Consider the following 40,823-nt stretch of genomic DNA (forward strand, 5'->3'; position numbering starts at 1 on the left):
CGGGCGTCGCGGCCCTCGCCGCCGGCGGAGGCGCCCTCTACCTGAGCCGCAAGCGCAAGGCCACCGAGGTCTAGGACCGGCTCCGGAAGAAGTACGGGGCCCGCCCCACCGTGGTGTTCCACGGCGGGGCGGGCCCCTTCTCGTTCCCGGGTGCGTCGCCGTTCGCCCGATCGATCGTCAAAGCCCCACGAGGGCCACGAGCACCACCAGCCCGTTGTTGCAACAGTGCAGGACGATCGACGGAACGATGGACTCGTACCGTCGGTGCAGCCATCCCAGCCAGAGCCCCAGGACCAGCGTGTAGGGCATCAGCATGGGCGACACGTGGACGAGGGAGAAGAGCACCGCCGAGAGCACGACCGCGACCCACGGAGCCGCCACGCGGGACAGGGCCCCGTGCGCCGCGCCTCGGAAGAGGATCTCCTCCAGGAAGGGGAAGAGCAGGACGGATCCCAGGGCGAGGGCCACCGCCAAGGGCACCGGAAGGTCCGCCACGAGGCCGGAGGTCGCCGACCCCGATCCCTCCGAACCACCGCCCCCGAGGAGTGAAGCCACCCCGAGGGCGACCCCCGTGGCGAGCGCCGATGACACGATGGCCGCGGGGATCCAGAGCAGGAGGCCGACCGGAACCCGGTTCGGCCGCACCAGACCGACGTCCCTCAGGGTCAGCCGAGGCCCGCGGCCCATGAGCAGAGCACGACCGAGAACACAGACGAGCACCGGTGTGAGCAGGACCATGGGCGTGATCGCCAAGGCCACACGGGTCATGGGCGATACACGTGCGCCGAGCGACAGCGCGCAGGCCGTCCCCAGACCGAGGGTCAAGGCTCCGACCCCGATCACGAGGGCGGCGAGGAGAAACGCGTCCCGCGCCCTCACCCGGGTTCCCGCCAGAGGGACCGCCCTCCCCCGCCCACCGGACGGACCGGAAGGCCGGTCTCTTCGCCGACCGGTGATCCCCGGAGCGTGAGCACCCGATCCCATGATCACTCCAAACCAGACAAAAGGAATTTACAGGCACATACTTTCACGCCTGATGCGCCGTTCCTTCGGATCGACAGCCGTGGAAAAGAGGGTGCGCGACCTCCCGGGCTCTGGGAACCTGAGGCCGGTCCGCTCGGCGCGGACCCCTCGTCCACGAATCGTGCCCCCGGAGCCGCCTCCATGCCCCGACCCGCCATCGCCCTGGACCGGCGTATCGCCCGCCTCCGTGAGATCGCCGAGGCCGAACCCCGACTGGAGGGCGTCCTCCTCTACGGTTCATGGACCCAGGGGGAGGCGGACGCGCACTCCGACATCGAGGCCTACCTGTACGTCGCCGACGAACACGCCGCATCCTTCGACGGCACGGAGTTCGTCTCCCGACTGGCCCCGCTCGAACTGGCCTACACCAACCTGTTCGGTATCCTGGCCGTGATCTTCGACGACCTCATGCGCGGCGAGTTCCACATCGAGGCGGCCGGTTCCGCCATCCCCGAGATCGCCTCGTGGAAGGGCATGATCCACCTCCCCTCCCCCGAGACCGCCGTGCTCTTGGACCGCACCGGTCGGCTCACCGAGGCCGTGCGTCCACTGGTCGAACCGGTCGTTCCGGACCCCGCGCCCACCGCGGAACGGCTCATCGGGGAGCTCGCGAACTGGACGCTCATGACCGGCCAGGTCCTGGCCCGGGGCGAGTACGCCCGGGCCCACGCCGGCCTGGCCGTCATGGTCGCCCCGCACCAGCTCAAACTGGCCCGCCTCCTGCACGGCTCCACCGACCACTGGCTCACCCCCAGCCGTGCGTTGGAGGCCGACCTGCCCGGCGACGTCGTCGAACGGTACGGCCGGACCACCGGTACCACCGATCCCGAAGAGGTGCGGCGAACGGTGCGCGAGAGTTGGACGTGGAGTCGCGAACTCGCACGGGAGGCCGCGGACCGTTGGGGGATCTCGATCCCCGAGGGGCCGCACGAGCGGATCACGGGGTTCCTCGACCGCCTCTGAGCGCCGGAACGACGAACGCCCCGCCCCGGAGGTTCCGGGGCGGGGCGTCGTTCGTACGCGGTCTCTAGGAGACGGCGTAGGGGCTGCGGGCGATGAGCGAACCGTCCCGTTCGGTCAGGGCGCGCTCGACGGCGGCCGCCACCCGGTAGGTGCGGTCGTCGGCCAGCGGCGGCGCCATGATCTGGAAGCCGACCGGCAGGTCGTCCTCCGGGGCCAGGCCGCACGGCACCGACAGCGAGGCGTTCCCGGCCAGGTTGGACGGGATCGTGCACAGGTCGGCCAGGTACATGGCCATCGGGTCCTCGGAGCGCTCACCGATCGGGAAGGCGGTGGTCGGCGTGGTCGGCGAGACCAGCACGTCCACGTTCTCGAAGGCGGCGTCGAAGTCGCGCTTGATCAGCGTACGAACCTGCTGGGCGCTGCCGTAGTAGGCGTCGTAGTAGCCGCTGGACAGCGCGTAGGTGCCGAGCATGATCCGACGCTTGACCTCGGGGCCGAAGCCCTGGGCGCGGGTCAGGGACATGACCTCTTCGGCGCTGCGCGTGCCGTCGTCGCCCACCCTCAGGCCGTACCGCATGGCGTCGAAGCGGGCCAGGTTGGAGGAGCACTCGCTGGGCGCGATGAGGTAGTAGGCCGACAGAGCGGCGTCGAAGCTGGGGCAGGACACCTCGACGACCTTGGCGCCCAGGGACTCCAACAGCTCCACCGTCTCGCGGAAGCGCTGCCGGACACCGGGCTGGAAGCCGTCGCTGTCCAACTCCTTGACGACGCCGACGCGCAGCCCCTCGACGTCGCCCATCCGCGCGGCGTCGACCACCGGCGGCACGGGGGCGTCGATGGAGGTGGAGTCACGCGGGTCGTGGCCGGAGAAGGCCTCGTGGAGCAGGGCGGCGTCGAGCACGTTGCGCGCGAACGGGCCGGGGGTGTCCAGGGAGGAGGCGAAGGCGATCATCCCGTAGCGGGAGGAGCCGCCGTAGGTGGGCTTTCCGCCGACCAGGCCGCACACGGCGGCGGGCTGACGGATGGAGCCGCCCGTGTCGGTACCGGTGGCCAGCGGCGCCTCGAAGGCGGCCACGGCCGCGGAGGAACCGCCGGAGGAGCCGCCGGGGATGCGGGCGGTGTCCCACGGGTTGCGGGTGATCTGGTAGGCGGAGTTCTCCGTGGAGGAGCCCATCGCGAACTCGTCCATGTTGGTCTTGCCGAGGATGACCAGACCGGCCTCGCGCAGCCGTTCGGTGACGGTGGCGTCGTAGGGCGGTCGCCAGCCCTCCAGGATCTTGGAGGCGGCGGTGGTCGGCATGTCCTTGGTGGTGAACACGTCCTTGTGCGCGACCGGCACACCGGCGAGGGGGCCGAGCTCGGCGCCGGAGGAACGTCGGGCGTCGACCTCGCGGGCCTGGGCCAGGGCGGTCTCCCTGCGCACGTGCAGGAACGCGTTGATGTCTCCGTCGACCGACTCGATACGGTCGAGGTAGGCGGTGGTCGCCTCTTCCGAGGAGACCTCGCCCGCCTTGATGGCCGCGCCGAGTTCGGCGGCGCTGAGACCGATGACGTCGCTCATCTACTCTTCCTCCCCCAGGATCCGCGGCACCCGGAAGCGCTGGTCCTCCACCGCGGGGGCGCCGGCCAGGGCTTGTTCGGGGGTGAGGCCGGGCTTGGCCTCGTCGGGGCGGTAGACGTTGGTCAGCGGCAGGGCGTGCGAGCTCGGCGGGATGTCGCCCTGGGCGACCTCCTGCACCTTGGCCACGGCGGTGAGGATGTCACCGAGCTGGGCGGCGAGCGTGTCGAGCTCGCTCTCGTCGAGTGCCAGCCGCGACAACCGGGCGAGGTGCGCGACCTCATCACGGGTGATGGCGGTCATCAGATGAGAACCGTTTCTTCGGCGGACGGGTGATCAGCACAATCCTATGGCGCCCCGGCCACGACGCGGTCCCGTTCCCCGTCCCCGACGGTTCAGGACAGGATGTCGGCCCCCGCCCCTCTCCCGGGGAAGGGGGACGCACGGCTCCGTTCCGGTAGGCCCAGACCACCAGTTGGACCCGGTTGCGCAGGTGGAGTTTGGTGAGGACGCTGGACACGTGCGACTTGACGGTCGTCTCCGAAAGCCCGAGCGTGCCGGCGATCTCGGCGTTGCCGGCGCCGGTCGTGACGTGTTCGACGACGTCGCGCTCGCGGGCGGTGAAGCCCTCGTCCCATCCCGTTCCGGAACCGCCCGCTCCCGCGCGGGGGACCACTCCGTAACGGACGAACTCGCCCACGAGGGTCCCGATCACCGCGGGGTCGAGCACCGTGTCAGGGCGACCACGACGACGTCGGGGGCGAGCCGTTCGGCGTGCGGTCGGACACCTCGCAGTCCAGGGCGGGCTCCCCGGGATCATGCCACAGGCGGGAATTCATTCCCGTCGACCATGGACCACCTTGATTCTATCGAAATCATCCATGCCCACCAGAGGAACGAAAAAGGAGAGCCCGCCCCATCATTCGCCCAGAGAGCCGATCAGATCACCAATAAAATGAGCGAATGATATGAAACAGACTTGGGTTGGCGAGAACCACGTAACCCACCCTTCTCAACCTCACCGAAAACCCCCGATCTCACCTTTCTCGCCCTCCCCGGGTGACGGGGAGAGCGTGGACCCCGTAGACCGCCGACGTCGTACGCATACGCACCCGCTCCGGTGGAACGACCGGCCTCAGGCCCGGGAACTTCTCGAACAGCGTTTTGAGGCCGATCCTCAACTCGGACCGGGCCCGCCGATGCCCCAGGCAGTGATACGGGCCCGCGCCGAAGGCGAGATGCGTCGACGTGATCCGCGAGCCAGGTGAGCGCTCCGGCGAGCACGCGCTCCGAGTCGGACGAGATCGTGGCGTCGGGCCCGGTGCCGCCCACCGCCGCCCCCGTTCTCGAGAGAATGGCTCGTTCTCACGCCCTTGCCCCAGATCGAACATAAATCAACTCTCGATCGAGCACCTCATCCCTGAGAACCGAATATAACGACCTTCTTCGGTGCGCTTCTCCACATCCGAAAGAAGTATTCATCCGCCTTGAGGAGGGGCTCTCCCCCTTCCCCGCCACGAGATCCGGAAGAGCCCGCCGACGCGATTTCCGAGAATCGCCCTCGGAGCGACGATCGACCGCCCTCTTCGGGGCTAGGGTGAGAACACGCCGACACGTTACGCGTTCGGTAAACGGACGCTGCCCTTCACCGAGGGGGCCGCCGTGCTGTCCTGGCCGCGTGGGAACGGAACCGTTCACCGTCTCGCGGGCCAAGGCCCCCGCGCCCCATAGGGCGCTCTTGGAACTTCGCCGGGACCCGGGGCTCGACGAGCCCGTGCACACCGGCACCGACAACCCCATGATCTACTTCCGCATGCCCGAGAATCGCCCCGTCTCCACCTGAGCCGCAGCGGTCGCCCCTCGCAGTCCGTCGTAATGGCCGTCCAGAGCCGTCGACCCTCGATGCGTCCCGGCCTCCACCACCGGAAACCCACAGGACACAAGGGACCCTCGCCTTCTCCACCTCTCCGGACCGCCATGATCGCCCCTCGGCCGGTGGCCGGAAACGGTCAGGCGCGGGGGTGAGCGGGGGCGCCGGTGCCGTGGGCGGCCAGCCACGGCGGCACGTCCCGAGGAGCGAGGGGTTCGGAGAAGTGATGCCCCTGGGCGGCGTGACAGCCGCTCTCGGCGGCGGCACGGGCCATCTCCGCGTTCCGCACCCCCTCGGCGGTGGCGCGCATGCCCAGCTCGCGGACGAGCGCGATCGCCGCCCGTACGACGGTGCGTCCACCGGAGGCCTCGTCGGACAGGCGCGCGGTCAGGGAGTCGTGGATCTTCACCTCGTCCAAGGGCAGCCCCGCCAGTTGGGCCAGGGTGAAATGGCCGGTGCCGAAGTCGTCCAGGGTCAGTCCCACCCCCAGGGCCCGCAGCCGCGCGGCCGCCTCCGCCGCTGCGTCGGTCTCGGCGTCGGCGATGAGGGTCCGTTCGCTGATCTCCAGGACGAGCCGGTCGGCGGGCACCCCGTGCTCGCGCAGGGCGGCGGCGACCGTGTCGGGCAGGTCCGGGTCGAGGAGTTCGCGCACCCCCAGGTTGACCGAGACCGGCAGGGTGAGCCCCTCCTCCCGCCAGAGGGAGAGACGGGCCAGGGTGATGTCCAGGACCTGGACGGTGAAGGCCCGGAAGAGGTTGGAGTGCTCGATCACCGGCATGAACTCGTCGGGGGTGAGCAGGCCGCGGACGGGATGCCGCCACCTGGCCAGGGCCTCCAGCCCGATGGGGCGTCCGTCCGCGAGGGCGACCTTGGGCTGGTAGCGCATCTCCAGGGCCCCGTCGGCCAGCCCGCGGCGCAGTTCGCTGTACATGCTCAGCCGGGCCGTGGAGTTCCGGTCCTTGCCGGGATCGTAGCTCTCCACCCCGGTGCGACCGGACTTGGCGACGTACATGGCGACGTCGGCGCGCTGCATCAGGAGCGGGAAGTCGGGGGCGTCGTCGGGATAGAGGGCGATTCCGGTGCTGACCTGGAGGTCGAAGTCCATGCCGTCGAGGCGGACGGGTTCGGCCAGGGCGCCGCGCAGACGCAGGGCCACCTCGCGGGCGGAGTCGTTGTCGCGCACCTGGGGCAGCAGGATCGCGAACTCGTCGCCGCCGAGGCGGGCCACGAGGTCGTTGGGGCGCACGCTGTGGGTGAGCCGGCGGGCGAGGGTCACCAGGAGCCGGTCTCCGGTGGGGTGGCCGAGGGTGTCGTTGACCTCCTTGAACCGGTCCAGGTCGAGGAGGAGGAGACCGACCCGGGAGCCCTGTTGGCGGGCCCGGAGGATCTCCCGGTGGGCGCGGACGGTGAGGAGTTTGCGGTTGGCCAGGCCGGTGAGTTCGTCGTGGTTGGCCTGGTGGTCGCGTTTGACCAGGAGCAGGACACAGGCGTAGAGCGCTCCGAGGGGGAAGGCGAACAGCGGAACGTACAGCACCGAGTGGGTCATCGCGATGACGATGAGCGGCGACAGGCTGATCAGGACGGCGTTCACGTAGATCTGCTGACGCAGTCCCTTGAACATGACCTGGCGGAGCGGGACCCGCTCGTGCATGGCCACGGCGCACAGCACGAGGGTGCGGTTGACCACGAAGGATGCGGCGCCGGCCAGGGCGATGGCGATGAGCTCGGCTCCGGCGGGGGCCGCGGGGACGATGACGATCTCGGGCAGGACCAGGCGCAGGACGGCGTCGGCCACGCCGAGGGTCAGGACGTACTGCGCGGCGTTGAAGGCGGTGCGATGGGGCGCGTGCCGTCGGACCACCCCCGAGACGGTGGTGGCGACGCATTGGAGGAGGGCGGCGACGGGCAGCCCGTAGAAGATGACGAGCGCGAAGGTGAAGGGCAGGGAGGTGGGAACCCCGTTGCCGGGGGCCTGACCGGGCATGGCGATGGGGGTGAGCTCCCCGAGGACGATCATGCACAGCAGGACCCAGATCAGCGGCTCCTGCCCCAGGAGGAAGAGCTGATCGAGCCCGAGTTCGAAGGTGGAGGCACCGAAGAGGAGCGCCCCGGCGAAGGTGGTGCCCGCCATGTAGAGCCAGAGCGGGGTTCCGACACGGGGACCGATGTCCCGGGTACCGATGGGATCCTTCATCCGCGTCCTCGTGACTGATGACCGTAATCCGGGATACATCCATGTCCGTAACCCGGGTGTTGACGCCCAGCTTACGGGGTTTCGTCACCAACCGTCGCACTACATGAACTATCAGTTAATCATTTTGTTAGCCGGGACGCTCAGACGGAAGCGGGCGGGGCCTTTCCCCGCCCGCTCCGGCGTGTCGTCGCTCGGCCTACTCCGCCTCGGTCTCCTCGGGCGGGTTGATCCGCAGTTTCTCCGCGGCCTCGGGCCCCTGTTCCAGCAGGACCCGGAATCCGGCCTCGTCCAGGACCGGAACACCCAGCTTCACGGCCTTGTCGTACTTGGATCCCGGGGCGTCGCCCACGACCACGAACGCGGTCTTCTTGGAGACCGACGCGGTCGCCCGGCCGCCCTCCTCGGCGACGGCCTCCTTGGCCCCGTCACGGGTGAACCCCTCGAGGGAGCCGGTGACCACCACCGTCACCCCTTCCAGCAGGCGCGATCCCGGCTCATGACCCTCGTCCTCCATGCGCACCCCGGCCGCCGCCCACTTGCGGACGATCTCGGCGTGCCAGTCCACCTCGAACCACTCACGGACCGAACGGGCGATGGTGGGGCCGATCCCGTCGACCGCCGCCAGCTCCTCCTCGGTGGCCTCTCGGATGGCGTCCATGGAACGGAAGTGCCGCGCCAGGTCCTCGGCGGCACGCGGGCCCACGTGCCGAATGGACAAGGAGACCAGCACCCGCCACAGCGGTTTGCTCTTGGCCTCCTCCAACTGCTCGAACAGCTTCTCGACCGTCTTCTTCGGCTCGCCCTTCATGTTGGCGAAGAAGGAGACGACCTTGGGCTCACCGGTCTTGGGGTCGGTCTTGGGCTCGGTGGTGTCCGGGTCCAGGACGTGGGTGCGGATCGGCAGGAGCTGTTCGACGGTGAGGTCGAACAGGTCGCCCTCGTCCCTCAGCGCGGGCTCGGACGGTTCGAGGGGCTGGGTGAGCGCGGTGGCGGCCACGTAGCCGAGCGCCTCGATGTCGAGGGCCTTGCGTCCGGCGATGAAGGCGACGCGTTCGCGCAGCTGACCGGGGCAGGAACGGGCGTTGGGACAGCGCAGGTCGACGTCGCCCTCCTTCTGCTGCCCGAGCGGGGTGCCGCACTCGGGGCAGGTCTCGGGCATGACGAACTCGCGTTCGTTCCCGTCGCGCCGCTCGACCACCGGACCGACGATCTCGGGGATGACGTCGCCGGCCTTGCGCAGTACGACGACGTCGCCGATCAGCACACCCTTGCGGGCCACCTCCTGGGCGTTGTGCAGGGTGGCGAACTCGACCTCGGAGCCGGCGACCACGACCGGTTCCATCACCCCGTAGGGGGTGACACGGCCGGTCCGCCCCACACCCACCTTGATGTCGATCAGCCGGGTGGTGACCTCCTCCGGCGGGTACTTGTAGGCGATCGCCCAGCGGGGCGCCCGGCTGGTGGAGCCCAGGCGCCGTTGAAGGGCGATGTCGTCCACCTTGATCACGATGCCGTCGATCTCGTAGGCGGGATCGTGCCGGTGCTCCTGGTAGTGGGAGACGTAGTCGCGGACCTCGTCCATGGTGGCGACCACCTTGTAGCGGTCGCTCAGCGGCAGCCCCCACTCCCCCAGCAGCCGGTAGGCCTGCGACTGGCTGGTGAAGACCGTGGCGCCGGCGTCCTCGGCGGCCGGCGTGTAGGCGCCGACCCCGTGCACGATCATCGACAGCGGACGGGTCGCGGTGACCCTCGGGTCCTTCTGCCGCAGTGAGCCGGCGGCGGCGTTGCGCGGGTTGGCGAACGGCGCGTGGCTGCCGTCGGCGGCGATCCTCCGGTTGAGCTCCTCGAAGTCCTCGACCGGCAGGAAGACCTCGCCGCGCACCTCCAGCAGTTCGGGGGCCGGGCGCACGCTCTCGTCGAGCCGCTCGGGGATGACCCCGATCGTGCGGACGTTGAGGGTGATGTCCTCGCCGACCCGGCCATCGCCACGCGTGGCGGCACGGATCAGACGCCCCCGCTCGTAGACCAGGTCCACGGCGAGCCCGTCGATCTTGAGCTCGCACAGGTAACCGTCGACCGGGACCTCCGCCGAGGCGCGGTCGGCCCACGCGTTCAGTTCGTCGAAGTCGAAGGCGTTGCCCAGGCTCTCCATCCGCACGAGGTGCTCGACCTCGGCGAAGTCGACGCTGATGGGCGCCCCGACCTTCTGGGTGGGCGAATCCTGGGTGACGAGGATCGGATGACGTTCCTCGATCTCCCGCAGTTCGAGCATGAGTCGGTCGTACTCGGCGTCGGAGATGATCGGGGCGCCCAGGTAGTACCGGTAGCTGTGATCGTCCAGGTCACGACACAGCTCGGCGTGGCGGGCACGGACCTCGTCGGGGACCTCGATGTTGTCGGGCGCGCTCACAGAAGCCTTTCTTGATCGTCCTCGTGGGGGCCGGGTCGGGGGGAGTGAGGGGGAGACGAAGGGGGACTATTTCCGAGGCTCGTCCCGGAGGACCCGGGCCCCGTCCCGGACGGCCTTGAGCGCCGTTCGGGCGTAGCGCGGCGAGGCACCCGCCAGGCCACAGGTCGGCGTGGTGACCACCGCACGGGACAGCAGGTCGGGGGCGACCCCGAGCCGATTCCAGAGTTCGCGTACGGGGTCGACGTTAGTCGCCGGGTCCGACATTCCGGCGCCGTCGACGGACGGGACGACGCCGAGCATGAGACCGGTCCCGGCCTCCACCGCGGTGCCGATCGCCTCGTCGTGGGACCGGTCCAGCAGATGGGCGTCGAGCCCCAGAGCATGGGCCCCACTGCGACGGATCAGGTCGATCGGGACCGAGGGGGCGCAGCAGTGCGCGACCGGGACCGCCCCGGCCTCGACGATCGCGGAGAACAGGGTCCGCAACACCGTCTCGACCCGGACCCGGTCCACCGCGGGCAGGACCCCGTAGCCGCTGGCGGTGGGGAGGGAACCGATGAGGACGGCCGGGAGGGAGGGTTCGTCGACCTGCACGATCGGTCTGGCCCCCGGGACGCGCCCGCGCACGTCGGCGATGTGGGAGAGGACCCCCTCCAGGTGCGATTCGGCCAGGTCGCGCTCGGCGCCGGGGTCGGAGACCAGACGTTGGCCGTTGCGCAGTTCCACCGAGGCGGCCATGGTCCACGGCCCGGCCACCTGGAGCTTGAGCGGCCCCTCGTAGGCGTGCGCGTGTTCGGTGAGGGCGTCCAGGTCGTAGGAGAGGAAGCTCCCGGCCCGGGCGAGGTCGCGTCCGGGAGAGTCGACCACACGCCAGCCGGTGGGCTGGACCTCGATCGGAAGGTCGACCAGAAGCCCCCCGGTACGTCCGATCATGTCCGCGCCGGCGCCTCGTCCGGGCAGCTCGGGCAGGTGCGGCAGGTCGGGGAGTTCACCGAGGACGGTGCGCACGGCCTCGTCGGGGTCCTCGCCGGGCCAGGACCCGACACCGGTGGAGGACGCCGCGGGCCAGGGATAGGGGTGCTGTTGACTCACGTTGCCCAAGGTTAGAGCAACCGGGCCGCTCAGCGGAGGCCGAACACCGGCCCGTCGAAGGTGCTCTCCAGGACGCAGGAGGTGAGGTCGTCGATGACGGCGACGGCGCCCAAGCCCTCGAGTTCGGCCCGGTCGTGGGAGGTGGCCACGGCCAGCACGGTGGCCCCGGAGGCCACTCCGGCCCGGATACCGGCGGGCGCGTCCTCGACCACCAGGCAGCGTTCGGGGGCGTGGCCCAACCGTTCCGCCGCCTTCAGGTAGCCCTGGGGGTCCGGTTTGCCGACGCTCACGTCCTCGGCGGCCACCAGGACCTCGGGGATGGGCAGGCCCGCGTGGGAGAGGCGCTCTCGCATGAGCAGTCGGGTGCCGGAGGTGACGGCGGCCCAACGTTCGGCGGGCAACGCGCCGAGGAGGTCGACGGTGGCGGGCAGCGCCGTCACTCCGGCCACGTCGCCGAGTTCGAGCTCCTCCAACGCGTCCGCGGCCGCCTCGACCTCCTCGGCGGGCAGGAACAGGGCGATGGTGTCCTCGGAACGGCGCCCGTGGGAGACCTCCAGGATCGCCTCGGGGTCCACTCCGTAGCTCTCGGCCCACAGCCGCCAGGTCCGTTCCACCACGGGGGTGGAGTCCACGAGGGTGCCGTCGATGTCGAACAGGACCGCGTCCACACTGATGCGCATGGCCCCACGGTAACCGTCAGGCGGCCTCGATCCGGTCGCCGGCGTCCTCGTTCTCCTCGGACGGGGCCCCGTCGTCCTTCCCTCGGCGCAGTCGGGAGCGCAGGACCAGCGCGGTGACCAGCAGCGCGGCGAGGACGATCACGCCGAGCGCGGTCCAGGGAGAGTTCAGGAAGAGCACCAGCCAGGTGCCGACCAGCCCGGAGATGACCGTGCCCCACAGGCCGGCCCAGGCCAGTCCGCCGATGAAGACGGCGGTGAAATAGATGGGGAAGCGCATGCGCACCGCGCCCGCGGCGAGGTTGATGGCCGTCTGCATCCCGACGGTGAAGAAGCCGAGCGTGACCACGGGCGCGCCGTAGCGGTCGATCCGTCTCTTGGCGGCGTCGAGTCTGGGGCCGAGCCGCCGGCCGAGCCGACTGCGGGAGACCCCCGCTCCGAGACCGCGGCCGATCCAGTAGGTGGCGGGGGCCCGCAGCAGGATCACGACGAGCAGGGTCGCGTAGACCACCCAGAAGGGCTGCCCCTCCAGGAAAGAGAACTGCGGCATGGACCCGACCCCTTCACGCTCGACGCTCTCAACTTTGCATTGCCTTACCTAACTTCGGCAAGGGGCGAGAGCCCGAAACCCGGGTTATCTGTCCTACATTGCCCCTTTTGCTACTGGACCTGCGTCTCCGTGTCCTCGGTTCGAGAGGTGGCGGAGATGGTCGCCGACCCCAGGACCGCGTCACCGTCGTAGACCACCACGGCCTGCCCTGTGGCCACGCCCTTGGCTGGCTCGGCCAGCCGGACCACCAGCTCCGGGCCCTCCTCCGTCTCCCGCTGGAAGACCGTGGCCGGGTACACCTCGCCGTGCGCCCTCAACTGGACGTGACACTCGGTCGGCTCGGTCAACGGGGCGCCACCGCTCCAGACCGGGCGACGACCCACGATCCCGTCCACACGGAGCGAGGCGCGCGGACCCACCGTCACCGTGTTGTTCACCGGCTCGATGGAGAGCACGTAGCGCGGGTCGGGGGCGCCGCCCAGGCCCAGGCCCTTGCGCTGACCGATGGTGAAGGCGTGCGATCCCTTGTGGGTGCCCACCACGTTGCCGTCCTCGTCCTGGATCGGACCGGGACGCTCCCCCAGCCGACGGTTGAGGAAGCCGGCGGTGTCGCCGTCGGCGATGAAGCAGATGTCGTGGCTGTCCGGCTTGTCGGCGACCGAGAGCCCGCGGCGCTCCGCCTCGGCCCGCACCTCGTCCTTGGTGCAGTCGCCCAGCGGGAACATCGCGTGCTTCAACTGCTCGGCGTCGAGGACGCCCAGCACGTACGACTGGTCCTTGCCCTCGTCGACGCTGCGCACCAGGCGACCGTCGATCTTGCGGACGTGGTGTCCGGTCGCCACGGCGTCGAAGCCCAGGGCGACGGCCCGATCCAGCACCGCCTCGAACTTGATCTTCTCGTTACAGCGCAGGCACGGGTTGGGGGTGTTGCCCGCCTCGTACTCGGAGACGAAGTCCTGGACCACCTCGCGGTCGAACTCCTCCGACATGTCCCACACGTAGAACGGGATGCCGATGACGTCCGCGGCGCGGCGGGCGTCGTGGGAGTCCTCGACCGTACAGCAGCCTCGGGCGCCGGTCCGGTAGGACTGTGGGTTCTTGGAAAGGGCCAGGTGGACGCCGGTGACGTCGTACCCCGCCTCGGCCACGCGGGCCGCGGCTACCGCGGAGTCGACCCCGCCGGACATGGCGGCCAGTACACGCAAAGTCATAGTGCAGTCCAGGGTATGCGCCCGGAGACGGACCGGACACGGATCGGTGGAGCGAGGGACGTGTTCGAGGACTCGCCGTCGCGCGCGCGGCGAGGGTACTCGTCCGGTTCTGCGAAAATCGACACATGGCTCTGTTCCGTCGTCGCCGCTCCAACGACTCCACCGATTCCGCCGTCACGGCCACCACCGCCGCCGTGACCGCCTTCTGGGACGCCTGGCCGTCGGTGCGCACCGCGCTGGCCGAGGCCGTGGACTCGGACACCCCCGCACCCACCGAGGTGGCCGAACGGGTCACCGCCCTGGTCAGGGCGATCCACCCCGACCTGGACTGGGAGATCGGGCGGGCCCCGGAACCCCAGGGAGGACTGGACGAGCTGGACATGTCCCCCGACATCGACCCGGCCGAACTCCTGGAGCAGCTCGCCGCCCTGGACGACCCGTCCAGGATCACCGACGCCCCCTCCTACGCGATGACCCTGCGCCCGGGAACCTCGGAGGAGGCCCGGGTCCAGTCCGAACGCTGGTCCCGTTCCGCCCCCGACGACGACCGGTGGCGGTTCCGCCCGGTCCGCCCGGCCGATCACGACCGGCTGACCTCCACCGTTCGCTGGGACGACCACGAGCTCGACCTCTCGCACGCCTCGGTCTCCATGCGGGTCGACCAGGCCGGCGGCCGGATCGACGTGGGCGTGTACCACCCGGACAACATGTTCCTGTCCGAGGAGACCCGCCGGGCCGTGGCCGAGCACGTCACCCTGTTGGCGCTGGGCGAGGACGAGATGGTCCGATGGGTGGGGAAGGTGTCCCCGCTGGACGAGCGCCCCTTGGACCCGCTTCCGCCCACCTCCATGCCCTCCGTCGCCAAACAAATGCGCGACCTGCTCGGCGGCACCGACGGTTGGGTGACGCTGCACGGACGGATCCCGCTCCAGGGCGCGGTGGAGATCATGCTCCGGCACCCGGTGACCCGCCGTGACCTGCCCGCCCTGTCGCTGTTCGTCCAGGTGCTGGTCCCCTACACGAACGCGGACTCCGACCGTCTGCCCGAGGAGGGGTCCGTCGAGGCGCTCGCCGGCCTGGAGGCGCGGCTGAACGAGATCCTCGGCGACAACGGCGCCATGTTCATGCGCCAGTCCGGGGGCGGACAGCGGATGTACGTCTACTACCTGGACCCGGACTCCGGGGTGCTGCCCGAGTTCGAGACCGCACTGATGGACTGGCCGGAGGGCAAGGTGCAGCTGCGCACCCGACTGGACCCCAAGTGGTCCCAGTTCGACCTCGCCCGCCGCCCCTACGTCCGCAAGCTCGGCTAAGGCCCCTCCACCACGCTCGCTCCGCCGCCGCCCGGTTCCGTTCCGGTCGGCGGCGGATCCCGTTCGTCCCCGCGAAAGGGTCGCCGGGGACCGCACGCCGTACCCTCGCCCTCGTGCTCCCGTCGTCCCGCGGGCCCGCCCGCGGCCACTACCCTGAGGCGTCACGGATCCGAACGCGAGAGGTCCCCGGACACGAGGCATGACCTATGACACCCCCCGGTAGCGCCGCTCGCTACGAGCGCGCCAACACGGGACCCGACGCCGAGCGTTGGCGGACCTGGAAGGGCCCGGTCGTCCTGGCCCTGGCCCGGACCTTCACCTCGGCGGCCCGGGTCCTGGAGGCGCTCGCGGTCTTCCGCGGGGACCTCCGGGTGCTGGTGGTGTTCTCCTTCGACGGCACCTCGGCCTTCAACGCCGGCACCGAGGAACTCCTGGAGGGCCTGGAGACGGCCCTGATCCCGTGGGAGCGACGTCTGGAGGTCCGCCCCCACCTGGTGCTCACCGCCACCGAGAACGCGGACATGGCGGACTTCGCGTGCCCGATCGTGGTCCTGCCGCACGGCATCGGCTTCCAGAAGTACGTCCCGGACCATCGCACGCGTCGAGTGCGCCTGTCCGGGGTGCCACGACCGGAGTTCCACGAGGCCGGGAACCTCCACCTCGTGCTCTCGCACCCGGCCCAGCTCGAACAGCTCCGGGCCGCCCGGATCCCCCTCGTCGACCGGGCCCACGTGGTCGGGGACCCGGCTCGCGACCGCCTCGTCGACGACCTGCGGCTACGGGACCGATACCGGGCCGACCTGAAGGTGGAACCGGACCAGAGACTGGTGGTGCTCACCTCCACATGGGGGCCGGAGGGGCTCATCGGAAGCCGCCCCGAGCTGCCCGGCGCCCTCGTCGGCTCCCTCCCCCACGACGACTATCGGGTCGCGGCGATCCTGCATCCGAACATCTGGTTCGCGCACAGCCCCTGGCAGGTCCGGCACATGCTCGCCGACGCCCTGGACGCGGGGCTGCTGCTCATGCCGCCCGACCGTGGTTGGGGGGCGGCCCTGGTCGCGGCCGACTGCGTGATCGGCGACCACGGCAGCGTCACGCTCTATGGAGCCGCGTTGGACCATCCCGTCCTGGTGGCCGCCCGAGGCTCCGAATCGGTTCCGGGAACGGCCGCGTCGGCGCTGTTCGAAACCGCGCCCCGGTTGGAGACGGGCGACCTGAGAGAACAGGTGGAGCGGGTGGTCGAGGGGCATCTTCCAGGCCGCAACAGCGCCGCCACCGAGCTGGCGTTCGCCCACCCGGGGGAAGGGGGGTGGCGACTCACGGCGCTCCTGTACCGACTGCTGGATATGGAACCTCACCGTTCCAGAGGTGACGACGGCACTCGGCGCGCCCTGCCCCCTCCCGTCCCCGACGAGGCCTCGGCCACCGCCCTCGCCTTCGACGTGCACGGTCTGCTCGACGGGGCCGAACTGTCCCTGGAACGTTTTCCCAGCGCCACCCGCCGAACGCCCTCCCCGCCCGCGGGGGCCGTCCGGCACCTGTCCGTCTACGAGACGGAGACCCGGCACGCCCTGGTCCACTCGGCCTCCGTCGTGTGCCGTGTACCCGGTGAACACGTCGGTCCGGCGCGCTGGCCCGAGCGGGCCCTGGAGCGGTATCCGGGCGCCTACGCCGTGGCCCAGGGCACGGGCGAGGGGACCGAGGTCCTGTTCCGCGGCGGCGACCGTCTCCTGGTCCGCTTCGACTCCGATGTGGCCCCGACTCTGAGCGCCGCCGTCCCCTACACCCTGCTACGCGCGGGACGTGAGCCGATCGGCCACCACAAGGTACGGGTGGGTCCGCACCGTCGGGCCTGCTCGGTGGAGCCGCTCACCCGAACCGACTCGTAGTCCGGGAGGCGCCCCCGAACGAGATCAGCCCGAAGGCGGTCCCGATCGGGCGATCCGCTCGGCCACGGAGACGGCCCTGGGGCTCTCCAGTCCCCGGTAGAGCCGCTCGGCCTCGACCAACCGGGCGCGTGCCTCGCCCGGGGCCCCGATCTCCTCGTAGAGATCGGCGAGCAGAACGTACGCCTCGGCCCGGTAGTAGTGCTGATCCCCGACCCCGAGGTCCTCGATGGCCAGGTTCAACGCGGTGATCGCCTCTCGATGCCGTCCGGCCGCGGCATGGGCCTCCCCGAGCCACACCCGACCCCGGGCGCTCATCCGACCATCGGACTCCGAGAGCGCCTCGAACCGTGCCAGGGCGGACTCGATGTCCGTGATCGCCTCCTCCGCCCGACCGGCCCGAACCCCGGCCTGGCCTCGGAAGAGCAGACCGAGAGCCTCACCCCGCTCCGAGCCGGGCAGATCGGAGGCCCGGTTGGCCTCGATACACCGGTCATAGGCGGCGATGGCCGCCTCGGGGTCGGTCTCCGCCAGGTAGCGGCCCCGGAACTCCCACACCGAGGCCCGAAGCATGAGGTCGTCCATCCCCTCGACGAGTTCGGCCGCTCGATCGAGCCGCGCCCCGGCCTCCGCGTGTCTCCCGAGATCGGTCAGAGGGCGCGATCCGAGAGAGAGGAGCCTGGCCTCGGCCGCGGTGTCCCCCACCATCCGGGCCGAGTCGGCGCCGACCACGGCGGTGGTCGCCCAGTCGTGTACGAAACGGTGGTCCAGGTAGAGGGCCGGCGCGAGTTCGGCGAACCGGTGGGCGTGGACGTGCAGCCCCTGCTCGGCACTGCCCAGTACCACCGAGAGCAGTGTCGGGCGTTCACGCAGGAGCCAGGCCTTGGCCGATCCGGTGTCACCGTCGAAGGGATCCTCGGCGCCGGTCAGGATCGACCCCAGATCGAGGGTTCTGAGCCGCTCGCCCCGGGCCGCGAGCTCCGCGAACCCGAGCCGGACCAGGTAGGCGTCGAGCATGGCGGTCAGACGGGCACGACGAGGGCCGGCACCGTCCTCCTCGGCCCGGTCACGGGCGTGGCCTCGGATGAGCTCGTGCCGAAAACGCAGCGTGTGCGTGTCCATCTCCACGAGATCGGCGGCGAGGATCTCCTTCCACCGGCCCTCGTCTCCGAGGAGCGGCATCAGCGCCCGGTCCAGATGTGGACCCGGCCAGTCGCCCAGAGCGCGGTACACGGCCGCCGCCTCCGGCGACAGGGCTCCGTAGGAGGTCTCGAAGATCACGCCGAGGCTCCGACGCAACTCCTCGGCGCTGTCGGGGGCCGACGGGGCACGTTTCATGTCCTCGGCCAGGGCCGCGGCCGAACCGGGCCCCATACGGAACAACCGGCCACCGACGAGGGCGATGGCCAGGGGGAGACCGGCGCACACCTCCAACAGCCGTTCGATCGCCTCGGGGTCCTCGGACTCCAGCGATCGGTCGGCTCGACTCTCCAGGAGGGCTCGCGCATGCTCCGCGTCCAGCGGCACCAGGCTGCGCGGGTGGGCTCCCCTCGGGTCCCCCAGGAGTTCGTCGAGGTCGGGGACGTCGCCGTCGACCAGGACCAGGCTCCCGTTCCCCTCGGGCACCAGCGCCCGTACCTGGGCCGGTTCCCACGCACCCTCGACCACCACCAACAGGCACGGGCGACGTCGGGTGAGGCTCCGGTACTCCTTGGCCCTCTCGGCAGGGGAGGACGGGATCGCCTTCTCCTCCATCCCCAGCGCCCTCAGGAATCCGGTGATCGCGGTGTCGGGGTCCTCATAGAGGCCACGGCGGTACTCGAAGCCGAGTTGGCCACCGCTGAAGTAGTCCTGGTGGATCTCGGCGATCTTGCGGATGAAGGTGGTCTTGCCGATACCGAGCGGCCCCTCGCAGAGGACCACCCGTGGCGAGGAACCGGAGCTCAGGGTCGAGCCGATCCACTCCAGCGGGTCGTGCCGGTTCACGAAGTCGTGGGGCGGCCGCTCGACCTGGAGGGGTCGATGGTCCTTCCCCTTCAGAACATTGGTGACGTTGACATCGCGGCCGACGGCACCGGCCTGGATCGCGGTCCCGCCGACGTCACCGCCGATGGTGCTGCGCACCTGACGGGGTTCGGGGGTGTCGTCGTTCATACCTCTCCCGAGGGGGTCGGAGCAGGGCGCCGTATCGCACGGATCACCCTATCGATCGAAGCCCTTCTCGGGGTCCGACGGGATCGAGGGTGACGGTGGATCTCAGGGGTTCCGTGCTCGTCGCACCCGACCGACGCCCCGTCGTGGCCGAGTGCGGACAGCGCCCTGTTCCGACCCCCATAGGCACCCCAGGGTTCTCTGGCCCCGTTCACCACATTGTCCCCTCCCCTCACATCACGAATCGGACTCTGTGTCGTGCCTCCCTCACCGTCGGTACACGCCGATGACCTGGGACAGCGAGATCCGTGTGATTGATTCCCCGCCCCAAGGGGAAGTGGATCGTCCGAAACCCCCTTCATGGTGGGGGTTCCCGACCAGGTGTCGGGGCATACGACTCATAGGCGTCGCCTGCACGGGACGCGGCTCCCTCGGACCCCGGGAAGGGTGTGGCCGTTGAACGCCAGCCCCCACGACAACGATGACACCGGTGTTCTCCCCACCGACCGAAACCCGACGAACTGGCCGATCAGGGCCGGCGCCGTCCCTCTCCCACGTCGCTCCACCCACTTCCAGGAGAGGGAGATCGGCCCCGTCCTCGACGAGGCCCTCTCCGGGTTCGGTCACCCCACCGACCATCAGGTGCTGACCGGCCCGTCCGGCGTCGGCAAGACCCGGCTGGCCGCCCACCACGCCCGTTCCCTCCTCGGCGAACGGGGCGGGAACCTGCTGGTCTGGGCCGACGCCTCCGACCGGGAGGGCGTGGTCTTCGCCTACGCCCACGCCGCCCGACGGCTCCTCTCCCACTGCCCCGAGGATCCCGAACTGGCGGCCGGCCGCTTCCTCGACCGGCTGCGCGACCCCTCCTCCGGTTCGGGACGACGGTGGCTGGTGGTGTGGGACGACCTGACCGACCCCGCCCGGGTCGAGGACCTGTGGCCGCCCTCCGGCCGGGAGGAGGGGCGGACGATCGTCACCACCCGTCTACCGGCCCGGCTCCTGCCCGCCCGAGGACGACGCCCGGTGGAGGTGGACGTGTACAGCGAGGCCGAGGCCGCCGGGTTCCTCCGCACGGCCCTGACCGAATCGGGGATCGCGCACACCGCCGACGAGGCCGCCGCCCTCGCGACCGGACTCGACCGCCTGCCCCTCGCCCTGAGCCAGGCCGTGGCGTACATGGCCGACCGGGGCACCACCTGCGCCGACTACCTGGAACTGCTGAGGGAACACCCCGGAAGCACGGGCCCCTGGGAGTTGGCCCTCGAACGGGCCGACGCCCACCGACCGTCCGGGATCGCCCGTCCACTCCTGGGACTGCTCTGTCTGCTGAGCCCCTCCGCCACACCCGAACAGGTCCTCGTCTCCCGACCGTTCCGCGAACACCTGGGGCGACGCGTCTCACCCCCGCGTCGACCGGCCGAACAAGAGATCCGCTTGGCGCTGGCCTCGCTGGAACGCCTCCACCTGATCGACCGGGGCACCCCTCTGGTGATCGGCACCCACCACCTCTCCCGCCGCGCGGCCCGTGAACACCCGCTCACCCGACCCGACCGAGAGGGCATCCGCGCCGTCGCCGACGCCCTGGTGTCGGTGTCCTCGGACGGCGCCCCCGGATCGGTGTCGGACCAGCGGGTGAGATCGAGCGTCCGGGCCCTGCTCGCCTGCCCCGAACGGCGAGCGTGGCTATGGGAGGGAGACCCCCATCCCCTGCTCTTCCGTTCCGCCGGCCTCCCACGGGTGGATCGGGAGGAACGGGCGCTCCCCTACCGCGACGTGTTCCTCGAATCGCTCTCCCGCGACCTCCCCGAACGTGTCGAGGACCCCGAACGGATCCGTCGAGGCCTGGAGAAGGCCCGCCGGCACCACACGATCGCGTCCGGCCCCGACGGGGTCGCGACCCTGCGACTCCGGCACGCCCTCGCCTACCTGCGGTCCTGGGCCGGAGACCCGGGCGGGGCGATCCCCCTCTACCGGGACCTCCTGATCGACCTGGACCGGCGGCTGGGCCCGGACCGACCGGAGACCCTGAGCGCCCGGGGCAACCTGGCGGTGTGCCGTGCCGAGTCCGGCGACCTGACCACGGCCGTCGAGGAGGCCAGGGCCCTGCTCACCGACCAGCGACGCCACCTGGGCCCGGACCACCCGAACACGCTCACCACCCTGCACAACCTCGCGCACTGGCGGGGAGAGGCCGGAGACCCGCGAGGCGCGGTCACCGAGTTCGACCGTCTCGTGGAGGTCCGGGCCGAGGTGATGGGCGTCGACCACCCGACGACCCTGGCCTGCCGGCACGAACTGGCCTGCCGGCGTGCCCTCGCCGGGGACACCGAGGGCGCCGCACGCGATCTGGCCGAGGTCGCGCGCGACCGGCGCCGGGTGCTGGGACCGGGCCACCCCGACACCCTGGCCACGTTCCGCAGGCTGGACCGGCTGCGTCGGGAGATCGGCGTCCTGGCCGAGGAGACCCCGAACGGGGGCCCGGACTCCCCCGACAGCGGCGCCCGGAACGAAGACGAGACCGGAGGAAACGGAGGCGGCCACGAGCTCGACCCCAACGACGAGCCCACCGGCCCCCACTTCCTCGGCCGTTTCCGGAAGTGACCCCCGTCAGAGGCCCTCCGCCAAGTGGAGGTCGTCGACCACACGGGCCACCCTGGCGCGCTGAGCGTCGTCCAGCCCCAGGATCGGTCTCGGCAGACTCGAACGACGCGCGAACCCCAGATGTTCGGCCACGGCCGCGATGACACGTTGGCTTCCGCCCGGTTCCGCGAACAGCCCCCAGAGCGGCGCGAGCCGCTCGGACTCCGCCCGCGCCGCCTCCGGGTCACCGTCGCGCACGGCACGGGTGACGCGCAGCGCCACCTCGGGCAGGGTGCCGCCGACGACCGAGTACCAGGCCTCACATCCGGCGATCAGCCCCTCCGCGGCGAAGGCGTCGCCCGAGACACCGATCGTCACGTGCTCGGGGAGCACGGCCCGGACCCCCTCGACGTGCGCGCGGGCCTCCGCCGGCCCGGCGGGGACCCCCGGGATCTTGATCGACGCGATCCCCGGCAACCCGGCGATCCGCGCGTACAACTCGGTGGTGAACGTGAAGTGCGTGGTGCGCGGGTTGTCGTAGACGATCACCGGGACCGAACTGTTCCTCGTGACGTCGTCGAAGAGCCCGTACACGTCGTCGTCGGTCAACGGCTGATAGGTCAACGGCGCCACCAACAGGCCCGACGCCCCGGCCCGCTGGGCGTCCTCGACGTGCGCGAGCACGTGGGAGGTACGCAGCGCGCCCACGCCGACGACCACCGGCACGTCCCCGGCGTTCTCCACCGCCAGGCGGGCGGCCCGGGCCCGTTCCTCCCGATCCAGGTAGGCGTAGGAACCGGTCGATCCGAGCGCGGTGATCGAGTCGACGCCGGCGGCCGCGAGCCGTCGGATCCCGGCGGTGAAGGCGTCCTCGTCGATCCGGTCATCGGCCAACGGGGTGAGAGGAAAGGCACTGAGTCCGGTGAATCTCATGGTCACGAGCCTAGAACGCACCGGCCTGACGCCCCTCCTCGGCCCTTGCTCGATCTCAGTGCACGGAGAAACCGCCGTCGACGAAGAGCGTCTGCCCGGTGACGTAGCCGGAGGCCCCGCTCGCCAGGAACACCGCGGCCCCGGCGAAGTCCTCCGCCAGACCGTTGCGGCCCACCATGGTCCGCTCCGCCAACTCCCGCACCTTGGCCGGATCCGAGGAGAGCCTCTCGTTGAGCGGGGTCATCACGAAGCCGGGCACCAGCGTGTTGCAGGTGACCCCGTACGGCGACCAGGCCTCGGCCTGGGAGCGGGCCAACGCCTCCAACGCCCCCTTGGAGACCCCGTAGGCGCCACTGTTCACGAACGCCCGGTGCGCCTGCTGAGAGCTCACGTGGACGATCCGACCGAACCCCCGCTCGGCCATCCCCGGCCCGAATCGCCGCCCCAACAGATAGGGCGCCTCCAGGTTCACCGACATCGTCGCGTCCCAGACGTCCTCGTCCAGTTCGCCCATCGGCGGCCGCAGGTTGATCCCCGCGCTGTTGACGAGGATGTCCGGCTCCCCGAAGGCCTCCACCGCCCGTTCGGCCGCGGCGCGCACCCCGTCCCGATCACCCAGGTCGGCGCTCACCCAGGCCGCCCGCAGCCCCTCGGCCGTCATCTCCTCGACCGCGGCGACCAGGCCCGCCTCGCCGCGCGCCACGAGCACCACGCCCGCCCCCGCCCGGGCGAGGGACTCGGCGATGGCGCGACCGATCCCGGAACTCCCACCGGTCACCACGGCGACCCGGCCTTCCAAGGAGAACAGGGCGGAGAGATGGCTGTCGACGTTCATGGCCGAACCCTAACCGGCCCGCCCCACAGCCAAAGCACCGCCCTCCGCTCCCTCACCGGATCCCCCGAGAACGAGGGGCATCACGGCCGTCGTCCCGGTGAGAAGCGGCCACCACGCTCTTCACACGTTCTCCCCCGGCCTCTTCTCCTCTCCTATCCTGGTGCAAGGAAGGAACACGGTTCCACCGGTCCTTCCCTCCCCCTATGAGCCGAGAGGTGAACCCCCTTCATGACCCTGACCATGCCGACCGAGTTCGTTGAAGGGATCCAACTCACTGTGATCCCGTTCCGCTCTGACGCGGCCATCGGCACCCTGGGGCTTCCGACCCTTCTTCAGTTGGTTCCCTCCCCCAAGAAAGAAGAGGACAAGCGGTCCATGAAGCACGCGTCCGGTCCTCAGCGAAGGCACGCTGAAGTCCGGGCTCTTGTTCAGCGCATGCTGAAGTCTTCACAAAAGGGGGCGAAATGTAGATTCCTACGCCTCTTACATCGCTTCTGGGTTGAACGGAACTCACGGAGCAGGCTGGTCCACCCCGCCCGTCACTCTCTGGCTGGAAGGTACGCCCGGTGCCATCAGTGATGAACTGATCCCACGCAGCGGAATCCGAACCATCACCGTGACTCCGGGCTCCCCGGTGGTGGCCATCGATGGCGAGACCCAGGTGACCGCCTGGCATGAGCTTTACGACGCCCCTGAGCGTTTCGGTGTCACCACAGATCAACTCAACAGAGTTCGACTCCCCTTCGAGCTGTACTTCGGGCTCGAGGTCACCGATGCACGTCAGATCTTCTACGACCGCAACGTCGAAGGGGTCCCGGTGGCCAAGAACCTCGCCATGTCCATGGATCAGCGTGATATCGGCACCAAGATCGCTCGAAAGATCGCCGAGAGCGTCAAAGTGGAGCACGAAGGACGGATCGTGCCCTTCGCCGATCTGGTCCAGGCCAAGAAGCGGCAGCTGACCAAGGGCGATCCTCAGGTCGTCACGCTTTCCGCTCTCCGGGTATTGGTGATCACCGCTCTCTACGGACGCCAAGGAATCGGTCTCTCCTCCAGCACGGTGCACGAGGATCATCTTCCCCGAGGTTTCGACCTTCACTTGGTCGAGCACGAGTTGACCGCTCTCCTTTCTCAACTGGTCAGCGATCTCTACCCGCACTTCCGGTCGCGTAGCGCCATCTCCGCCCCCGCAGTCCTGGCCGGCCTGGGGGTCGCCGTCCACCAGACGACCAGCTGGAGTACCGGCCATGAACGTATCGGCTTCCAGGAACTCCAAAGGCTGATCGCTCCCATCCGATGGGAGCGCGAAGCCCGCTACTGGCACGGCATCGCCGCCAGTGCCAACGTCTCGGGGGTTCTCAACTTCGCCGGTGGCGCTAAGGATGCCGGTGGCCGTGTCGCCGATGCGATCCTTCACCCCGAAAGCGACTACGGGCGCCGCATTCGCGGGTTCTAGACCGAACTCCTGAAATCCGTCCCCCATCACCCATCATCCCGGGGAGGTCCCGCTCCTCCCCGGCCCGCTGCGGGGTCCCTCGCCCTCACCGCGGTGACGGGCACCTCACAACCAGGGGGCCGCCCTCCGCTCCCCTGTCACCGGATCCTCCATCCGCACGACCGGCTCGTACCTCTCCTGCTCGACGATGTCGCCGCTTTCGTCCAACTCCCGGCGGATGATCCTGTTCCCCAGCGCGTCGTGGACGACCTCTCGTAGCAGGCGTCCCCGTTCGTCCCATCGATGCCACGGCCCCACCGGCCCGTAGAGACCGCCTCCCGGCTCCGGCCCTGCCCGACCCCGAACACGCCCGCGCACGCCCTGCACGATGAGCCCGCCCGATGGAGACCAGACTCGGAAAGGGCCGAACTCGTGGCCTTCGATGAAGGTGTGTGCGCGACATCCTCCGTCCGCATCGGCCAAGACCGCCGTTCCCGTATAGGGATCCCCCGTGTACGTCACCCGGTCGCCGAAGACGAGATCCGTCAGCCGCACGGCCTCCACATGACCTCGGGCACCGGGCTCGTCCGGGTGAGGGGGGACCCGTGGCGACGAGATCGGGGCCTCCTCGCCATCCCGGCTCGACCGTCTCTCCAGGTGCACCAGGCGGCCGGAGGCGTCCCATCTTCTCGTCAGCGTGTCCGTGATCTCCTCGATCAGGTTCCCGTCCTCGTCCCATTCGTGTGAGGGGCCTCGGTCGAGTCCGCCGTAGTAGTTCCCGTATTCGATGAGTCCGCCACTGTCGAGTCGGTAGAAGCAGGGGCCGTCGTTCCGGCCGACCACCACCGTTCGAACGAAGGTGAGATTCGGTCCGTCCCTCTCCAGGAGAACCCCGGTGAAGCCTCCGCTCTCCGTCATGGCATCCGACGCGTCCGGGTCTCCGAGGACTTCGGCGTCCACCGTACGAAGGTGATCGGCGGCCAGGACCCCCACGGGCTCGGGTCCGGCGCCGTCGAAAGACCTTCCGGCGCCGGGTTCCTCGAGATGGCCTGGGGCAGAGGGCGAGTTCATGCGTTCTCCCTATCAGGACCGGCCCGCGCAGGACAGGTGAGCTCGCACCGGAGCCCCTCAGCGAGAGACCGTGCTCCCCGCCCCCGCTCCACGCCTCGACGCCGCCGCGCACCACCAGAGCAGGACGGCCGCCGTGGCCGAGAGCGCCCCGGCGAACAGCGGCCCCCTCTCCCCCAGGGCTTCGATGGAGAACCCGCCGACGATCGGTCCGAGGACCGCGCCGAGGTTGAGGGCCACCGTGGCGAAGGAGCCTCCCATGGTCGGCGCCTCGTGCGCGGTGACCATGATCCGCGAGATCAACGTGCTGCCCAGGGAGAAGGACAGCGCCCCTTGAACGAAGAGCAGCGCCCAGAACAGCGGCGCCATGTCGAGTGTCAGCGCCATCAGCGCCCAACCGAGCACGAGGAGAGGGCCGGTCCACACGATCAGCCGGTACCAGGAGCCGTCCCCCAGACGGCCCGCAGCCGTCACCCCGACGAAGGCGCCCGCACCGAACACCGCCGGCACCGCGGGCAGGACGTTCTCGGCGACACCCGCCGGCCCGGAGGCGATCACCAGGAGATAGGTGAAGACGCAGAAGGTGGCTCCGTTGACGAGCACTCCGAGAGCGAGATTCACCTGGAGCGGGCAGCGCGCGAGGACACGTAGTTCACGACCGAGCGGGACCGGCTTCCTCTCCGCACTCGAGGAACCCTTCGGAGCGGCGACGGCCACCCCGCACAGGGCGATCAGGGAGACGGCGGCGATGGCCCAGAGGGAGGCCCGCCAACCGAGCAGGGAACCGATGAGGGAACCGACCGGAACCCCCGCGACAAGGGCCAGCGTGGTCCCGCCCAGGATCACCGAGAGCGCTCGGGCCCGGCGTTCCGCGGGGACCAGGTCGGCCACGGTGGAGAGGGTCACCGCGAGGAACCCCGCGTTGGCCAGGGCCGCCAGGACACGGGTCGCGAACAGGACGTCGAAGTCGCGGGTGAGCGCGCCCACCACGTGGGCGAGGACGAACAGCGCCAGGAAACCGGCGAGGGTCCGGCGTGGGGGAAGTCCACGACCGAGCGCGGCCATCAACGGCGCGCCGATGACCATCCCGATCGCGAAGGCCGAGGTCAACAGGCCGGCGCGGGCCGAGGAGACATCGAAGTCCGCGGAGATCCCGAGAAGGAGTCCGGCCAGGACGAATTCCGAGGTCCCCTGCGCGAAGACCGCGACGGCGAGAAGGTAGAGCAGAGCGGGCATGAGCATCCATCCGAAGTTCGTGAAGGTCACGGGGTGTGCGCTCACACGACCGGCACTTCGGACACGGGGGATCGCCGAGGAAGGCCTCGCCACTCGGGGCCGAGGCTCCAGGGAGACGCCGAACGGAACGGGCCTCGTTCGCCACGGTCGCTCGGCCGGGATCCAGGGGTGTCTCGGGCTACCGGCGGTGTGCCGACAGCCCCGGCTTGGACGCTTCGGGAAGACTCACGTGGAGCACGTTAACGGACACGTCCCCGCCCGGGGAAACGAATTTCCGAGGGTGAACACCCACCGACCGCACCACACGCGTGTGAGAGGCGACCCGTGGCCGCACCTCTGGTCTCATGGGTCCCGAGAGCCCCGACCACCCGCCCCCGCGGCACGACCATGCCGTCCGGCCGCTGTTCCGAGCCAGAGTGAACTTCCAGCCCTTCCACCGGACCGGTCAAGGGTGCGGCGAGCCCGCGGTTCCGGATCCTCACGGTCTCCAGGTCGGTGCGCCGTCCTCCCCCGACTCCACGTATCCGCCGACCACGATCTCCACCGTGTCCGTCCGTTCGGGCTCCTGGCTGTAGGCGTAGGTCACCGACGCCTCTCCCGGCACAGTGGTCGTGACGACGGCTCTGGGCCGACCGTTGTCGTCATCCGAGGCCGTCGGCCCGAACTCGAGTTCGGGCATACGCTCGAGTTCCCACACCGCGTCACCACGCAGGGGGAAGTAGTGGCCCGGGTCGTGCCCTATGACGCATCCGACCGGCCGAAGGACCGTGCTCTCCTCCACACAGGTTTCGATATGTCGTCGGATCTGCTCCGTGGCCTCGTCGGTGACCTCCTCCTTCAGTTCTCTCACTTCCAGAGAGAGCGTCGTCTCCCCGCCCGGACGTACGGCCACCGTCTCCGTGGCCGGTTCGAACATCGGGTGCTCGTAGGTGACCTGGTAGACGCCGATCAACGCGTCCGCGCTGTTGGACGTCAAGGCCATCCGGTCATCCCGAGGTTCGAACGTCGTACCGCCGATGGTCAGCGTTCCGAGCGCGGGGTGCGGGAGGGCGATACTCCCCAGCAGGTGGGGTATGGTCGCCGGGCTGTCCAGCTCCCAGTCCCGGATCCACCCCGAGTTCCTCTGTCTGGTCCGCACTGCGACGGTCCAGAGGTCACCGAACTTCATAGCGGTCACACGCAGCCCCGGAGGCCTTCGGCCGTCCACGGCGTGAGACAGGGCGTCCTTCTCTGTCAGGTCGGGACCCTCCTCGCGCGGTTCTCCCAGCACGATGCCCGGGAGTTCCCATCCCTCCTCGATGGTTTCGGCCGAGAGCAGGCCTGGCGGCCGTTCGGGAGCGAGTCCGGAGAACTCCTCCGCTCGATGCGCATCGATCTCCACCATCTCCAGGATCGTTTCCATGTCCCCTCTGCGTAGTGCGTCCGCGAGGTCCTCGACCGGTCCACGAGGGTCGGTCGCCATCCCGGCGGGGATCCTCCACACCGCCATCGCCGTGAGCAGAACCATGACGGTCCCCAAGGCGATGAGAGGCCGCCGACGTCTCCACCAGGGGCGCCGAACGAGGGGCAACCCGGCCCCGCATTCGACACAGAACAGCGATTGCCTGCGAGCCGCTCCGGCTCCGCACTCCGAGCACAGCCGTTTCTCTCCAGGACCTTGGACCGTCATCCGACGCGGCGTCCCCCTCACCCCCACTCCTCCGTACCGTGTTCAGGGGTGTAACCGCTGACCTTCCGGTATCCGTCGATCAGTCCGGCCGGCCGGGTCTCCACGTGGAGAGGCGGTTCGGATCGCCACCACAGCCAGGCGTTGTGCGGCGGCATCCGTTGGATCGCCTCGATCGGAAGCACCGGACGGTAGGTGACATTGGTCGAATAGCTCTGTCCGGATTCGGGTCGGATGACCGCTCGACGATCCATCGGCATGGGGTCCGAAGATCCTCCGTGCATCGTGACCTCGATCCGACGTTGCTCACCGCTCCACGCCGAGACGTTGCGCAGATCGGCTTCGTTGGACATCCCGCCGTAGATGATCTTGGCTGTGGTGGCGGTGAGGATCGCCTGCTGTTCGTCGGTTCCGTAACGTCCACGCAGTTGGGCCAGGGATTGGGCCGCCCACAAGGTGATGATCCCTCGGCCTCCGCCTTCGGAGACCAGGGCCGGCAGACTCGGAAGCGGCGCGATGTTGGCGACCTCGTCCAAGGCCAACAGCAGCGGCCTGCGCAATCGTCCTCCCTGGAAGGCGGCGATCTCGGCCGCTCGCTGCGCGATGGAGTCGACCAGGCCGACGATCATCGGGGCGACCACGGACTGGTAGTGGCTCGGCCCGACGATGAAGAGCGACGAGTCGGTGGCCAGGAAATGGTCGATGTCCAGATCCACTGCGGAGCAGGATTCCAGCACGCGGGGTTCGGCGGTGGCTTCCAGACAATTACGCGCCACCGAGTAGAACGATCCCCTTTCCCTCTCCCCCAGGAGCCGTGTCGACTCCAGATCGTCGGCCCAACCGACGGCCGAGGTCGAGTGTTCTCTCAAGATCTGCGCGGGCCTGCGCGTCTCTTGAGCGGACAGCCAACGACGCACTTCACTCATGGGGGCTTCGGCCAGGGCCGCGGCGTGGAACAGTCCTCGAAGGATGAGCGCCGCTCCGCTCTGCCAATGTTCGCCGTCCTTGAGTCCGCCGACCGCGCCGGTCATGCCTTGTACCCGGCGAAAGCACACGGTCGGGTCGGCGCATCCGGCCAGCGGCGACCACCTCATGGTCGCGCCCATCCCCTCACTGTCGAAAGGGTCGTAGACGTACACCCTCCCTTGAGGGGCCGCGATATGGCGGCGCCGATCTCCACAGAAACGCAGGATGTCGCCTCGGGTGGTCGTGCTGACCACCGGGCCGGACCAGTGCAGAAGCGTGGGGATGATGACGCCGGAGGTCTTGCCGTACCGAGGCGGCCCGATGAGACCCACCGAGTCCTCGGGGGCCGACCACACCCGTTTGTATCCGTCCGCGGGGTCCAATCCCAGGTATACGCGGTTTCTGAGGTCGAGCCGGGTCGGCGGCAAAGGGGCGAAGAGCTCGGTCATGGGGATCAGTCCTTGAGGATCCGGGAGGCGGGTGGACCGTGGTCGACGTCGGTGGAGCCACCTTCGAGCGTCGGCGTCCTACCGGGTTCCTCCAGGAGTTCCAGACGCAGCTCCGTGGCGGGGTGGGTCGCGAGGATGCTCTGGTCCCACCCGTTGCGTGCTCCGTCGAAGTTCTTGCCCAGGATGGTGAGCGCCGTGTACAGCCCGGGGCCGTAGCCGGCTTCACGCGCCTCCGCGTCGGCCCGGAGTTCGCTTCTTCGCCAGTGGCGGGAGTTGAGGGGCATGATGAGAAACCGGATGGTGAAGATGACGCTCCACAGCAGCACTCTGACCAGTGCGAGCAGGACGGTCCAGTACACGGCCGAGGCCTGCCATCGGTGGGCGAGTTCGTAGAGGAGATAGAGCGGCCAGGCGATACCCCGGTTCCAGGCGAGGCCGAGCGCGTCACCGTGCTTGTAGTGCGCCACTTCGTGAGCGATGACCCCGGAGATCGCCTCGGTGTCGTAGCGGAGGGCCTCGAGCAGCCCTCTGTTCACGATGATGTGATGGATCCCTGCGTAGGCGTTGGGTTCGCGATCGTCGTCCATCAGGAGTCGAGGACGTCGGTCCAACCCCATCCTGGCCGCGGCCCTGGCGATGATCGGTTCGAGGAACTCCGCCTCTCTTCTACTGGGGCGGCGCGCTCCCGTGACACGCAAGCGGCCCGCCTCCACCACCCTGCAATAGAGGACGTAGACGGAGGCGATGGAAAGGCCGGAGACGATCTGCCCGAGGGTCGCACCCAGAGGGAGGAGGGGGTCCTGCGACCACATCAAGGAGTAAGGCAGTAGTACGCCGAATTCGAGCATCTTGAGCCCACCTTTGAAGGTGCCGATCAAACCCCCCACCATCCCTCCCGCGGGGAAGGAGACGTTGGGCATCAGATCCGACATGCTCACCGGCATGGGCAGGACCAGAGAGAAGACCATGTCGAACCGGCTGACCACCCCGGGTCCGGCGATGGTCCCGGAGACCAGACCGCCGATGCCTCCGAAGATCGCCCCGAGAGCGACGAGGAGTACAACGAACGGGATGTTGAACCAGGTCGCGATGAGAGCCGCCCCGTTCCCGATCACGTTGTCGAGCAGGCCGGACGTTCCTCGTCGTGGCGGTCGCTGTGGTCTCGGGGCATGGCCGGCCCGCGAAGCCCGGCTCTGGGGCTCGTCGTCCGGGGGTGGCTCGGTCCCGATGCTCGGAGCGGAGTCATCGAGGGGAGCGGACCGTTCCTTGTCGCCCATCGTCGGCCGAGGGGTCGACCTGATCCGGCCGCTCGGAGGTAGAGCGGGGGCCGCGTCGCAGGCGGGGCAGCGAGCGTGGTCCGCTGAGGACCGCGCTCCACATTGATCGCAGTACATGGGGGATCTCGTCGCGTACGGGAGGGTCAGGGGCGGGGATGCGGAGCTCGTTGGGAGAGGTGTCGGTGCGCTTGGGCCGGGTCCACGAGAGGGACCGGGATTCGATCGGGATCGTGTCGAACACCGGTGCAGTGGTTCAGTTCCCGCGCGAGCGCGTGTTCCAGGTTCGGCAGGTCCTGTTGCCACCAGGCGATGGACAGGTGGGGGGTCTCGGGGTTGTGCCGGTAGGCGTATTCCCAGCTGCGCCGTACATCCAACAGCATCTGAACAGCGGCGGGGTGACGGTACCAACAGGGGTGGAGCACGGAGACGACGCGGGGGTGATGAACGAGTACTCGGCTCATCCAGTCCTGGAGCCGTTCGAGGTGTTCTCGAGCGACGTCGGGGGGCATCTCCGCCCACACACAGGGGGTATCGGCGTTCCGCCCGGAGACAGTGGCACCGGAGGCTTTCGCCATGAGGGCGAGGATCTCGTCGGCGAGTTCCGCCACCTGCTGCTCGAGCCTGGCGACCCTGGCCTCATAGGGATCGACGGTCATAGTCCGAGTCCCGGATCCTCACGGCCCAGGTCTCGGACCGGTCCTCTTCTCCTATCGGGCACCTTCCGCTCCCGGGCGGACTGAGCCTCTCGCGCTTCGCGAATCCGCTGGAGTTTGAGGTCGATGATGTCGGAGGGAGAAGGTCCCTCGGCCGGGGAGGCCGCCGCGGATCCCGTCTCGGAGGTGGAGGAGGCGGACAGGCTCGGCTCCGGCTCGCTCCGGCCACTCGAACCGCTCGACCCGGTGGAATCCCGGACTGATCGCCGATCGCCATCGGTGGAGTCGACGGACTCCGAGCCCGCACGCTGTCCGGTGACGGTGGGGACCGGGCTGCTCTCGGACCCCTGCGAGAGTTCCCGAGCGCTCGAGCGGCCCCGTGGTTCAGAAGCCTGCGGGTCCTTCCGTATCGCGGAGATCGTGTTATCCCGCCCTAGAACGCTCTTCTCGTTCTCCTCCGGGGAGGGAGGCTGCGGAGCCTTCTCACGGTGAAGGGCACGGTCACGGTCTCTGGCTTCACGCAGGGCTTCGGGGATGGAGGTCTCCGAGATCTCGGGCCCCTCTTTGCCCCGGCTCTCCTCAAGATGGCGACCATGCCGCCTCTTCGCCTCCTCCACGGTCTCTCGGACGCGATTATGCACGGGCTCGGCATCTTTTTCAGGACCTAAGCGGTTCGGGTCCTCGAGATAGGAGACCCTGGATTCGAAGCGTTCGGTCTCCTCTGCCGTCGGCTGCCGATCTCGCTCCGCCTTGATGGTGTCGCGGGCACCCAACGGGTCACGCATTCGACCATCGGAACCACGATGGTTCTCATAGAGGATCCGCCCATCACGGTTGGTGACGTATATGGAGTCGACCAGCCCACGGGACTCCAGGTCATGCGCTACTTCGGGAATGTTCCGGTAGAAGTCATCATGCCACCTCCTGCCGACCCAGCGTCCGTAGCCCCTCTCATCTCGCGATGTCTGGTATCTATCGGCGATCCCGAGGAGACTATTGGACTCATGCGACGCCACGAAGGCGACACTGGTGTGATACCCCTCATCGGAGAAGCCTCTCACCCAGGACTCCGCCCATTCCTTTCTTCCCAGCGGATGACTGGCGACGACATCATACTTTGGACTCCCGGCCCTCAAGTGGTCCATGCATCGACGATGCATGTTCGCTGGAAGCATCTGCCCAGCAAGGTCATACCCTTCGAAGCGACTACTTCGCGCTATCTCCTTGAAAAAAGGATGAAATTTAGAGTTATCATCACCATCATAAGAGGCGGTCGATGATCGACCCAAACCATCAACAAGATCATCCTGAGTTGTACTCTTCCCAACCCCAGGCTGTCCCCCTAAAATGATCGCCCTAGGACGATCATAGGCCCCACGATCAGGCCTCTCCAACGGGGTTATATCATCAATCCTTCTTTGAACAGCAATCTCTTTTTCATCTTGACCGATAGTCCAATCGAAGCTCACAGACCATACTCCCGATCAAGGCGATCAGCGATCTTCGGATACTCCTCAAGAATCCGATCTTTCTCATCTTCAGAAAGCAAATGAACTCTCTTTTTTACATCCATGTAGTATTTTCGAAGAGCACCGAACTCCTCTCGCTCATCAGAGCCAGGCTCAGCCCTGGCCTCCAAAAGTTGATAGGCAAGCCACACGCTTTCTATGGCCCCCATCAACCTTTCTTTACGTTCGATCCTGGAGATGTTCTCCCAGTACTTACGAGCTCGCTCTTCGTCTTCCGCCATGAGTCCCCTCCTCGGGTCGGGCGTTCGTACCGTTCCTATCTTGGCCACCGCACCGACAACAGAGGCGGTGGAAGGGTGGCCGGGAGTGGCCATTACCGGGTGAAGAGGGCCGGCATGATCTACGGAACCTCGACTCACTCGGGAGAGGCCGACATCTTCGAAGCCGGCAGGGGGAGAGAGCATTGCCGCGCTCGCGCGTCTCTTGACGAGGGAGCCACCGGAGCCCGGATTGTCGGTTCTCGAGAACTCGCGCTCATCGCAGGCGAGGGCCCGGCACGAAAAATCCCACCCCTCTTCTGGGATGGGTCTTCAAGGCAGCCCATAGACACGTTCAGGGTGGCGCCGCCTACGCGACACCACCCCCGACCGTGTTCGGTTCACCGTGACGAGGCAGGTACGAACGACCGCTGTGGTGCCCTCCCGATCGGGACCTCCGTTCTTCCTACGAGGACAGCCCCTCCCCCGCCTTCCGGCATCGTCTGCTCGGTGGTGCCGCCCTTATTCGCGGAGCCAGGGTTCGGGCAAGGGTGAGCGTTCGGTGAGGGCATCGTTCAGGCGGCGCCAGCACCGTTCAACCTCGGCCAGGGTCTTCCAGGCCTGTGCCGCGCCAGGTCCCCTCCGGAGCGCTTCACTCATGGACTCGTAGCAGTTGGTCGCATAGTCGTACGCGATCCCCCTGCGGAACACCGGAGGCGCACCCCGATCACATCCGAAAACCCGCCAGGTTCGAGGCGGAGGCGCTCCGGCCCTCATCCGGCGATCGAGTTCGGAGAAGAGCCCGTCCACCCGCCTCAGTTCGCGGACGGCCCGCGTCGCACGGCCGGGGGAGGCGAGAAGTCGCGAGATCTCGGCGACCAGGACGTCGGAACGTCCGAGTTCGGGAACCATGACGTGGTCGCGACCATGGTGGCTCATCCGCAGTACGCCTTTCCGGTCGCACCGATCAGGTCCAGGGGAGGCCGGAACCTCCTCACGTAGGGCCGCACCCGGTGAGAACGGCGTCGAACCTCCGAGATGAGCTGGTGGACGTAACCGTAGGAGTCCGCGTGCAACCCGCGCGAGGGTCGCGAAAGCCGCACGAGCACGGCGAAGAGTGCCAGTAGGATCTGCATGTCGTCCTGCCTTCGTTCAGGTCGGCCATGGCCCCGGGGCGTGTGTCCGCACGTCGCCGGGGTTTTACGTTACCTTCCCTTTACTGTACCCCAGTTAACCCCTGTATTCCTAGGTCAACCACTGACTCCCCTGAAAGATGCTCATGAACCCACGTCGACCATGCTCGAGACATGGACCTACCGAGTGGCTACAAGCCGGACACCGAGATCGACAATGAGGCCATGGACCCCGTGTGGGTACAACTGGCCGCGATCCTCGTCGCACGCATAGATGCGGCGATCTATCCGCCAGGAAGAGCCATCCCCTCCCTCAACCAGCTCCGACAAGAGTTCGGGGTCTCCAAGGGCACCATCGTGAAGGCGACGAACCACCTCGCCGAGCAAGGACGGGTACGTGCCGTGCACGGTCGAGGCGTATTCGTCCTCCCGAGAGATTGAAAGAGACCCCAGAGCGCCGAAGGCGCCTTGGGGTCTCTTTCTCTTCGATCCGATATCACCCGAATACGGGGCTCATCCACAGCAAGGGGACGATGAATTATCCCATTCGCCCCCGTGCGTGCAAGCGGAGCGAAGAAAAACCTCGAAATGATCTCCGAATCCCTCGCGGGCGAAGCCACCGCTCCTACATAATCCTTACCGAGGGTGGGGACGGCCCGCCGGAGTCTTTCTACTCGCCTTCGGCGGGCCTACTCCTCCGCCTTCCGGGGCCTACGACTCCGCCGGGGTGTCCGGACGATCGGGGCCGTTCGGCTCATCCGGACCGGAGCCGCCTGGGACGGACGTGGTCGCGAGCTCCTCGGATCCTCCCGCCCGCTCCTGCCTCAGCAGCCCTTCGAGCCGCTCGACCTGGGAGCCCAGCTCGGCGATCCGCTTCAGGACCTCCTTGTGCTGGATCAGCTCCAACTCCTGATCCTCCTCCCAGCGCCCGGCGTTGAACTCCTGTTCCATCGAAGTGACGATCACACCGATCACCAGGTTCAGTAGGACGAACGCGGTGAGCACGATGTAGAGGACGAAGAAGATCCACGCGTAGGGGTGCTGCTCCAGGACCGCGTCCGAGACGTCCGGCCAGTCCTCCGTGGTCATGAGCTGGAACATCGTGTACAGCGTGGTCCCGAGGTCGCCGAAGTACTCCGGAACCGTCTCGCTGAACAGCTGGTTTCCGAGGATCGCCGAGGCGTAGATGAAGATCAGCAGCAGGCCGATCACCGTGCCCATACCGGGCACGGCCTTGAACAGCGCGCCGATGATCTGCCGCATCTGCGGCACCGCGGTGACCACCCGGAAGATCCGCAGGACGCGAAGGATCCGCAACACGGAGAACGGCCCCGTGGCCGGGACCAGCGAGATCACGACCACTATGAAGTCGAACCAGTTCCAGTAGTCCTTCCAGAACCTGCCCCGCCAGGCGTAGAGCTTGAGCGCCATCTCGACCACGAACAGACCGATCGTGATCCGCTCGATCCCGAGGAGATACGGAAGGGCGGAACCCCCGTAGGTGGACCAGCCCAATATCACGGCATTGACCAGAATCACCATGAACATGACATTGGAGAACCAGCGGCTCTCCACTATTTGAGTGATCTGATCACGCCTCAACGTCACATTCCCCTCGACATAGGCACCTTGAATAAGGACAAGGAGCGTACAAATATATCGAAGCGCCTGTTATCGCACAGAAGCGCCTCTCCCCCTTCACGGTGCGCCTCTCCTCCGGCGGACGGGGCGAACCCCTCATGCCGGCTGGTGACGCCACCAGACGAAGGTACGCCCGCCCGGACACCCGATGACCACAAGAGGATGAACAGCACCCCGGTCCCCGAGCAGCGTCCATCGAGCACGGGATTTCGGCCCGACATCATCCACCGCCCTCGCCAAGACCGAACCTCCACCACCGCGACACGTGGGGAAGACGAGCCCCGGAACTCCGGCCCCTCCCCCGAAGCCGTATCGGAGCCGATGCGGTACGAGGCCCGCGCCGCTGATATGTTCACTGCTGGCCTCGGCGGCTTCCCGAGTAGCCCCCTGACCAGCGCCCGCGACCGAGGAAGAGACATGGCGGAGCTGAAGTACTTCACCGGATCGATGAACTCGGGCAAGAGCACCATGGCCCTGCAGGAACACCACTCCCGCGGTGGCGAAGGCGTGCTGTACACGAAACAGGACCGCGCAGGATCGGGGATCATCTCCTCCCGCCTGGGGCTCAAGTCCCCCGCGGTCGAGGTCGGCGACGCACTCGACCTGTACGACGACGTGGCCGAACGCAAAGCGCCCTACGTCATCTGCGACGAGGCCCAGTTCCTCTCGTACAAACAGGTGGGCCAGTTGGCGGGCGTCGTCGACGGTATGGGCATCGACGTCTACTGCTACGGGATCCTGACCGACTTCCAGGGGCAACTGTTCCCCGGCTCCAAACGCCTGGTGGAACTCGCCGACAGGATAGAGGTCCTACCGGTCTACGCCCGCTGCTGGTGCGGCAACCGCGCCACCCACAACGCGCGCGTGGTGGACGGGGTGATGGTGTACGAGGGCGAGCAGGTGCACATCGGGGGCAACGAGTCGTACACGACCCTGTGCAGGCACCACTTCATGGCAGGCGTCGCCTAGCCAGAGGCCGGGAACTCCTCCGCACTCACTCAGGAATCCTGCTTCCCAGTGTTATTTCCAGCTGCGGTCCAAATTTTCGAGCTTCGCTTGAAAAATTAGAGGAACTCACATCATCGGTTGACGAAAGCGATATCATGTAAGTCGCACTTCGCTGCCTCACTACAACAACGTAAATTGACTCTTCATTCTCCTGAAGAGATCCATAGTAGTATCGCGACTCATCACCAAGATCCCCTGAGCCAGATTCAGTGACCGACATTTCTGACTCCACCTGTTCCTGCAGGGAGATCATGTCCTCGGAAGCAAGGTCTTCGCGATCACCCCCCGGAGAGTAGATAATCGCCCTATAGACGAACTCAAAATCCCAAGGAACCATATAGGCACCAGCCGGAGCAAGGGTCCCAGCACACTGATCGGATCGAACAAGGTCCTCCTCGCCCACCCCACCCCCATCGACTCCAGAATCTTCATAGCCAGACCCAGAATCAGTAAAACTAAGATTCAAGTCACGAATAGAAGGGAGGGTTCTCCCACAAAGATCGAACTTATCATCAACGAATTCTTCTCTGGGGGTGACACTCTGGCTTGAAATTGGAGGTTCTTGAGAACTGGGAGAGATACCTTCAGAGACCGTCGAGACCAGAGTACTGAGAAGTCCCACGATCACACCGAAGACCCCGAAGGCCGCGAGGGTTCCGCAGCCGAAGACCGCCAGTGCGGCCTTCCAGCCGTGCAGCCCTCTCTTCGCAGGCTTCTCGCGCTTCGTCTCTTCTCTGATCGTCGTCTCCGACACGGTCACGCCTGCGCTTCCAGCTGGGCCTTCACTTCGGGATGTTCGAGCGGTCGGGTGAAACCGACGATGGCCGCCCGATTCGGGTCATCGTACTCGCGCACCGCGATGGGGCCACAGTTGGTGCACCAGGCCTCGACCATCAATCCATCTCCGACGACCATCCCCATATGGCCCGGCCCCGGAGGCTCTCCGGCGCGGGTCACGTCGAAGAAGACCAGGTCGCCCGGTTGTTCCTCGCCCATCGGAATCTCCGGCCCGAAGGACCATTGATCCTGGGAGACCCGGGGAACCGTCACCCCGATGCTCTCGTAGGCCTTCATGGTCAGTCCCGAACAGTCATAACCGTCCGGCCCGGTCCCGCCCCAGATATACGGCTTTCCTCGCTGGTCGAGGGCCCAGTCGACCACGGCCTGCGTCAATTCGTCGGGGGCTCGGCCGATGGGCGCGCCCTCTTCGTCCAATTGGCAGACGACCGCCGTTCTGATGGAGTCCGTGGTGTCGAAGTCGCCGTCCGAATACCGTTCGGCCCATTCCAGGACGTCGTCCACGTACCACCAGGCACGGTTGTATCCGAAGATCGCCTGACGAACGTCGTCCTCGATCCCGTGCGAGATCAGATAGTCGGCCGCCGCCGGAATGGCGTCCGCGGGATCGTACACGTTGACGATCCCGTCCCCGTTTCCGTCCACGCCGTATCCCTGGTCGGGGCGGTCCTCCACGTCCTGGATCGGCTCACCGCCCCAGCTGTTCCCGGCGGCGGATCCGTCCAGCGAGCCGAACTGCATAGGCCCCGCCGCACCCCAGTCGTTGTGGCCCTCGGTGATACCGGGGCCGTCCCAACGCCCGTGGTGCGATTCGACCTGGCCGATCCCCGCCAGGATGTTCCAGGGGATCCCTCGGTCCTCCCCCGCCTCCCGGTAGAGCTCCAGGTAGTTCTCCGGGATGGAGTCCATGGCGTACTCGCTCGTCCCCGGTTGCTCGGCGTCGGCGTTGGGGGAACAGACCACCCCGCTCGACATCAGGGCGCCGAGTCGACCGGCCTGGTCTCCGATGACCGGGATGAAGATCAGCGCTACGAGAACGACGAACGCCATGGCCACGGCCAGTAGGCAGCCGATCCGGCCGGTCCAGGAACCGCTCGTCTCCGCGGCGGGGGGTGTCCGCTGCCAGATCAAGGTGTCACTCCTCCCCGAACTGTCCGACGTCGGCGGGCTGGAAGTCGAAGACCGCCCAGGAGCCGCCGTCCTTGATCACGGTGACGGCGAACTCGCCCAGGTCCTCGTCGAACTCGGCGTCTCCGGTCTCGGTGATGGACTGGGCCGTGACCACGAAGGTGATCGACCCTGCACCGAAGGTCCGGACCTCCTCGACCTCGGCCAGGCCCCGGGCGACTGCCTCCTTACCGCTCATCTCCTCCCAGAAGGCCCCGGCCCTCTCGGAGTCGGACAGGACCTCGGCGTACTCCTTCGTGGCCAGCTCCTCCATCGAGGAGTAGTAGTCCTCTGGAGGCCGGGAGTAGTCGATGGTCCCGTAGGCCTCGGCGAAGGCCTGCGCGGTCGCCCCGGCGGCCTGGAACTCCGCTTCGCTGAACGGGAACCAGGAGAGGACGTCCATGTCCTCGGCCTCGGTGGTGGTGATCGGCTCGGGAGGGACCGTGGCCAGTCCCCGAGGGCCGGAGGGCGCCCCGGTCGTCTCCTCGAGGGGGGCCGTCTCTCGAGGAGGGGCCGCGGCGTCGTCCTCGTCTCCACCGAAGCCGCCGAGGCTGACGTAGATCCCGAACCCGGCCAGAGCCGCGATCAATCCGATCACGACCATTCGTTGTGTGCGTTCGGGGAGAGGGTTGGGCATGACGGTCTCGGTCGCCTCGTCGTCTACTCGGTCACTCAGTCGTCGTTCAGCCAGAACGGGACGTCGCGTTTACGGTCTCGGGTCGAGTTTCCACCCTCGCCCCAGAACGGGGTGATGGGGGCGTTGTCCCGGCGCTTGTCCGAGCCGCTCAGCCAGCCGCCCTCACGGTCCCCTCGACCGCCGGGCGGGGGCGCCGTCGGGCGGGTCTGGCGCTGCGGGGCGGGGCGCTCCCGCCGCTCCCTCGGGGAGCCCCAGCGAGAACCCTGACCACCGATGTTGCCGCGAGGCGGGGTGTTCTCACGGCCACCGAAGATGCCGCGTCCGGTACTGGGCTCGGGGCGATCGGCGCCGGCCGCCCGAGAGTTGCCGGCGGCACCACCGAGGACGCCGCCGGAGGCGCCTCCGCTCTCGTTCCTGGCGGAACCCGTGCTCCGTCCGGTGGTCCCGAAGACCGAGGCCCAACCGCTGTCCCCGGTACCCGTGTAACCACCCGCGGGGCGAGGCGGGATGGCTCCGTTCGAGCCGCCCCCTGCGCCGCCCGAGAGGCTGGGCGCCTGGTCCGTGGTGCGGGAGGTCCCGTTGGGGCGCCCTCCGGAGGCGGTGGAGGTCGTCGTGGCTCCGCGACGGTTGACGTTGAGCGGGGGCGCCGTCTCGTTGTCGCGGACCCGACCGTACCCCCCGGACCCGCCGGTGCCTCGTGCCCGAACCGGCTCCCCG

The 40,823-nt window shown here is 68.4% G+C and carries 35 protein-coding genes and 1 pseudogene; 8 read left to right on the forward strand and 28 right to left on the reverse strand.

Translation table 11 applies throughout. The features are described from left to right. Positions 1–177: 177 nt before the first annotated feature. On the reverse strand, positions 178–879 hold the full coding sequence (locus D451_RS0120270; protein WP_017535774.1) for a CPBP family intramembrane glutamic endopeptidase: 702 nt from the start codon (positions 877–879) through the stop codon (positions 178–180). Between the two features lie 285 nt (positions 880–1,164). On the opposite strand from D451_RS0120270, the gene D451_RS0120275 reads away from it, so the two are divergent. Continuing rightward, positions 1,165–1,986, forward strand: a complete 822-nt coding sequence (locus D451_RS0120275; protein ID WP_017535775.1) for a DNA polymerase subunit beta — start codon at positions 1,165–1,167, stop codon at positions 1,984–1,986. A gap of 64 nt (positions 1,987–2,050) precedes the next feature. Here D451_RS0120275 and gatA read toward each other — a convergent pair whose 3' ends face one another. From gatA to D451_RS27945, 4 genes are all read right to left on the reverse strand, one after another. Beyond that, a complete protein-coding gene (gene gatA / locus D451_RS0120280; RefSeq protein WP_017535776.1) occupies positions 2,051–3,547 on the reverse strand; it encodes an Asp-tRNA(Asn)/Glu-tRNA(Gln) amidotransferase subunit GatA in 1,497 nt (498 codons plus the stop codon). Next, positions 3,548–3,847, reverse strand: a complete 300-nt coding sequence (gatC, locus tag D451_RS0120285) for an Asp-tRNA(Asn)/Glu-tRNA(Gln) amidotransferase subunit GatC (RefSeq protein ID WP_014911146.1) — start codon at positions 3,845–3,847, stop codon at positions 3,548–3,550. Further along, positions 3,828–4,274, reverse strand: coding sequence for a response regulator transcription factor (locus D451_RS0120290; RefSeq protein WP_017535777.1), 447 nt, complete (start codon positions 4,272–4,274; stop codon positions 3,828–3,830). The genes gatC and D451_RS0120290 overlap by 20 nt, the downstream gene beginning before the upstream one ends. Positions 4,275–4,581: 307 nt before the next feature. After that, complete coding sequence (locus tag D451_RS27945) at positions 4,582–4,935, reverse strand: cytochrome P450 (protein ID WP_152472947.1); 354 nt, start codon at positions 4,933–4,935, stop codon at positions 4,582–4,584. A gap of 287 nt (positions 4,936–5,222) precedes the next feature. On the opposite strand from D451_RS27945, the gene D451_RS27420 reads away from it, so the two are divergent. After that, positions 5,223–5,387, forward strand: coding sequence for a hypothetical protein (locus D451_RS27420; RefSeq protein ID WP_017535778.1), 165 nt, complete (start codon positions 5,223–5,225; stop codon positions 5,385–5,387). A gap of 166 nt (positions 5,388–5,553) precedes the next feature. Here the strand turns inward: D451_RS27420 and D451_RS0120300 are convergent, their stop codons facing one another. The 6 genes from D451_RS0120300 to mnmA form a co-directional block, all read right to left on the reverse strand. After that, positions 5,554–7,608, reverse strand: coding sequence for a putative bifunctional diguanylate cyclase/phosphodiesterase (locus D451_RS0120300; RefSeq protein WP_017535779.1), 2,055 nt, complete (start codon positions 7,606–7,608; stop codon positions 5,554–5,556). A gap of 196 nt (positions 7,609–7,804) precedes the next feature. Continuing rightward, a complete protein-coding gene (ligA, locus tag D451_RS0120305; RefSeq protein ID WP_017535780.1) occupies positions 7,805–10,018 on the reverse strand; it encodes an NAD-dependent DNA ligase LigA in 2,214 nt (737 codons plus the stop codon). Between the two features lie 66 nt (positions 10,019–10,084). After that, positions 10,085–11,119 (reverse strand): methionine synthase, encoded by a 1,035-nt coding sequence (locus D451_RS0120310; RefSeq protein ID WP_017535781.1) that lies wholly within the window; start codon positions 11,117–11,119, stop codon positions 10,085–10,087. A 20-nt stretch (positions 11,120–11,139) separates the two neighbouring features. Continuing rightward, positions 11,140–11,790, reverse strand: coding sequence for an HAD family hydrolase (locus D451_RS0120315; RefSeq protein WP_017535782.1), 651 nt, complete (start codon positions 11,788–11,790; stop codon positions 11,140–11,142). Positions 11,791–11,806: 16 nt separating this feature from the next. After that, complete coding sequence (locus tag D451_RS0120320; RefSeq protein WP_017535783.1) at positions 11,807–12,337, reverse strand: DedA family protein; 531 nt, start codon at positions 12,335–12,337, stop codon at positions 11,807–11,809. A gap of 110 nt (positions 12,338–12,447) precedes the next feature. Beyond that, the gene (mnmA, locus tag D451_RS0120325; protein WP_234305807.1) at positions 12,448–13,548 is read right to left on the reverse strand and encodes a tRNA 2-thiouridine(34) synthase MnmA; all 1,101 of its coding nucleotides are present in this window, start codon (positions 13,546–13,548) and stop codon (positions 12,448–12,450) included. Positions 13,549–13,673: 125 nt separating this feature from the next. Between mnmA and D451_RS0120330 the strand changes: the two genes are divergently transcribed. Together D451_RS0120330 and D451_RS0120335 are read left to right on the forward strand one after the other, a co-directional pair. Continuing rightward, positions 13,674–14,861, forward strand: coding sequence for a DUF695 domain-containing protein (locus D451_RS0120330; protein WP_017535784.1), 1,188 nt, complete (start codon positions 13,674–13,676; stop codon positions 14,859–14,861). Positions 14,862–15,067: 206 nt separating this feature from the next. Then, positions 15,068–16,750 carry a hypothetical protein gene (locus tag D451_RS0120335; RefSeq protein WP_017535785.1) on the forward strand — a complete coding sequence of 561 codons (1,683 nt, stop codon included), beginning with the start codon at positions 15,068–15,070 and terminating at the stop codon, positions 16,748–16,750. Between the two features lie 24 nt (positions 16,751–16,774). On the opposite strand, the gene D451_RS0120340 is transcribed toward D451_RS0120335, so the two are convergent. Then, positions 16,775–18,901 carry a tetratricopeptide repeat protein gene (locus D451_RS0120340; RefSeq protein ID WP_017535786.1) on the reverse strand — a complete coding sequence of 709 codons (2,127 nt, stop codon included), beginning with the start codon at positions 18,899–18,901 and terminating at the stop codon, positions 16,775–16,777. A 444-nt stretch (positions 18,902–19,345) separates the two neighbouring features. Here D451_RS0120340 and D451_RS0120345 point away from each other — a divergent pair, with 444 nt between their 5' ends. Continuing rightward, positions 19,346–21,499 (forward strand): tetratricopeptide repeat protein, encoded by a 2,154-nt coding sequence (locus D451_RS0120345; RefSeq protein ID WP_241463354.1) that lies wholly within the window; start codon positions 19,346–19,348, stop codon positions 21,497–21,499. 6 nt (positions 21,500–21,505) lie between these two features. Here the strand turns inward: D451_RS0120345 and D451_RS0120350 are convergent, their stop codons facing one another. Beyond that, a complete protein-coding gene (locus D451_RS0120350; RefSeq protein WP_036568426.1) occupies positions 21,506–22,411 on the reverse strand; it encodes a dihydrodipicolinate synthase family protein in 906 nt (301 codons plus the stop codon). Positions 22,412–22,466: 55 nt separating this feature from the next. Next, the gene (locus D451_RS0120355; protein WP_017535789.1) at positions 22,467–23,246 is read right to left on the reverse strand and encodes an SDR family NAD(P)-dependent oxidoreductase; all 780 of its coding nucleotides are present in this window, start codon (positions 23,244–23,246) and stop codon (positions 22,467–22,469) included. Positions 23,247–23,745: 499 nt separating this feature from the next. On the opposite strand from D451_RS0120355, the gene D451_RS0120360 reads away from it, so the two are divergent. After that, positions 23,746–24,702: a DNA sulfur modification protein DndB gene (locus D451_RS0120360; RefSeq protein ID WP_241463355.1), complete on the forward strand. Its 957-nt coding sequence runs from the start codon at positions 23,746–23,748 to the stop codon at positions 24,700–24,702. Positions 24,703–24,807: 105 nt separating this feature from the next. Here D451_RS0120360 and D451_RS0120365 read toward each other — a convergent pair whose 3' ends face one another. The 9 genes from D451_RS0120365 to D451_RS0120405 all read right to left on the reverse strand — a co-directional run bounded on the left by D451_RS0120365 (position 24,808) and on the right by D451_RS0120405 (position 34,858). After that, complete coding sequence (locus D451_RS0120365; RefSeq protein WP_241463356.1) at positions 24,808–25,641, reverse strand: toxin-antitoxin system YwqK family antitoxin; 834 nt, start codon at positions 25,639–25,641, stop codon at positions 24,808–24,810. Positions 25,642–25,809: 168 nt separating this feature from the next. Next, a complete protein-coding gene (locus D451_RS0120370) occupies positions 25,810–26,985 on the reverse strand; it encodes a Cmx/CmrA family chloramphenicol efflux MFS transporter (RefSeq protein ID WP_036568427.1) in 1,176 nt (391 codons plus the stop codon). 478 nt (positions 26,986–27,463) lie between these two features. After that, positions 27,464–28,492: a hypothetical protein gene (locus D451_RS0120375; RefSeq protein WP_241463357.1), complete on the reverse strand. Its 1,029-nt coding sequence runs from the start codon at positions 28,490–28,492 to the stop codon at positions 27,464–27,466. A 179-nt stretch (positions 28,493–28,671) separates the two neighbouring features. Continuing rightward, a complete protein-coding gene (locus tag D451_RS0120380) occupies positions 28,672–30,066 on the reverse strand; it encodes a type IV secretory system conjugative DNA transfer family protein (RefSeq protein WP_017535794.1) in 1,395 nt (464 codons plus the stop codon). A 5-nt stretch (positions 30,067–30,071) separates the two neighbouring features. Beyond that, on the reverse strand, positions 30,072–31,181 hold the full coding sequence (locus D451_RS0120385; RefSeq protein ID WP_017535795.1) for a M48 family metalloprotease: 1,110 nt from the start codon (positions 31,179–31,181) through the stop codon (positions 30,072–30,074). 305 nt (positions 31,182–31,486) lie between these two features. Continuing rightward, a complete protein-coding gene (locus tag D451_RS0120390) occupies positions 31,487–31,999 on the reverse strand; it encodes a hypothetical protein (RefSeq protein WP_017535796.1) in 513 nt (170 codons plus the stop codon). After that, positions 31,996–33,465 (reverse strand): zeta toxin family protein, encoded by a 1,470-nt coding sequence (locus tag D451_RS27425; protein ID WP_241463358.1) that lies wholly within the window; start codon positions 33,463–33,465, stop codon positions 31,996–31,998. Before D451_RS27425 ends, D451_RS0120390 begins: the two co-directional genes overlap by 4 nt. Continuing rightward, positions 33,462–33,746, reverse strand: coding sequence for a hypothetical protein (locus D451_RS27430; RefSeq protein WP_081616103.1), 285 nt, complete (start codon positions 33,744–33,746; stop codon positions 33,462–33,464). Before D451_RS27430 ends, D451_RS27425 begins: the two co-directional genes overlap by 4 nt. A gap of 911 nt (positions 33,747–34,657) precedes the next feature. Beyond that, the gene (locus tag D451_RS0120405; protein ID WP_017535799.1) at positions 34,658–34,858 is read right to left on the reverse strand and encodes a hypothetical protein; all 201 of its coding nucleotides are present in this window, start codon (positions 34,856–34,858) and stop codon (positions 34,658–34,660) included. Between the two features lie 171 nt (positions 34,859–35,029). On the opposite strand from D451_RS0120405, the gene D451_RS0120410 reads away from it, so the two are divergent. Beyond that, positions 35,030–35,296: a GntR family transcriptional regulator gene (locus D451_RS0120410; protein WP_014909659.1), complete on the forward strand. Its 267-nt coding sequence runs from the start codon at positions 35,030–35,032 to the stop codon at positions 35,294–35,296. A gap of 270 nt (positions 35,297–35,566) precedes the next feature. On the opposite strand, the gene D451_RS0120415 is transcribed toward D451_RS0120410, so the two are convergent. Further along, on the reverse strand, positions 35,567–36,430 hold the full coding sequence (locus D451_RS0120415; RefSeq protein WP_017535800.1) for an ion transporter: 864 nt from the start codon (positions 36,428–36,430) through the stop codon (positions 35,567–35,569). Between the two features lie 483 nt (positions 36,431–36,913). Between D451_RS0120415 and D451_RS0120420 the strand changes: the two genes are divergently transcribed. Continuing rightward, complete coding sequence (locus D451_RS0120420) at positions 36,914–37,465, forward strand: thymidine kinase (RefSeq protein WP_014910724.1); 552 nt, start codon at positions 36,914–36,916, stop codon at positions 37,463–37,465. A gap of 25 nt (positions 37,466–37,490) precedes the next feature. Here D451_RS0120420 and D451_RS27950 read toward each other — a convergent pair whose 3' ends face one another. From D451_RS27950 to D451_RS0120435, 4 genes and pseudogenes are all read right to left on the reverse strand, one after another. After that, positions 37,491–38,258, reverse strand: a complete 768-nt coding sequence (locus tag D451_RS27950) for a hypothetical protein (RefSeq protein ID WP_152472949.1) — start codon at positions 38,256–38,258, stop codon at positions 37,491–37,493. A gap of 2 nt (positions 38,259–38,260) precedes the next feature. After that, on the reverse strand, positions 38,261–39,433 hold the full coding sequence (locus D451_RS0120425; RefSeq protein WP_017535801.1) for a C40 family peptidase: 1,173 nt from the start codon (positions 39,431–39,433) through the stop codon (positions 38,261–38,263). Between the two features lie 4 nt (positions 39,434–39,437). After that, complete coding sequence (locus tag D451_RS0120430; RefSeq protein WP_026125226.1) at positions 39,438–40,106, reverse strand: hypothetical protein; 669 nt, start codon at positions 40,104–40,106, stop codon at positions 39,438–39,440. Between the two features lie 35 nt (positions 40,107–40,141). Further along, positions 40,142–40,823, reverse strand: a pseudogene (locus D451_RS0120435) (type IV secretion system protein); the annotation flags it as partial.

It is taken from the genome of Nocardiopsis alba DSM 43377, from assembly GCF_000341225.1.
GTDB lineage: Bacteria > Actinomycetota > Actinomycetes > Streptosporangiales > Streptosporangiaceae > Nocardiopsis > Nocardiopsis alba.

Excerpts from the sequence above, each read along its gene's own strand:
- D451_RS27945 (WP_152472947.1), bottom strand. The coding sequence starts at position 4,935 with ATGTTCGATCTGGGGCAAGGGCGTGAGAACGAGCCATTCTCTCGAGAA.
- mnmA (WP_234305807.1), bottom strand. The coding sequence starts at position 13,548 with ATGACTTTGCGTGTACTGGCCGCCATGTCCGGCGGGGTCGACTCCGCG.
- D451_RS0120410 (WP_014909659.1), top strand. The coding sequence starts at position 35,030 with ATGGACCTACCGAGTGGCTACAAGCCGGACACCGAGATCGACAATGAG.
- D451_RS0120405 (WP_017535799.1), bottom strand. The coding sequence starts at position 34,858 with ATGCAGATCCTACTGGCACTCTTCGCCGTGCTCGTGCGGCTTTCGCGA.
- D451_RS0120420 (WP_014910724.1), top strand. The coding sequence starts at position 36,914 with ATGGCGGAGCTGAAGTACTTCACCGGATCGATGAACTCGGGCAAGAGC.
- D451_RS0120340 (WP_017535786.1), bottom strand. The coding sequence starts at position 18,901 with ATGAACGACGACACCCCCGAACCCCGTCAGGTGCGCAGCACCATCGGC.
- D451_RS0120430 (WP_026125226.1), bottom strand. The coding sequence starts at position 40,106 with ATGCCCAACCCTCTCCCCGAACGCACACAACGAATGGTCGTGATCGGA.
- D451_RS0120370 (WP_036568427.1), bottom strand. The coding sequence starts at position 26,985 with ATGCCCGCTCTGCTCTACCTTCTCGCCGTCGCGGTCTTCGCGCAGGGG.
- D451_RS0120275 (WP_017535775.1), top strand. The coding sequence starts at position 1,165 with ATGCCCCGACCCGCCATCGCCCTGGACCGGCGTATCGCCCGCCTCCGT.
- D451_RS0120300 (WP_017535779.1), bottom strand. The coding sequence starts at position 7,608 with ATGAAGGATCCCATCGGTACCCGGGACATCGGTCCCCGTGTCGGAACC.
- D451_RS0120315 (WP_017535782.1), bottom strand. The coding sequence starts at position 11,790 with ATGCGCATCAGTGTGGACGCGGTCCTGTTCGACATCGACGGCACCCTC.
- D451_RS0120350 (WP_036568426.1), bottom strand. The coding sequence starts at position 22,411 with ATGAGATTCACCGGACTCAGTGCCTTTCCTCTCACCCCGTTGGCCGAT.
- D451_RS27430 (WP_081616103.1), bottom strand. The coding sequence starts at position 33,746 with ATGGCGGAAGACGAAGAGCGAGCTCGTAAGTACTGGGAGAACATCTCC.
- D451_RS0120355 (WP_017535789.1), bottom strand. The coding sequence starts at position 23,246 with ATGAACGTCGACAGCCATCTCTCCGCCCTGTTCTCCTTGGAAGGCCGG.
- D451_RS0120320 (WP_017535783.1), bottom strand. The coding sequence starts at position 12,337 with ATGCCGCAGTTCTCTTTCCTGGAGGGGCAGCCCTTCTGGGTGGTCTAC.
- gatC (WP_014911146.1), bottom strand. The coding sequence starts at position 3,847 with ATGACCGCCATCACCCGTGATGAGGTCGCGCACCTCGCCCGGTTGTCG.
- D451_RS0120390 (WP_017535796.1), bottom strand. The coding sequence starts at position 31,999 with ATGACCGTCGATCCCTATGAGGCCAGGGTCGCCAGGCTCGAGCAGCAG.
- D451_RS0120380 (WP_017535794.1), bottom strand. The coding sequence starts at position 30,066 with ATGACCGAGCTCTTCGCCCCTTTGCCGCCGACCCGGCTCGACCTCAGA.
- gatA (WP_017535776.1), bottom strand. The coding sequence starts at position 3,547 with ATGAGCGACGTCATCGGTCTCAGCGCCGCCGAACTCGGCGCGGCCATC.
- D451_RS0120375 (WP_241463357.1), bottom strand. The coding sequence starts at position 28,492 with ATGGTTCTGCTCACGGCGATGGCGGTGTGGAGGATCCCCGCCGGGATG.
- D451_RS0120335 (WP_017535785.1), top strand. The coding sequence starts at position 15,068 with ATGACACCCCCCGGTAGCGCCGCTCGCTACGAGCGCGCCAACACGGGA.
- D451_RS0120330 (WP_017535784.1), top strand. The coding sequence starts at position 13,674 with ATGGCTCTGTTCCGTCGTCGCCGCTCCAACGACTCCACCGATTCCGCC.